The sequence below is a fragment of the Citrobacter braakii genome (assembly GCF_002075345.1).
Classification (GTDB): domain Bacteria; phylum Pseudomonadota; class Gammaproteobacteria; order Enterobacterales; family Enterobacteriaceae; genus Citrobacter; species Citrobacter braakii.
Genome location: NZ_NAEW01000012.1, coordinates 1 through 56,829, shown reverse-complemented (window position 1 = coordinate 56,829; position 56,829 = coordinate 1). Strand labels below are relative to the sequence as shown.

The window sequence follows — 56,829 nt, the reverse complement described above, 5'->3', positions numbered from 1 at the left end:
AGAGATAATTTTTCACGTTCTGCCTGTTTACTTTAAATTTGCCGGATAAGGCGAAACCGCTATCCGGCATTTCACATTCTTGAATTACAGCGTCTGACTAATAAACTGCAGCATATCGTCTGCCGCAGAGACCATTTTGGCGTTCATCTCATAGGCGCGCTGCACGTTAATCATCGCCACCATTTCGTTGACAATATCCACATTCGAGCCTTCCAGCGCGCTGTCCTGCAAGGTGCCCAGACCATCTTCCCCCGGAATACCTTCCGTCGGTTGACCGCTGGCTGCCGTTTCCAGATACAGGTTGTCGCCTTCGGCTGAAAGGCCCGCCGGGTTGGCGAAGTTCACCAGCGTTAGTTGCCCCAGTTCGGTCGGATCGCTGTCGCCGGGCAGGATCGCCGTCACGGTGCCATCTTCGCCAAATGCCACGTTGGTCGCGCCAGCGGGAACATCAATTTCCGGTTGCAGCGGCAAGCCCTGGGCGTTGGTTAGCACGCCGTCGGCGTTAATCTGCATATTGCCGTCACGGGTATACGCAATATCCCCGTTGGCCTTTTGCACCTGCCAGAACCCCTGCCCCATGATGGCCACGTTCATCGCATTATCGGTGGTTTCCACATTCCCTTCGGTGAAGGTTTTTTGGGTTCCAACGATGCGCACACCGCTACCGAACTGCATTCCGGTCGGCATGATGTTGTTTTGATCGAGCATGGCGCCCGGTGCTTCCTGAGTCTGATAAAACAGATCCTGGAACATCACGCGGTCACGCTTAAAGCCCGTGGTGTTGACGTTGGCGATGTTGTTGGCAATCGCACTCATCTCAGCATCCTGCGCCGACAGGCCGGTTTTACTGATCCATAACGCTGCGTTCATAAAACTTTATCCCTGATTAAAGGCTACGACTCAGGAGCCGCGTAGCAGCCTGTTGCCGGAGTCGCTGAGATCTTCAGCGGTTTTCATCATCTTGATTTGCGCTTCAAACTGGCGGTTCATCGCAATGGACGACATCATTTCGCTCACCGCAGACACGTTACTGCCTTCCAGAAAGCCGCCGCTTACTTTGATGTTTTCATCGCGCTGGGCCGGTACGCCATCCGCCGTCACCAGCATCCCCTCGCTGTTTTTCGCCAGATTAGCGACCGGGATATCCACCAGCTTCAGCCGATCGATATCCATCGTGGCGGTAACATCACCGTCGTCAGGCGTAACCGAGAGCGTGCCGTCGCTGCCGAAAGAGGCAATCGCGTTCGGCGGCAAAATAATCGGGCCGTTATCTCCGAGCACCACGTTACCGTCGATGGTCAGCTGACCCTGATCGTCTTGCTGAATATTGCCGTTGCGGGTATAGACCTCGTTTCCGGCTTTATCCTGCACGGCGATATAGCCCGTCCCCTGAATGGCGACGTCCAGCGGGCGCTCGGTTTTTTCCGCCACGCCGGTGCTGTCATTGACGCCGCTGGGACTTTCCTTCGCCATAAAACGCGTATCAAAACCACCGCCCTTCACTTTGTCATTACTCGCCATCGCCATATCCGCGCGAAAACCATTGGTGTTGACGTTGGCGAGGTTGTTGGCGCTAATTTGCTGCTCTTGCAACGTCTGGGTGGCACCGCTCAGCGCGGTATAAATCAACCGATCCATTTCTTAGCCTTACATCGCCTGGAAGAGAGCCTGATCCAGCTGCGTACTGGTGGAAATCACCTTGGTGTTCGCCTGGTAGTTACGCTGGGCGGTCATGAGATTGACCAGTTCGTTGGTGATATCCACATTAGAGCTTTCGAGCATGCCGGAGGAGAGCGTGCCGCAGGAACCGGAGCCAGGCGTACCTATCAGCGGCGTACCGGATTCGCCCGTCTGTACCCAGGCAGTACCGCTCACTGCTTCCAGTCCGTTCTCATCCGGGAAGGTGGCGAGTACAACCTGGCCCTGCAGCATGCGCTCACCGTTGCTGTAGGTGGCGTACACTTTACCGTCGTCATCGACCTGCACGCCGTTTTGCGTTGCCGATGCGTATCCGGTCGCGGAATTGGTGGTAACCGAGAAGTCAGAGCCGTACTGAGTACAATCGGAGTAGTCAATCGTCATTGAAATCGGTGCGGCTTCATCGGTGGTGAAGGTGATGGTTTGCGGCGTGGTTGGAGCCGTCAGCTTGCCGGTATTTGGGTCGAAGGTCAGCGTAGTCGGCGGTACACCGCTCTGCGCTTCACCATCAAAGGTGTATTGCACTTCCCAGGTGTTATCCGCCGTTTTAGTAAAGTACTGGCTAACCGAGTGCTCATTACCCAGCGAGTCATACACGGTGGTGGTGTAGCTGTCGGTGTAGGTATCGCTGTTGTTGGCATCAAACGGCACGGTTGCGCGATCGATTGTTTCATCACTGGCGTCAAAGTTTGCCGTGAAGGTCATGCTGTCCGTGGCCTGCGCCGGGATGTTGCCGGTTTTAATCTGGATATCGGTAACGGTACCGGTTTGCAGCGTGCCGCTGTCATCAACCGGATAGCCCTGCAGGTAATCGCCGGACGCATTGACGATATAGCCGTTTTTGTCCGTCACGAAGGAACCCGCGCGGGTATAGGAGATGTTCCCGGCGCTGTCGCACATCACAAAAAAACCATCGTCGTTGATCGCCAGATCCAGCGCATTACCGGTTGAAACCATAGAGCCGCCGGTGGAGATGCTTTGTGCCGAACCCGCCACGCTCACGCCCATCGCCTGCGTTCCGGCATACATGGCGGAAAACTGGGTGGTCATCGATTTATACCCAACCGTACCGGAGTTTGCGATGTTGTTACTGATGCCATCAAGCTGTTCGTTGACGGCGTTCAGTCCCGTCGCTGCAATTTCATAACTCATTGTTTCTTCCTGTAATGTAAACGAGATCAGATCACGGTGTTGCTGTCGGCGTTATCGCCGCCGTCGTCAGTATCCGGCGGCGTGATGTCATCAGTGCTGTCCGGAACGCCAAACTGGGTGATCATGGTGAAAGGCACTTCGCCAACGCCGTCAACGTTGAGCACTGGCGTGCTGCCATCGAGCGGAATACGCACATCTTCCACCGTTCCGGTCACCTCAATCGGCACTTCCTCTTCTCCGGTATTGGTCACCACGGATACGCTGTAATCGCCCGGCGGGATGCCGTAATCCGCAGGATTGATGTCGAAATCCACCTGGCCGGGCCCGACGGAGGTTTCACCTTGTGGGATCAGCGACACGGTGTAGTCATCACCGGCTTCATCGGTAAAGTGCAGATCCACATCGGTACAACTGTCATCCAGAGTCACGCGTCCCTGGATTTCTTTGCTGTTGTCTTCGATATCCAGCGAGGTGGTTTGCACCATGATGTCGTCGCCGACCATATTCCCCAGCGCCATCACCTGAATGTTGCTCATCAGTACGGCGTTAGTGTTTGCCTCCACGCTCATCTCTTCCATCATGGCAACCTGCGCCATGGAGGCGAGCTGATCGATATAGGCCGTAGGATCGGTTGGATCGGTCGGGTCCTGGTTTTCAATTTCAGCCACGAACAGCGTCAAAAACGTATCAACCGCGGACGTTTCGGTGGACGTTGTCGTGGTTGGAGTACCGCTTGTCCCGCTGGTATTCGTTGTTGACGACGTTGAGGAAGAACTGCTGTCTCCCAGATTGCTGCTTTGCGCCGTAGCGCCGACGTTATTTTCAGCCACCGCCGTATTCTCCGAAGAAGGAGCCTGCGCCTGAGATTGGGCATACAGAGTCAGGGTATTCATTACACTTCTCCCAGTTTGAGTAAGCTTTGCTGCATACTTTTGACGTTATTCAGCACATCAACGTCGGTTTCAAAATCACGTGAGGCGGACATCATGTCGGCCATTTGCTCGACCACATTGACATCCGGATACCAGACGAAACCGTTCTGGTCCGCCATAGGATGGTGTGGCTCATAACGCTTCACCGCCCCGCCGCTTTGCATGACGTCCTGTACCTGTACGCTGGCACCATCAATGGCATGGCGGTTATGCCCACCCATCAGGCTATTGTGGTAAACCGCGGCAAAAACCGGGCTGCGCGCCTTATAGGCCTGCGCCTCGCTGCTGGCGGGAGATTCCGCATTCGCCATGTTGCTGGCGACGGTATTCAGACGGATGGTTTGCGCCGTCATCGCCGAGCCGGAAATCTGGTAAATATCAGTAAACGACATGGTTATTTCCCTTCGATGGCCTCTTTGATACCGCTAAGTTGCAGGTTCAAAAAGGTCAGACTGCTTTGATAATCCATACTATTTTGTGAAAACCGGGCCTGCTCGGTATTCAGCTCTACGGTATTGCCATCCTCTGAGGGCTGCATCGGCACACGGTATTTCACGTCAGCCTCGGGCAGCACATTTGTGCGACTTGCCCGTTGCATCTCAGCGGCAAAATCAATATCTTTAGCTTTGAAATTTGGTGTATCGACGTTTGCCAGATTCGCAGTCAGTAGCTCGGTCCTCTCAAGACGTAACTTCACTGCCTGCGGATGTACACCCAATGCCTGCTGAAAACTGATTCCCATTTCTTGCATCACTCCTGCGTAGATATCGCTGTTATTAGCAATATGTATGCCAACTTTTAAGTGATTGATGAGAAATGACTTTATGAAATTCCCCTTCGACATAAGGAAGCCTTCTTTCCCCTTTGCCGCGGAAATAATGCTGGCGTTATGCTGTGTCTTACCCGCACATGCCGCCGTCCATCCCATTCAGCACAGCGCCCGGGAACAGATCAACGCGCGGGTCATAACTGCCGCCGGTCATGAAATTGACGCGCTGGCGAAAAAACAACAGTGGCAGGACTATCGCTACACGTTCAACGTCTATATTCCCTCAACGGTGAGCACCAGCGCGCTATGCGCAACAGCGCCCCAGATCACCTCCAGCACATCCCCAGGAATGGCCCTGACGCGAATGAACTTTGTGGTGAGTTGTCCGGGCAGCGCGGGCTGGCAATTTAACGTTGCGGTACGCCCCGACGTGTCGGTGCCGGTAGTGATGCCAAAGTCGTTGATTGCCCGAGATACGGTAATTACGGTCAACGACCTGCAGCTTAAAAAATTCAATATCAGCAACCAGCGGGAAGGATTAATGACAAATATGGATGAGGCGATTGGTCTCACCAGTAAGCGCGCCCTGCAACCGGGCAAACCGATTACCCGGAGCGAACTGGTTCAACCGGTGCTGGTCAAACGCGAGCAACCGGTGATGATCGTCTCCCATACGGCCGGAATTACCGCCTCGATGCCGGGCGTGGCGTTGAAGAACGGGCGCAAAGGGGATGTGATAAAAATTCGCAACAGCAGCAGCCAGCGGATCATTAGCGGGATGGTGGACGATATCGGCGTGGTCACCACACTGACGGCCGAGCAGTGAAGGGATTTTTTGTGATGGGATTAAAGTTTTCCTCTCTTACCGTCGCTTTTAGCCAATAACAGATAACCAACCCAACGAAATATGTACGAGGTTGCTATGAAAATTACCCCGACTCTGCCAGGCGATCGCCCTGCATCTACAACCGGGCAGACGCGTTCAGACAAGAGCAGCACGCAGACCACTACCTCCAGCGCCGCGACGCTTTCCGCCGACGATATTACTCAGGCGGGATTGCAAACGGCGCAGCAAACGCTGAACAGCGATCCGCAAAGCGACGTTGATTACGACAAAGTGGCGCAAATGCAGGCCATGCTGGCCGCAGGCGACATGCAGGTTGATACCCAGCAACTGGCTGGTGACATGCTCAGCTTTTTCCAGAAATAAGAGGCCAAAATTGTGAGTACCAGGCTACAGCAGGTGAAAACGCTGCTTCAGGGTATCCGGGAGGACGGGACGCGATATGACGCGCTCAGACATCAGTTAGAACAACAACGTCTGTGCATGATCCGTCGCGCCAGTGAAGAGCTGTTGGCGGTCAATGAGACGATTCAACAGCACTATGAGCAGTTGAATAACAGTAGCCAGCAGCGCCGCTCAATCCTGCAATTGCTGGGCGTAAGCGTCGATCGTGCAGGGATGGAACAGGTATTTAGCTGGTTGCCGGGCTTACAAAAAAGTGCCGCAGAGGGTTGGTGGCAGAGCCTTGAGCAAAAAGCGAAACGCTGCAAGGCGTACAACGAAAAAAACGGCGAGTTGCTGATCCGCCAGTATGAATTTATTCAGACTTTTTTAGGCACCGAGCCGGATTTTATTTACCAGCGCTAAACCTTCCTTCCCTGACGCGGAAAACGACTTTCCGCGCACACCCTAACTAATTGATATAAATACAATAAAAATTCAGGCATGGATATTGCAATGATGTAGCCAGATTTTGAATTTAGGGATTACTGAGAACACATTATGAGTATGATTGATTGTTATGAACCTGACTTTGTCCGGTTGTTTTTATCCCACCATCCGGATTCCGCTTTACTGGCCGAAATGCGCTGGAAAACGGAAGTACGTCAGAGTCTGGTATTAACCGATCCGGCCAGCTGTCAGGCTGCATTAGGCGATCCCAACGCCTTTGTGCTGCATACCTCGCAATGTGCAGCCGATGCGGACAGCCCGGCGTTATCTCCACGCGATCAGGTACTTAATCAATCTGCTCTGCATACCATCACGCTCCCCGGTTTGTCACCGGAACTGCGCTTGTATGCGCTGGGCATCATGCTCTCTTTTTCCGAGAAATGCCCTGGCGACAGCGATCCTATGCTTGAGAAACTGGCCTCGCTGCCGCAGGTTCTGGCCGCCCACGCGCAAAGCGGAAAACTGCAGGAGCAGTTCGTGCAACTGCCCAGCCTGCCCCAACTGCAGCGGGAGCTGATCACCCAAATGGGCAGTTGTGAGTTCAATTGGGATCGGTTGCCGGAAAGCACGCGCAAGCTGACCTTACCTCTGCAGGTAAGTCTGCTGATGCTCCAGGATGCAAACAGTGAGGCTATGCTTCAGCAGCAGTTGCAGGATCAGTGGTTAAATACCTATGAGCGCTACTTTGCCCATGACGCATGGATATTCAGTAACTATCTGATTTATCGCCTGTATCACGATACCTTCCCGCAGCACGAGAGTGAAAGCGCGCTGCAGCGCTTCTTCTGGCTGGTGGCTGACATCTTTATGCTTCGCACCCTATTTTGCCTGTGGACAATGGATGATTCCACGCTGAGCCATGACGAAATCTACGCCCTTTTCGCGCTGTTTGAAGCGTGGCGCAACAGCGAGAATGCCCGCTCGTTGCGTCAGCATATTCTGGATATGTTGCCGGGAGATCCTCTGCTCTCGGCGTTCTCCCTGATTACACGTTAGCGCCTGTTGGCCGGGTACATACCCGGTCCTTTTTCGAATCGCGAATACACATCACCATGTCTGAATCCTCCAAAGCACGTTCCGCCCTGACCGGCATCGTTAAAACGCTCGACACTGGCCGCGAAAAACCGTTTGTCAGCGTCATTACCCCCACGTGGAACCGCGGCGCTTTCTTACCCTATTTGCTGTATATGTTCCGCTATCAGGACTACCCTGCCGACCGCCGGGAGCTGGTGATCCTAGATGATTCCCCACAAAGCCATCAGTCAATCATTGACAGGCTGACGCAGAATCATCCGGAGAAATTCAATATTCGTTATATCTACCATGCGGAAAAACTGACGCTGGGAAAAAAGCGCAACATGCTCAATGCGCTGGCGTTAGGCGAATATATTCTCTGTATGGATGACGATGATTATTATCCGGCGGATAAGATCTCCTACACCATCGACATGATGCAGCGCCACCGGGCGTTGATTTCAGGTTCCGATCAGATCCCCATCTGGTATAGCCATATCAACCGCGTGTTCAAAAGCCGCAGCTTTGGCCCGCAGAACATTCTCAACGGCACCTTTTGCTACCACCGCAATTATTTAAAAAAGCACCGTTACGATGATGAATGTAACTTAGGCGAAGAGGAAGGATTCACTAATCAATTCACCGCAAACCCGCTGCAATTGCCGGGCGAGCGCACCATTATTTGTATCTCGCACAGTCAAAATACGTTCGATAAAGACTTTGTGCTGGGCAGCAGCGAGCCGCTGGAAACCTCGCTGGCACAGGCGATTACCGACCCGATGCTGAAAAACTGGTATCAAAGCCTGCATAACGCCACCCATCATCAGCCGATCCAGTGGGATTACATCGATCAGGTGGTGATCGTGAATCTGGACTCACGCCCGGATCGTTTAGCCCACATCCAGCAAGAGCTGGCGTTTCTCAATTTCCCGGCGCAAAAGATCACCCGCCTTGCGGCGTCCGTTGCCACTAACGGCCAGGCTGGTCGCCGCCAGTCCCATCTGCAGGCGCTGCAACTGGCACAGCGTAACGGCTGGAAAAACTACCTGCTACTTGAAGACGATAGCGTGATCCTGAAGCAGGAAAAGCATATCCGGGTACTCAACTCACTTCTGAATGCGCTGCCTGGTTTTCCGTGGGAAGTGGTTATCCTCGGCGGAGAAATTAAACAAGGCCGCGAACTCAAAAGCCTCAATGGCATGATCCATGCCCGTGACTGCAATAAGGTGTGCGCCTATCTGGTCAACAGCAGCTATTACCCGGTGCTGGCTCAGCAGATGGAGCATGACCTCTCAGATACGCTCGAAGGGCAATGGCAGCCGCTGCTGCGTGAAGGGAAATGGCTCTCCTGTTATCCGAGCATCTGCTATCAGCGCGCGGGATACAGCGATATTGAGAAAAAAGAAACCGATAACATCGGTTACTACTTCAACAAAATCAATAAGAAACCCGCCACCGTCAATACGCTGGTAAGCAACCCGCTTCCTACGGCATCCACGCAGATAGATGCCATTGGCTTCTATATGGAAACCTCGCTGCACTACGCGGTCTACCGCCCTATCATTACCGCGCTTCAGGCGATGGGCCATACCTGCTCGCTGCTGGTCAGTGACAAAATACCTAAATCGTTTCTGGATGAGATGACCGCGACGATTAAAGCCATCAACGACCCTGCGCTCGGCGGTACGCGTCTTTCAGCGGTCATTGAGAACCGTCAGCGCTTCCGGTGCCTGGTCAGCCCTTACTACACGCCACTGCTGAACGGGCTGGCGGATACCCATGTACGCACCCTGTATGGCCTGGCGAAAGAAGAGTGGAATCATGCCTGGTGGAACGCCTTTTATCACCGCATCCTGTGTTACAGCCACTATAGCCAGCACGCGCTTGATATCGGTGGCAGCGCCAAAGTGGTGGGCAATCCCCGTTTCGATGAGTGGCATAATCACACTTACGATACTGCGCTGCCAAAAAGCCTGAAGCTGAATGCGAAAAAGCAGACCATCCTGTATGCGCCAACCTATGGCGCGCTAAGCTCTCTCCCTCACTGGGCGGAACAGCTCAGCCGGTTAAGTCATGAATACAATGTCGTCACCAAACTACATCATGGCACCCTGCACAGACCGGAAGAAGCCGCCTCTCTGGCGCTGGCGCAGCGCTATTTAAAAAACCGAATTGACGATCCACAGCATCTGCTGGCGCTTATTGCGCAGGCGGATTACGTCCTGACAGACAGCAGCGGCTTTATTTTTGACGCCATTCATATGAATAAACGCGTCATTTTACTGAGCTGGCCAGAGATGCCCTTGCTGCTCGATGGTCAACAAAGTTTCTCTACTCCTGACAGCGCTGATCAGCGTATTCGCGATGTTCTCCCGGTGGCACAGGATATACAGACGTTGCGCCACGCCCTGTCATCCGCATTTGACTGGGCTGCGCTGGAAGCGCCATTGGAGGAGATTCGCCACCATTATTGCGATGCGTTTATGGATGGTCAGGCGGGGAAACGGGCGGCTCAGGAGATCGTAGAGCTCATCGATGCGTCGTCCCAACAGCAGAGCAATACGTTACTGCTTAGCCTGCAACAGAAGTTATTTAGTTGATAACACAATAATTTTCGCCAGAGATTACGCTATGCCAACGCCTTTAGTGAGTATTATCGTTACCAGTTATAACCACAGCGCTTTCCTCGAAGAGGCGCTGGATAGCGTCTTTAACCAGACATGGAAAAATACCGAAGTCATTATCGTTGATGATGCGTCTACCGATCGGTCCGTCGATATCATAAAAAAATACCAGCAGAAATATCATTGCAAAACGATTCTGCGGGAGACCAACTATTATTCGCAGAAGGATAAAACCGGCGACAAACCCATCATCGAAGCCATGAACATGGCTGCGGGAAAATATATTGCCGTGGTCGACTCGGATGATCTCATTGTTCCTACCAAAATCTCTCATCAGGTTAATGTTTTAGAGAAAAACCCACACTGTGTAATGTGCTATAGCGCCATTCAGGTCATCATGCCTGACGGTTCGCGTTTTCCCTACAGCGATCTATTTCTTGATGGCGACGTTTTTCATCATCTGCTGGTTTCCGGGAATCTTAGTCTCTATATCGGCTCGTTAATCCGCCGCGAGGCTTACCTGAAGATTGAGCGTTCCGATCCACATCTGGTGCAGGAAGACTGGGACATGTTTCTGAAACTTTCCCGGCAGGGGCATTTTATTTCAACTCGGCGTTTAGTGGCTTACTACCGTCGACATGACAATAACACCTGGTACAGAAGAGATAACAGCAAATTAATGTACCGAAACAGGATGATGATCCTGAATCAATGGAAACATGAAGACGCCTGGGTAGAAGCGATGAACAGCCGCTGGAAACAATATGCCCATCCCGATCATACGCTGGCCAAACAAGATATTGACGATCTGTTGATTGAAAGTCCAACCGACCCTTTGTTGCATTTCCAGGGGTTTATCGCGGCCATTCACAATAAAGAAGTCAACAAAGCGCAATATCATATTATGCAAGCCATCATCTATTGTGACGTTCGTCTGGAGATATTACCTCAATTGTATTTTGCGGCGTTAAAAAGCATTGCTGACAGCAAAATAAAAAGCACGCTTCTTACTAGTCTCAAGACCAGATTACCAGAACATTATCAACAGATTAGTGAACAATTCACTCAGGACCTTTAGCAATGAAACAAGCAGAACATAACCTTATCACTGTCACTAAACCCGTCCTGCCTCCGCTGGAAGAGTTTATGCCCTATCTGCAAGAGATCTGGTCAAGTAAGCAATTAACAAATAATGGCGTTATGCATCAATTATTAGAGGAAAAATTAGCGTCTTATTTGAACGTTCCATATATCTCGTTGTTTTGTAATGCCACTATCGCTTTAATTGCCGCGATGCAAACACTGCGAATTAAGGGCGAGGTTATTACTACCCCCTATTCTTTTGTCGCCACTACGCACAGTATTCTCTGGAACCAGTTAACACCGGTATTTGTTGATATTGATCCACACAGCTTTAACATCAACCCGCACCTGATTGAATCGGCGATTACCGCCAAAACGGGATTGATCATGCCGGTACATGTCTACGGACAAACCTGCAATACCGCTGAAATTGAGAACATATCCAATAATTACGGTATTCCGGTTATTTACGATGCAGCACATGCTTTTGCAGTAGAAGATTGTAGCGGAAGCATTCTACGCCATGGCGATCTTTCCGTACTGAGCTTCCATGCCACCAAAGTGTTCAACACCTTTGAAGGCGGTGCCATCGTTAGCTACGATAAAAAAACAAAACAACGCATCGATTATCTGAAGAACTTTGGTATTGCTGACGAATTAACCGTTGTCGCGCCTGGCATCAATGGAAAAATGAATGAGGTTCAGTCCGCTTTTGGTCTCTTGCAATTAAAGTATGTGGATGAGGCGATAGCGAAACGCCAAAAAATCGATAAGTGTTATCGTGAGCAGTTAGCCAATACGCAAGGAATTTTCATTCCTGCAGGCAACGCTAATCATAAGAGTAACTACAGCTATTTCCCGATCCTCGTGGGTCCTGACTATAAAATGTCACGAGATGCGTTATACGATCATCTGAAAAGCCATAACATCTTAACGCGTCGTTATTTTTACCCCCTGCTCTCTAATCTCAACATGTACAAAAACATGTCTGGCGCCAATAAAGAGACGCTGCCTGTAGCAAACCAAATCGCTGAACAGGTGCTGTGCCTGCCGATTTATCCAGATATGACATCCGCTGAACTCAGCACCATTATTGAGCTCATTACCGCATGATCAATGTACTTATCTTCCCGGCGGGAACCGAGATTGGTCGCGAGATTTACCTGTCTCTGCGCAACGAGAAAAACATTAACCTGGTTTTGGCCGGTGCCGACTACGATAGCCATGCTCGCCATTATGCTTGCGGATACCATATCTTGCCTGACGTTTCGCATCAGGATGGGCTACCCGCCTTGCAGACATTACTGGTACAAGAAAGTATTGATTATATTTTTCCGGCTCATGATGAGGTTCTTCTTTTTCTGTCTGAAAACCGGGATGCTCTTTCCGCCACGGTACTCTGCCCGTCGCAGGAAGCATGCCGCATCACGCGGTTTAAAAGTAAAACTTACCAGGCACTTAAGGGGACAGTCCCTCTTCCCGTTATATTCAATGATCTCAGTGAGATCAGCCACTGGCCTGTATTTGCCAAACCCGACCGTGGGCAAGGGGCACAGGGAGCTTCGCGCGTTGATTCCCCGGAGAGACTGGCATCAATCCTGGCGGAGAGGGATGACCTGATTATTTGTGAATATTTAAACGGAGAAGAGTTTACCGTGGACTGTTTTTCCGATCGCACGCAGGGGTTGCTGTTTTGCCAACCACGCGTACGCTCGCGGATACGTGCCGGTATTGCGATGACCTCAACGTTAGTTAGCCTGCCGGAAGTTGAAACTTACGCACACGCTATTTCACAGCGATTACAGTTATACGGCGCATGGTTTTTTCAGTTAAAGCGTTCTACCTCGGGGATTTTGACCTTACTGGAAGTTGCTCCACGTATCGCTGGAACTATGGCGCTCAATCGCGTCAATGGTATCAATTTCGCCATGCTGACATTGTACGAAAGTATGCGCGTTAACGTCACGTTGCGCCCGCTCGGTGAAAACCTGCAAATTACCCGTAGTTTAACCAATCACTATACGCATCGTTTTACGTACCGGCATGTCTACATCGACTACGACGATACCATAGTGATCAAAGATAAACTCTGCGTACCGGTTTTTACCTTTCTCTGCCAGTGTCTGAATCACGGGATAAAAATCCATCTAATCACGCGTCATACCGGTGATATTTATGCTGAACTGGCGAAACGGCGGATTAACAATTTCTTTGACACCATCACCCACTTGGGTAAAGACGATAAGAAAAGTGATTATATTCACGAGGCTGACGCCATATTTATCGATGACAGTTTTCGTGAAAGGCAAGAGGTTTACTCTGTTACTACTATTCCCGTATTCGACATCAGCATGCTCGAACTATTAATTTGTGAATAATATGAAGAAGAATATTATATTTTGGCACCTTGAAAGTCTGAACCACACGATTTTTAACCATCGCCAGTGGTTTCCTTTCGCTAATAAGATCTATAACCAATCACTGCGATTCAATAATTTTATCTCTAGTGCAACCTCCTCACTGATGGCATTAAGCGACCTTTTACATGGGGACGACAATACGTTAGAGCATAACACCCATCTTGAGGAGAACATCTCCATCCATCGCCACAACCCTGCACTTTTCGATGTTTTAAAGCAGCACGGATACACCACTGCGGGCATGGGATACCCAAAAAATTGGGCAAATGTCGATGCTATCTGGAGTGAAACGGATACCTTTAACTGGTACGACACGTCGAAAAAAATGCTGGCAGAAATGCAGCAGGTCGTTTCCCGGCCGGAACCCTTTGCGCTCTATCTGTGGAACCTCAGTAGCCACCTTTGTTATTACGATGACATTAAAAAAGGTGGCGCTAACAGCCTCGAACGCTGGCAGCGTGGCTACCAAAGCATGGATTTTATGGTCGGACAGACCATTAAAATGCTGCTGGAAGCCAAAAAACTTGATAATACAATGATCGTCGCCTTTGGCGATCATGGCGATGACTTTTGGGGGCACGGATTTAATGGTGGCTATACGCATGGTATTGAACCCTACACGCCATTAGTACATACGCCTGCGTTTATTTTTTGTCCAGGAATGAAAGCCGTTGATTTAAACCATATGGTTAGCATGGTTGATATCTATAATACGGTACTGACCCTCCTTGATATAGCTGTGGCGAAAAAGACTGAACCCCACACTTTCGCATTAACGCCACAACGCCGTTTTTGTTATAGCCGCAATTTATTTGCCCAGCAGAAAAGTCAGCACGACGGAAGCCCCCTCAGGAAAGGGTATGCCATCACTTCCGAGCACTTCCATGTAATGAAAATTGATGATCAACTGAAGATGTTTTTATGGAAGGCTGACCCGACAAATCATTTTGATATATTACCGTTAATCAAATATAAAAAATCAGGGGAAGCATACCTTGATCTTGAGAAAGCGCACAGCCAACGTACTGGCGGGATCCATCCACATATGCAACATTTTTTCTCAGCAGAAATGGTACCGCTTATCGCACAAAATCTACATGACATGAAAACGCAACTGGATACCTGGATAAAAAATAAAAGTCAGGTGCACCCGGCAAAATAACAAAATCCACTCACACTTCACTTGTATCCTTTCACCACCTCAATAATCGAGGTGGTGGATATCGATGGCGTTCTGGGAAAATAGACCACTTCGCACAGGTACGACAAACTATCAAAACGCCCTGCCCAGTCATCGCCCATCACCAGCGTATCGGCGTTAAACTGGCGAATATAGTCCGCTTTTTTCTCCAGCGACTCTTCGAGAAACACGCTGTCCACACATTTCAGCCCGGCAACAATCCCCATGCGATCGCTTTGGCTGTAAACCGGCATCCGGCCTTTTTTCTGCATATTTAGCGCATCTGAAGAGATACCGACGATCAGTCGCTCCCCCAACTGTCCGGCACGTTGCAGAATACGCAAATGCCCGATATGAAAAACATCAAAGGTGCCGAAAGTAATGATCGTTTTCATATCACTCCCAGCGTCTTCTGTCTTAGCCAGCATTGTGCGGCAATTTCATCTACGGCTTTTTGCTCTTTAACCAGTGCCTCATTGCTCAGTTCATCGCGCTTATCATAGAGCGTCATGGCGACAATTTTCTCTTCACATGCCGCTGACACCAGGTTTTTCTGAATACGCTGCTCTTTGATTTTAGCCAGCGTTTTCTCCTGCTCTTGCCAGGCAATAACCGTGCGCAGCGTGCCTTTGTATCCGGTCACATTTTTGAGTGATTCAACGCAAGGCACCTCCACGCCGGTGCCGGTTTTTTGAATCAGGTAGCCCAGCGCTTTGATGTTATTGTCAAAACCGATGCAAACTTGTTGCTGTTTAGCCAGCTGTACCGTCATATCTTTGACTGATTTATCCCGCAGGCGCTGCAGTTGCGCCAGGGTATCGATAATTTGCCGCATGATTATTTACCTTCCGTTTTCTTTGCCTGCGGGAAAAGGGCCTGTAAGCGGCTTTGCACCAGCTCCAGAGAGGCCGGTTCACTGACTTCCTGGCGCAGAAAACGCTCAATGGCGGGGAACACTTTGACGGCCTTATCCACGCCGGGATCGGCTCCTGCAACATATCCTCCCAACGGGATCAGCGGCTTAATTTCCATATAGGCGGCATAGTTCTGTTTGAGCAGGCGGGCCGACTGCTGATGCGCGTGGGGCGTTACCTGGGTCATGCATCGACTGATCGACTGCCCGATATCAATAGCCGGATAATGTCCGGCCTCCGCCAGCTTACGGGTCAGAACAATGTGCCCGTCCAGCACCGCACGCGCGCAGTCGACGATCGGATCCTGCTGATCGTCTCCTTCCGCCAACACCGTATAAATGGCGGTCATTGACCCATCGCTTTCACTGTTCCCAGCGCTTTCCACAAGCTTTGGGATCATGCCGAACGCCGACGGTGGATAGCCTTTCGTCGCCGGAGGTTCACCCAGTGACAACGCAATCTCGCGCTGCGCCATGGCATAACGGGTTAACGAATCCACCAGCAGCAAAACGTGATGTCCGCGATCGCGAAACCAGGCGGCAATAGAGTGGCAAAGCTCGGTGGCTTTCAAACGCATTAACGGCGACTCATCCGCAGGCGCCGCCACGATAATTGATTTTGCCAACCCTTCCGCGCCCAGAGCGTGATCGATAAACTCCTTCACCTCGCGGCCACGCTCGCCAATTAACCCCACCACCACGATGTCGGCCTTGGTCTGGCGGGTGATCATCCCCAGCAGTACGCTTTTCCCCACGCCGCTGCCGGCCATCAATCCCACGCGCTGGCCTTTGCCGATAGTTAGCAGACCGTTGATTGCTTTAACGCCAACATCCAGCGGTTGGTTCACCGACCGACGCGTGAGGGGGTTAATGGAAGGTGCCTGAGGCGGCAATACGTCATTGCCCGTCAGACGCCCTTTAGCATCCAGCGGTTCGCCCAGACCATTGACTACTCGCCCCAGCCAGCTTTCGCTGATCAGGATCTCCTGGGTTTTTTCTTCGGGGAAAACGCGCGCACCCGCTATCAGTCCGACGGGATGCTTGAAGGGCATCAGGTAGGTGATATCGCGGTTAAACCCCACAGCCTGCGCGTCGATCAACGTATGGTCGGCGCTTTCGACGCGGCACAGCTGGCCGGTCGCCAGCGGACAGCCCACGCTCTCCAGCAAAATGCCGTTTACGCGCACCAGTCGCCCGGCAACCCGGGCTAAAGGGATCGACTCAATGGAACGCAGCGCGTTGTCAACGCTGGACAGGTCACTCACCCGTCGGCTCCGGCAAAAGCGACTCTTTGAGCGCCGACATACACTGGTCGAGTCGATGTTCGCAACCAATATCCAGCTCGGATTTATCGGTAATCACCCGACACTCGCCCGCCTGCAGTTCGGGTGATGGGGTCAGCCCCCATTCAGCGACCTTCTCCGGGGCAGCATCTTTGATACGGTTAAATTCTTCATGACTTAGCAGGACCTGTAGCGACTCAGGCATCGCAGGAAAGGCCGAAATCGCCTCTTCAACCAGCGACAGTAACTGCGTCGGTTGCAGCGCCAGCTCGCAACGAATCACCTGGCGAGTGACCTTTTCAACCAGTTGCAGCAGATCTTCCCGCTGTTTACGCTGAATGTGCGCCAGGTAGTCGTTCACTTTGCCAGTGATGGTTTCCAGCGGTTGCGCTGCTTGCTCAAACTGCTTACGCCCTTCCTGCTGCCCGGCCAGGCTGCCTTCAGTGTATCCCTGACGACGGCCTTCTTCGTGCCCCTTCTGATGACCTTCCTGAAAGCCCTGCTCCTGACCTTCCGTCATCCCCTGTTCAAAACCTTTTTGCAGGCCTTCCTGGAAGCCGTCCATCAGTTGGCGCTGATAATCCGCAGGCGTGATCCCCGGCGTGAGCTGTTCAGCCTGCAAATGGCGCTGGCGAGGAGGAAAGCGGTGCAGTCGGTAACGACCACGAATGGTTTCAATCGCCATGTGTTACTCCGCCGTCTGTTCAGCAAACAGCTGTAGCTGAATTTCACCCGCTTCCTCAAGCTCGCGGGCAATCCCCATGATTTCACGGCGGATCTGTTCAATACGGCTCACCGGAACCGGACCCAGGCGCGACGTTATCGCCTCCAGCTGTTGTACCTGACGCTTAGGCATCACGGCATAAATCGAACGGCGCAACAGCGCTTCGGTACCTTTCAGCGCCACAGCCCAGTCTTCCATCGGTACTTCATCAAGGAGACGACGGCGCACCTCATCACTTTGGCGGCTCAGGATAAAGAAGTCGTACATTTCGTCCTGCAACTGCTCAAGAACATCTTCATCGCGTTCACGCAGCTGATCGAGGATCACCTGTTGGTTACCCTGGAAGCGGTTAACGATATCCGCGGCCTGCTTGATCCCCTTCACTTTCGAACCATGTTCGGACAGCACCGACAGCCCACGTTCGATCAACCGATCCAGCTCATCCACAACATCACGATTCACATCGTTGAGCTTAGCAACCCGATAGAGGATCTCGTTTTGCACCGACTCATTCATGTAAGACAGTACCGTGGCCGAGATCTCCGGCGTCAGGAAGGCAAGGAAGACGGCCTGCAATTGTAAATGTTCTTCTGAGATCAGTATCGCCAACTGGCGCGGTTCCACCCACTGTAAACGCGCCATCCGCGAGCGGATCTCATCACCATAAATGCCGTTGATCACGCTGCTGGCGATTTCTGTTCCCAACGCTTTATTGAGGATCCCTTGCAGCATGGAACGCGAGGCACCGTTGATGCCGCTCTGCTCGCGGAACTCATCAAAAAAGTTATTGATCACTTTTTTCGCCATGCTGGTTTTCACGCCAGACAGACGCGCCATGTTTTCACTCAGACGAACCACCTCTTCACGGCTGAGCTTTTGCATCACCGTGGCTGCCGCCTCCTCGCCCAGACACAGCAATAAAATTGCGGCCTGTTCCAGGTAGCTGTTGTTACTGCCGTTATTTATTGTCAATTCGCTCATTGCTGGTAATCCATTGTCTGAGAACTTCAGCTACGCGATCGGTGTCGCTCATCGCCAGTTTTTGCAGGAACTCCAGCTTCACTTCCAGACCGGAACTCTGCGAAGGCAGGCTGTCGTCACCAGGGAAAGAAGGCAGTTCGATATTTTTGCGTTCATCTTCAGCAGCCGCAAAATGGGGCTTGTCCGCAGGGATCGCGATCGGTGCGGCGTCCAGCGCCAGTTCAGGCGTAGAGTTCCGGCGGCGCTCGACAGTCAAACGTTTCATGACCGGGCGCACGACAAACAGCAGCAGCAGTAACGCCAGCAGGCCACAGCCAATTAAGCGAACCCAGGCCAGAATGCTGTCATCCTTCCATAAAGGCAGCGTCGGCTCGACGGGGATCGACTGCGGCACAAAGTTGAGCAGGGATAAGGACAGATTGTCGCCACGCTTTGCATCAATCCCGGCAGCGTTATTCAACAGCGCCGTCAGCTGCGTGGTTTGTTCCGGTTTCCAGTTCTTTAATGCCGGCGCGCTCTGGTTGAGGACTATGGCCACATTTAAACGTTTGATGTCGAATCCAGGGTGCTGGATATGTTCAACGCTACGGTCCCAGGAGTAGTCGCGTTTGTTCTCGCTATGTTTTGACAGCGCGGCTGGCTGGCGTGAATCCTCAGGCGTCGTCCCTGTGGCGCCATTTCCCACCGGGTTTGCCGCCAACGGAGGACGATTGCTCAGCGAGCCGGGGATCCCCATGGCGATTTGGTTGGTATCACTATCGAGTACCGTTTCTTCACGATTAACCTTCGGCGTGTCACCGTAATGCTCCTGGGTTTCATCGATATTGCTCAGATCGAGATCCGGCATCACGCTCACGCGGTAGTTGCCGGTTCCGACCAGCGAGTCGAGGACATTGGCGAGACTGGCGCGGGTCTTATCCTGAATATCTTTGAGGATCTGGTCGCGCTTACGCGTCGCCGCAGAAACGGCTTCTCCCGCGCCAATGCCGTCGGACAGTAAATTCCCCGCCTGGTCGACAACGCTAACCTTCGACGCATTCAAATTGGGCACACTGCCGGACACCAGATGCACAATGGCATTTACCTGGTCCATGTCCAGCTTGCTGCCATAATGCAGACGCACTACTACTGAAGCACTGTTTTGCGGCTCATCGCTGACGACAAATGAACTCTCTTCATTCAGCGCCAGATGCACGCGGGCACTCTCGACGGCGTCCAGCGTCATGATGCTCTGCGCCAGTTCACCTTCCAGACTCCGCTTATAGCGGACGTTCTGCACAAACTGACTGGCGCCCAGCACTTCGTCTTTATCCATCAGCTCGTAGCCGCTGGGCAGCATGGCTTGCACGCCTTTCGCCGCCAGCGTCATCCGCGTTTTCGACAGCGCCTCTTCCGGAACCAGAATTTGCCCGCTTTGCGGGTCGATACGATATTCCAGCTTTTCACCATCCAGCACGGTGACTATTTGTGAAACCGGGAGATGTTCCTGACTACCGTACAGCGAAACATAGCCGTGATTGCTGTTCCACAGCACGCTGACAATAATGGCAGTCGCCGCAATGGCCGCTGCCGCCAGTAACGCCAGACGTTTATTACCATCCAGGCGAAAAGAGAACGAGGGTAAAAACTGAGTGAGTTTTTTTATTAATTCATTCATAGCGTTAGACTGACATGCTCATCAGGTCATTGAATCCGGAAGCGACTTTATTTCTGACCTGAACCAGAGCAGAAAACGATAACGATGCCTGCTGACTGGCAATCATGGCCCCCGCCAGGTCGTCGCTTTTCCCCATCTCAATGGCCGTTTGTTTTTGCTCCGCGACCTGCTGAAATTGATCAACATGATTCAGCGCGCCTTGCATGACGTGGTCGAACGAGACCGGAGATGATGCCGACTGGGCGCCCACGGCGTTAATCTGCATCGGCGAAAGGACAGGCACCTGAGCGACCGCTTTCATCTGCTGCATGTCCTGCATCATTTGCGTCTGCATCGTACTGGCTGGGGCTATCGTATTTATGCTCATGACCTACTCTTAAAATTAAAAAAGCGTTCTCGCTACCACAGACTGATTCAGGAAAAGATCTCTATTCCCTGTTTTCGCATTGACGCCAGACGATAACGAAGCGCGCGTGGGGTAATGCCTAATAAATCAGCAATTTTGGTTTTATTACCCTGATATTTACGCATCAGGTCAGCGATATATTGATACTGCGCGCTACGGCCATGCTGCCCCAGATTATCGCTGGTCGTTATTGGCATACTGGGCTTTGGCTGCCATTGCGGTTCGCTCCAGGAATCAGATTCAATGGATGGCAGACCTAAGGTATCGGGATAAATGACACCATCACGATTCAGGATCATTCCCCGTTGGATAGCGTTCTCAAGTTGACGCACGTTCCCCGGCCATTCGTAGCTGAGTAACGCCCGGCGTGACGATTCAGAAAGCTTGATATTTTTAACCAGTACCGTGGAGTATTTTTTGATAAACGACTCCGCCAGCGGAATAATGTCTTCCATACGCTCGCGCAGCGGCGGCATCGTCAACGGAATAACTGACAACCGATAATAGAGATCTTCTCTGAAGCGTCCTGCAGCCACTTCTTCTTCAAGATTTTTATTGGTACAGGCAATTAAACGGAAGTTCAGTTTGATTAAACGATTACTGCCTAAGCGCTCAACCTGTTGCTCCTGCAATACACGCAATATTTTAGCCTGTAGCGCTAAAGGCATATCGCCAATCTCATCCAGTAATAATGTACCGTTATTGGCTAATTCCATTTTCCCCGGCACGGTCGCCACTGCTCCGGTGAATGCCCCTTTATCATAACCAAACAATGTGGCTTCGAGCATATTTTCAGGGATAGCGGCGCAGTTCACTCCAATATAGGGGGCCTGTGGCTCCTGCGCAAACGCAATTGAATGGATAAATTTGGCAATACATTCTTTACCAGTACCGGTTTCACCATGGATAAGCACTGGAACATTAAACGCAGCAATACGCCTTGCCATTGAAAAAATATTGATACTGGAGGCTGCTTCGGCAATAAGTTCAAACATGATTATTTTACACTTAGAAGTAAAGTTAACATCCGTTACGAGAAATATACAAATCATTCCAAAGCACAATCATCGAATAATAGATATCGCCCGTGCCATGTTTTAATCCCATCCTTGCTCATGTTTTACCGCCCCATCAAAGGGCAGCCCTATCGAAGACTATTTCAAAATAGGGTTTTTCCTAAAAAAATAGTAACACCGGTGCCTTTAACAATCTTAAATTAAAAGATAATAAAATTATTATTCTATAAAAAACAATAAGTTATGCATATGCCAGTATGAAACCAAGGCATGCAAGACATGCCTTACCAAGGTAAGAGGATTAGCGGGGAGCATCACGTATACGTAATTAATTATTTTTTAATTATAACCTGGCACCATTAATAACTTGCAGAGGAGAGAGGTAAAATATCTAATATCCAGCCCTACATCAGAGACGAGAGTAGGTACTGCATTTCATATCTAATGGACTTCAACAATATGAGAAAGCGTCAAGGATGAACCATAAATTAAATGGAGTAGTATTTTCTTTTATAACCGCGGGATTTGATATCAACTCATCCGCCCCAGAAATTACAGCTGAGAAAGCGTACTATGCTGAAATATAGTCAAACGCCCGGAATCTTTAAACTTGAAGGCAACCGGCTTGGGCGTCCTTATCATCGTCTGCCGACTATGTTTACGGGTAATTTTGATACAATTGAATCACATCTCGGAAACTATTTTCTGAAAAAACATCGCACAAATATAACACTCAGAAAAATACAATGTGAGATGGACGTTATCAATAAAAGCGCTGAGTTATTAGTCTCGCAGGTTGGACATTTGGCTTTTGATATCGATCGCGCGTTATTGTTAATGTTATTAGGTAACTTTTATGGCCTGACTTCATCGCTTGCAGACGAAAATTCAGAAGATGATTTACCAACCAAGACGGAAACCCGGCTGAGAAGCAGGCTGGCGCTGGATATTAGCAATATCATCTTTAATAAAAACATATCAGGCATTCCGCTGACGCTTAAACCTGACAGCAGTACCGTACAAACACATTGGGCTTATCAGCTCACTTTTGTTTTAGGTGATGAGGAGAATTGCAGTTTCCGCATCTTACTGGACGATTCCCATACCGATTACATTCTGAATTTAATCCGCCGTAGCGAGCACGGCGAGAAGAAAAAGCAGGTTGATAAAGCCAACGTTGAGATGCGTAAAAAAACGCTGATTAAAGAAATCATTCATACGCTGCCGCTGACCATGAACGTCAAGATTGCAGAAATTCCCCTCAATGTCGCCGACCTGACGACAATTAAACCCGGGGATATTTTACCTATCGCAATGCCTGAAACTTTCCCTGTTTATATTGGGAAATCCGAATTATTTAATGCCCTGATCGTAGAGGACAAAGACAAACTGTTTTTATCCGAATTAACGAGCAAGACGGAGAAATCCTATGAGTAAGCCAGAAGATATTTTAGAGCAAGGTTTCGAGTTAGCGCCCGAAACAACCACGCCAACGGCACCGTCGGCAACAGAAACGTTGGTGGCGCGTTTAGAAGACCGCTTTTCCGAGTCGATGTCATTACTCAAACGTATTCCGGTCACGCTAACGCTGGAAGTGTCATCCGTGGAAGTGATGCTGTCCGATCTGCTGAACATTGATGACGACACCGTCATTGAGATGGACAAGCTTGCCGGTGAACCGCTGGATATTAAGGTTAATAACATCCTGCTGGGCAAGGCTGAAGTGGTGGTGGTCAATGAAAAATATGGCCTGCGCGTCCTTGAATTCAACACGCATGAAATCAACGACCTGGCACCATGAAACGCGCACCAACCCTCACGCTCATACTGGGTATCTCATTACTCATCCTTTCTCCCTTTGCCTGCGCGCAAGGGGGAGATATCCCGTTGCTGAATGTGATTTCACACGGTAATAGCCAGGAATACAGCGTAAAAATCCAGGTCCTGATCCTGATGACCCTGGTGGGCATTCTGCCAACCCTGGTACTGATGATGACCTGCTTTACGCGTTTTATTATTGTTCTCTCCCTGCTGCGCCAGGCGTTGGGGCTACAGCAAACGCCACCCAACCGCATACTGATAGGCATTGCGCTGTCGTTAACCATGCTGGTGATGCGTCCGGTCTGGATCAACATTTACGACCACGCGGTTGTGCCTTTTGAAAACGATCAAATCACACTCCCTGACGCCCTGAGCACTGCCGCCTCACCCCTGAAGCGCTTTATGCTGGCGCAGACTAACAAAAAAGCGATTGCGCAGATCATGACGATCGCCAACGCGAAAGGTAATGCAGCCGATCAGGATCTCTCCATTATCGTCCCGGCGTATGTGCTGAGCGAACTTAAAACCGCCTTCCAGATAGGCTTCATGATTTACATCCCGTTCCTGGTGATCGACCTGATCGTCGCCAGCGTGCTGATGGCGATGGGGATGATGATGCTGTCCCCGCTGATCGTTTCCCTCCCCTTTAAGCTGATGCTGTTTGTGCTTATTGACGGCTGGGCGCTGACCGTCGGTACGCTGACCTCCAGTATTCGCGGTCTGGGACTGGGCTAACGGAGATCGGATATGTTAACCATTGATGTAGCCGCAGATATCGTCGCCAGCGGCATAAAAGTCGTGATCATTTTAGTCTGCGTGTTGGTCGTTCCCAGCCTGCTGGTGGGGATGCTGGTCAGCATTTTTCAGGCCGTTACGCAGATTAACGAACAAACGCTCAGCTTTTTGCCCAGGCTTATCGTCACCCTCGCAGTTTTGGGCATTAGCGGAAAATGGATGATCGTCCAGTTAAGCGATCTCTGCGTGCATCTGTTCACTCAGGCCGCCATTCTGGTGCACTGACATGCGCGAAACAGACGTTACACAATTAAGTAACCTGATACTGGGCATGTGGTTTCCATTCGTGCGCATTATGGCGTTTATTCACTACGCGCCGGTACTGGATAACGCGGCGCTCACGGTGCGAATACGCATAATTTTGTCCCTGGCGCTGGCCTTTATCATTACGCCGCTTATTCCCCATCCGGTTCCTGACAGCCTGCTGTCGATCAACAGCATTATTTTGACCGCAGAGCAGTTTCTGTGGGGCATGCTTTTCGGCCTGATGCTGCAGTTTTTATTTTTAGCGCTGCAGCTGGCGGGCCAGATCCTCTCTTTCAATATGGGGATGAGCATGGCGGTGATGAACGACCCCAGCAGCGGCGCATCAACGACGGTACTGGCGGAGATGATCAACATCTACGCGGTGATCCTGTTCTTTGCGATGGATGGGCATTTGCTGCTGGTGAGCATTTTATTCAAAGGCTTTACTTACTGGCCGATTGGTAATGCGCTGCATCCACAATCTTTGCGCACCATTTCCCTGGGGCTGGGCTGGGTATTTGCCGCGGCCACCCTGCTGGCGCTACCGACAACCTTTATCATGTTGATTGTCCAGGGCTGCTTTGGCCTGTTGAACCGCATTGCGCCTCCGCTCAACCTGTACTCGTTAGGTTTTCCGATCAACATGCTGGCGGGTCTTGTCTGCTTTGCGACTCTGCTTTACAACCTGCCCGACCACTATTTGCACCTGGCAAATTTCGTCTTGCAGCAACTTGACGCGCTCAAGGGGCACTATGGCGGATAGCAGCAGCGAAGAAAAAACAGAAAAACCCTCGGCGCAAAAACTTCGCAAAGCCAGGCAAGAGGGGCAAATTCCGCGCTCAAAAGATATGGGGCTTGCCGCCAGTCTGTTTGCCGCGTTTATGGTGATCTCCAGCAGCTTCCCCTGGTATGAAGATTTTGTCCGCGAAAGCTTTATCAGTGTGCATCAGTATGCGCAGAACATTAATGATCCGGACATTATCGGCCAGTTCCTTGAGCACCATCTGCTGATTTTAGCCAAGTTCATCCTGACGCTGTTACCCATGCCGGTTGCCGCGCTGTTTGCCTCGCTGATTCCCGGAGGCTGGCTGTTCCTGCCGAAGAAAATTTTGCCGGACTTTAGCAAATTAAGCCCGCTCAAAGGGATTGGCCGTCTGTTTTCCACCGACCATCTAGTGGACACCGGCAAGATGACGCTCAAAGCGATGGTACTGCTGGTGATGCTGTGGATTAGCGTGCGCAATAACGTTGCCGCCTTTCTGGGGCTACAGGAGCTGTATTTCAAACAGGCCGTCAGCGATGGCCTGGCGCTGTACAGCAGCATCATGCGCAACTTTGTCATCCTGTTTATTTTTTTCGCTCTGATTGATGTTCCTCTGGCGAAAAAAATGTTCACCAAAGGGTTGAAGATGACCAAACAGGAAGTGAAGGAAGAGTATAAAAATCAGGAAGGTAAGCCGGAGGTACGGGCCAGGATCCGTCGCCTGCAACGGCAAATGGTGATGGGGCAAATTCGCAAGGTGGTGCCAAAAGCCGATGTGGTGATCACCAACCCAACCCACTATGCCGTGGCGCTACAGTATGACCAGTCGCGCGCCGCCGCGCCCTTCGTTGTCGCCAAAGGCACCGATGAAATCGCGCTGTATATCCGTCAGGTGGCGGCGGAGAGCAATATTGAGATTGTTGAATTTCCTAAGCTGGCGCGCTCCGTTTATTACACCACCCAGGTCAATCAACAGATCCCATTTCAACTTTATCGGGCGATAGCACACGTCCTGACCTATGTACTGCAAATGAAGCACTGGCGTGACGGTTCACAAGCACGCCCTTCGCTGAACAGACATATTTCCATTCCAAAAGAGGTTCTTAAACTGGATGCCGAAAACAACTAAACAATTCCTCGCGCTGCTGCGTAACGGTAACATCGGCATTCCGCTGGTCATACTGTCTATCCTGGCGATGGTGATCCTGCCATTACCACCGGCCGTGCTGGATATTCTGTTCACCTTTAACATCGTGCTGGCGGTGATGGTGCTGTTGGTGGCCGTTTCCGCGAAACGCCCGCTCGAATTCAGCCTGTTCCCGACCATTTTGCTGATCACCACCTTAATGCGCTTGACGCTGAACGTAGCATCAACGCGCGTGGTGTTACTGCACGGCCATATGGGCGCAGGCGCTGCCGGTAAGGTGATTGAGTCCTTTGGTCAGGTGGTGATCGGCGGTAACTTTGTCGTCGGTTTTGTGGTGTTCATCATCCTGATGATCATCAACTTTATCGTGGTTACCAAGGGTGCCGAGCGTACCTCCGAGGTTTCGGCCCGCTTTACGCTGGACGCCATGCCCGGAAAGCAGATGGCGATCGACGCCGATCTGAACGCAGGCCTGATTAATCAGGCCCAGGCGCAGGCACGACGTAAAGATGTGGCGGGCGAAGCGGATTTCTATGGCGCAATGGACGGTGCGTCGAAGTTCGTGCGCGGTGATGCCATCGCCGGGATGATGATCCTGGCCATCAACCTGATAGGCGGCGTCTGTATCGGTATTTTTAAATACGATTTAAGCGCCGAAGCCGCCTTCCAGCAATACGTACTGATGACCATCGGCGACGGTCTGGTCGCCCAGATCCCGTCTCTGCTGCTGTCGACGGCGGCGGCGATTATCGTTACTCGCGTGAGCGACAGCGGTGATATCGCCACAGACGTGCGTAGCCAACTGCTGGCCAGCCCCTCCGTACTCTTTACCGCCACCAGCATTATGTTTGTACTGGCGGTGGTACCGGGAATGCCGCATTTCCCGTTCCTGGTGTTCAGCGCCCTGATGGGTTTCACCGCCTGGCGTATGAGCAAGCGCCCGAAGGTGGCTGAAACTGAAGAGAAAAATCTTGAGACGCTGACCAAAACTATCGTTGAAACCACCGAGCAACAGGTCAGTTGGGAAACTATCCCTTTGATCGAGCCAATCAGCCTGAGCCTGGGGTACAAGCTGGTATCGCTGGTAGACAAATCCAAAGGGAATCCGCTCACTCAACGTATTCGCGGTGTACGGCAGGTTATCTCAGACACTAACGGCGTGCTGCTCCCGGAAATTCGCATCCGCGAAAACTTCCGTCTAAAACCGACCCAGTACGCCATTTTTATCAATGGGATCAAGGCTGATGAGGCTGATATTCCCTCAGATAAGTTGATGGCGCTGCCCTCCAGTGAAACGTATGGCGAGATCGATGGTGTTTTAGGCCACGATCCGGCCTATGGTATGCCGGTGACGTGGATTGTCCCGGCGCAAAAAGCCAAAGCGCTAAATATGGGGTATCAGGTCATTGATAGTGCCAGCGTCATTGCGACACATGTGAATAAGGTCATTCGCAACTTTATTCCCGACCTGTTTAACTACGATGATATTACCCAACTGCATAACCGCCTCTCTTCGATGGCCCCCCGTCTGGCGGAAGATCTGAGCGCGGCGCTGAATTACAGCCAGCTCTTGAAGGTTTATCGGGCGCTGCTGGTCGAAGGCGTGCCGCTGCGCGATATCGTTACCATTGCCACCGTACTGGTCGCCAGTAGCGCCGTCACTAAAGATCATATTCTGTTGACGGCAGATGTGCGTCTGGCGCTCCGTCGCAGCATTACCCATCCGTTTGTGCGCAAAGATGAGCTGGCGGTCTACACGCTGAATAATGAGCTGGAGAATCTGCTGGCTAATGTAGTGAATCAGGCTCAGCAAAGCGGCAAAGTGGTGCTCGATAGCGTACCGGTCGATCCTAATATGCTGAATCAGTTCCAGACCAATATGCCGCAGATTAAAGAACAGATGAAAGCCGCGGGTAAAGAGCCGGTACTGCTGGTCGCACCGCAGCTACGTCCTCTGCTTGCGCGCTATGCGCGCCTGTTTGCACCAGGCTTACAGGTGTTGTCATATAACGAAGTTCCGGATGAGCTGGAATTAAAGATCATGGGGGCGTTGAGTTAACCCCTGACGAGGCGGTGCCATTCGCACCGCCTTTTTGATTACAGAATGGTATTTTCCGTCAGAATACGACGAGCGCCGAGATAATGATCCTGCCAGAAGTCATCGGATAAATTGCTCACCCGAATCGTTTCTCCCGTACGCGGCGATTCAATAAATTGTCCCTGCCCCAAATAGACGCCCATATGATCGGCAATATCCCGACTGTGAATATGAAAGAACAATAAATCACCACGACGAAGGTCGCGATTAGCGACGATGGTCGCCCGCCGATAGTGATACATTTCATTCGCCGTACGTGGCAATTTTGCTGCCAGAATTTTGTTGTAGGCATAAAAGATCAGCCCGCTACAGTCAAAGCCTTGTTCCGGGCTGGTCCCGCCCCACAAATAGGGTTTACCTAACTGCTGCTCAAGACGGTGGATTGCCACTTCGGTTATGTTGTGCAGATGATCGCTACTGAGAAAATGGTCATTCTCAGCCAGCTCCTGCCAGCGTTGATCGCTCGCTTTTAGTGGCCCCGGGAACCACTCCGGGTGCTGTTTAATCAGCGTCCTGTTTTGCTGGCGCAGCGCGCTTTTACTTTGCGCATTACCTTCCACCACATAACTTGCCTGCTTTTTTACCTGCGCGTGGTACTGCTTCAGCAGCCGGGCGCGGTTACGCATGCGTAATTGCGCCGCATAGCTTAAATGGGCGTCAGATAAGAGGGGCTGAACTTTGGCGACAGACGGCGAGGACAACACAACACACAAAGACAGCAGACCCGGCAAAAAGCGTCGGGGCGCAGAGACAAAAGACATGAAAACAACACTACCTAATCAAACACGTTCGCCGCAGTCTACCGCTATTGCCGGGCATTCCATTTTAATATTCGATTATTAAATTATTAATTTTTTAAATTCAATATATTAGGAATTCTGCACTCAGAAGACTTAATGACGTGCGCTAACCCACAAAATACGTCAGTGTCTGACTGCCTTTAAGCACAATTTTCCGTATAAAGAAAATCTAAAGTGTAAACGCCGCACGAGAGACTTGCGAAAAACTCTCTGGGTGATAATGTGAGCGCTCCAGATCCAGATTTATCCGATTTGGGAACTCTTTTTGCCGTCCTGGCGTGTGTAATCGTTTTATCAAGGAATAAGCAGTATGCGTAAAATCGCATTTTTTCTTGCGATGCTTTTATTGCCGTGCGTTTCATTTGCCGGTTTGCTGAGCAGCAGCAGCCCGACTACGCCTGTCAGCAAAGAATATAAGCAGCAATTAATGGGCTCCCCCGTCTATATCCAGATCTTCAAAGAAGAGCGAACGCTGGATCTGTACGTCAAGATGGGCGAACAGTATCAATTGCTCGACAGCTATAAGATCTGCAATTATTCCGGCGGCTTAGGTCCGAAACAGCGTCAGGGCGATTTCAAAAGCCCGGAAGGGTTTTACAGCGTACAGCGCGGACAGCTGAAACCGGATAGCCGCTTTTATAAAGCGATTAACATTGGTTTCCCTAACGCCTACGACCGCGCACACGGTTATGAAGGTAAATACCTGATGATCCACGGCGCCTGCGTTTCCGTCGGCTGCTACGCAATGACCGACAACGGCATTGATGAGATTTTCCAGTTTGTCACCGGCGCACTGGTGTTTGGGCAGTCCAGCGTGCAGGTTAGCATTTATCCATTCCGCATGACCGACGCCAACATGCAGCGCCATAAGTTCTCGTATTACAAAGAATTCTGGGCGCAGCTAAAGCCTGGCTACGATTACTTTGAGCAAACGCGTAAGCCACCGACCGTTTCCGTCGTCGATGGCCGTTACGTTATCAGCAAGCCGTTGAGTCACGAAGTGGTTCAGCCGCAACTGGCATCAAACTATACGCTCCCCGAGACAAAATAACGCCCACTCGCCTGGCATAATCTTTTGCCAGGTTTCATTGCCGGTTAGCGGCTGAGTGGCAATCACGGTGACCACATCATTGGGTGTGGTCTCTGAGCTAAAATCGATTTCCACATCCTGATCCAGCAGTGTCGCCACGCCAAACGGCGCACGACGGGTGATCCAAAACAGGTTGGTCGAGCAGAAAGCCATCACATAACGCCCGTCAGACAACAGCATGTTGAAGACGCCCTTCTCACGCAATTCTCCTGCCAGCATCGCGATATATTTAAACACTGCCGTCATATTGCCAGGCGTACGCGGATAACGTTCAGTCAGCTTGTGGAGCAGCCAGCAGAAAGCTTTTTCGCTGTCGGTTTCCCCGACCGGGCGGAAATTACCGGTTTCCAGCGATTTATAGCCGCTGAGCTGTCCGTTATGAGCGTACGTCCAGTTACGTCCCCACAGTTCACGCGTAAATGGATGGGTGTTTTCCAATGCCACTTCGCCACGATTCGCCTGACGAATATGGGCAATCACGGAACAGGATTTGATGGGATAGTCTTGTACCAGTTTGGCGATAGGCGAATTAAAGCTGGGTTGCGGATCTTTAAACGTACGGCAGCCCTTACCTTCATAAAACGTAATACCCCAGCCGTCTTTGTGCGGCCCGGTACCTCCGCCGCGCTGAACCAGCCCGGTGAAGCTAAAGCAGATATCGGTTGGCACATTGGCGCTCATCCCGAGCAGTTCGCACATACATCACCTCCACAAACGCCTTTAAGCGGGAAGGCGTAATTGTTGCAGCCAGTTTAGATTCGGACAGCGCGCAGAAACCGGAGCGTACACGTAGTACGTGAGGATTTCGGGCACTGCCCGGATTCAAAATGGCAAATAAAATAGCCTTCTTACTTCACCATCTCTTTTTCGATCAACTGGATCAGGATATGGATCACTTTGATATGAATTTCCTGAATGCGGTCAGCATAGCCAAAGTGCGGCACGCGAATTTCGATATCCGCACTACCCGCCATTTTGCCGCCATCTTTACCAGTCAGGGTGATGACTTTCATCCCTTTCTCGCGCGCTGCGGCAATCGCTTTAATCACGTTAGCGGAATTCCCTGAAGTAGAGATGCCTAACAGGACATCGCCTTCGCGACCCACGGCTTCAACGTAGCGGGAGAAGACATAATCGTAACCGAAATCGTTGCTGACGCAGGAGATATGGCTGACATCAGAAATAGCGATCGCCGGGTAGCCAGGGCGGTTTTCGCGATAACGTCCGGTCAGCTCTTCGGCGAAGTGCATCGCGTCGCAATGGGAACCGCCGTTACCGCAAGAAAGTACCTTACCGCCAGCTTTAAAGCTGTCTGCCAACAGGACCGCCGCGCGCTGAATGGCGTGAATATTGGCGTCATCTTTAAGAAAATTAGCCAGCGTTTCCGCCGCTTCGCTCAGTTCGTTACGAATAAGATCCTGGTACATGAGGATATCCTTCAGCATGAATGTAAATGACAAGATGCAGTGTACCGGATAGCGCTACCAGCGAGAAGTACAAGCCACAGGAATGGCTGCGGCTTTTGATTTTTTGTGCCGGTTAAAACAGCAACAATGTGAGCTTTGTTGTAATTATTTTGTAAACACATTGCTAAAAGAATTTACATCCACTACAACCATATCATCACAAGTGGTCAGACCTCCTACAAGCAAGGGAGCTTTTCGTTATGATGATTTTGAGTATTATCGCTACGGTTGTTCTGCTCAGCGTTCTGTTTTATCACCGCGTGAGCTTATTCCTCAGCAGCTTAATTTTGCTCGCATGGACAGCTGCGCTTGGCGTGGTTGGCCTGTGGTCAATCTGGCTGCTGGTTCCTCTGGCCATTCTCCTCGTACCGTTTAACTTTACGCCAATGCGCAAATCCATGATCTCTGCGCCAGTGTTCCGCGGTTTCCGTAAAGTCATGCCGCCGATGTCGCGCACTGAGAAAGAGGCGATTGATGCCGGTACAACCTGGTGGGAAGGCGACCTGTTCCAGGGCAAGCCAGACTGGAAAAAACTGCATAACTATCCTCAGCCGCATCTGACAGCTGAAGAACAAGCGTTTATTGATGGCCCGGTGGAAGAAGCCTGCCGCATGGCGAACGACTTCCAGATCACCCATGAACTCGCGGATCTGCCGCCGGAACTGTGGGCGTATCTGAAAGAACACCGCTTCTTCGCGATGATCATTAAGAAAGAGTACGGCGGGCTGGAATTCTCCGCGTATGCTCAGGCTCGCGTTCTGCAGAAACTCTCCGGCGTTTCCGGGATCCTGGCGATCACCGTTGGCGTACCTAACTCCTTAGGCCCTGGCGAACTGCTGCAGCATTACGGCACCGAAGAGCAGAAGAATCATTACCTGCCGCGTCTGGCACGTGGTCAGGAGATCCCCTGCTTTGCTCTGACCAGCCCGGAAGCGGGTTCCGACGCAGGCGCGATCCCTGATACCGGCGTGGTTTGTATGGGCGACTGGCAGGGCCAGCAGGTGCTGGGTATGCGCCTGACCTGGAATAAGCGTTATATCACTCTGGCGCCTATCGCTACCGTACTGGGTCTGGCATTTAAACTCTCCGACCCGGAAAAACTGCTGGGTGGTGAAGAAGATCTTGGCATTACCTGTGCGCTGATCCCAACGTCAACCCCAGGCGTACAAATTGGGCGTCGACACTTCCCGCTGAACGTGCCGTTCCAGAACGGTCCGACGCTGGGTAAAGATGTCTTCGTGCCGATTGATTACATCATCGGTGGCCCAAAAATGGCCGGTCAGGGCTGGCGCATGCTGGTGGAATGTCTGTCCGTGGGACGCGGTATTACCCTGCCGTCTAACTCGACGGGCGGCGTGAAATCGGTGGCAATGGCAACCGGCGCGTATGCGCACATTCGTCGCCAGTTCAAAATCTCTATCGGTAAGATGGAAGGTATTGAAGAGCCGTTGGCACGTATTGCGGGTAACGCGTACGTGATGGATGCAGCGGCGTCGCTGATTACCTACGGTATTATGCTGGGTGAAAAACCGGCGGTGCTGTCGGCCATCGTGAAGTATCACTGTACCCACCGTGGACAGCAGTCAATTATCGATGCAATGGATATTACTGGCGGTAAAGGCATTATGCTTGGCGAAAGCAACTTCCTCGCCCGTGCTTATCAGGGCGCGCCTATCGCCATTACCGTTGAAGGTGCCAACATTCTGACCCGGAGCATGATGATCTTCGGTCAGGGGGCGATTCGCTGCCATCCGTACGTTCTGGAAGAGATGGCTGCGGCACAGAGTAACGATGTGAATGCGTTCGACAAGCTGCTGTTCAAACACATCGGCCACGTCGGTAGTAACAAAGTGCGCAGCTTCTGGCTGGGCCTGACGCGCGGCTTAACCAGCAGCACGCCAACCGGCGATGCGACCAAACGTTACTACCAGCATCTGAACCGTCTGAGTGCTAACCTGGCACTGCTTTCGGATGTCTCCATGGCCGTACTGGGCGGTAGCCTGAAGCGCCGTGAACGTATCTCCGCGCGTCTGGGCGATGTATTAAGTCAGCTGTATCTGGCCTCTGCGGTACTGAAGCGTTATGACGATGAAGGCCGTAATGAAGCAGACCTGCCGTTGGTTCACTGGGGTGTTCAGGATGCGTTGTACAAAGCGGAACAGGCGATGGACGACCTGCTGAAAAACTTCCCGAACCGACTGGTCGCGGGCCTGCTGAATGTGGTTATCTTCCCTACCGGTCGCCACTACCATGCACCGTCTGACAAGCTGGATCATAAAGTCGCGAAGATTCTGCAGGTTCCGAGCGCCACTCGTTCTCGCCTTGGCCGCGGTCAATACCTGACGCCGAGCGAGCATAACCCGGTAGGTTTGCTGGAAGAGGCTTTGCTGGATGTGATTGCAGCCGACCCTATCCACCAGCGGATCTGCAAAGAGCTGGGTAAAAACCTGCCGTTTACCCGCCTGGATGAACTGGCGCAAAATGCGCTGGCTAAAGGGCTGATTGATAAAGATGAAGCCGCAATTCTGGTGAAAGCCGAAGCGAGTCGTCTGCGTAGCATCAACGTGGATGACTTTGAACCCGAGGCGCTGGCGACTCAGCCGGTAAAGCTGCCAGAGAAAGTGCGTAAAGTCGAAGCCGCGTAACGACACACGCACAACGTTTAGCCCCGCTTAATGCGGGGCTTTTTATTGCCACATTTCCGTTAGAGCTCATGCTACAGTGTCAAAATGTTGTTCAATGAGGAGCCTCGATCGTGCCCGGTTTGAAAATTACTCTGCTGCAACAACCGCTGATCTGGATGGATGGCCCGGCTAACCTGCGCCATTTCGACCGCCAACTGGAAACCGTCACCGGACGTGATGTCATTGTGTTACCTGAAATGTTTACCAGCGGATTTGCCATGGAAGCGGCAAGCAAATCGCTGCCGCAGGAAGAGGTTGTCAGTTGGATGCGCACTAAGGCGCAACAGACGAACGCCCTTATTGCAGGCAGCGCCGCTCTCCTGTCTGAACGTGGCCCGGTAAACCGCTTTTTGCTGGTCGAACCCGAAGGTAATGTCCATTTCTATGACAAGCGCCACCTGTTCCGCATGGCGGATGAACATCAACATTATCAGGCGGGTGACGCGCGGGTTATTTTTGAATGGCGCGGCTGGCGCATTCTGCCGTTGGTCTGTTATGACCTGCGTTTTCCGGTATGGTCGCGCAACCGCAACGATTACGACCTGGCATTGTATGTCGCCAACTGGCCGGCGCCGCGTTCGCTACACTGGCAGCTTCTGCTCACCGCGCGGGCAATTGAGAACCAGGCTTATGTAGCAGGATGTAACCGCGTGGGTACTGACGGTAACGGCCATCATTATCGCGGTGACAGCCGGGTGATTAATCCGCAGGGGGAGATTATTGCCACCGCCGAGCCACATCAGGCTACGCGCATTGACGCTGAACTGTCACTCTCGGCGCTGCGCGAGTACCGCGAGAAATTCCCCGCCTGGCAGGACGCTGACCCGTTCACGCTGTAGATATCGCCTTCTTCCCGCTGCACAACGTTTTCCGTAGCGGGATTGTTTCACTCCGTAACCAACCGCAAAACAAATTCGCGTGGCGACGTGCTTCGGGCATCGTATTCTGCAAAGGATAATCACTCGTCTTCAGCGAGTGACAGACAATGTTAATAATTCCCTTATCAGGATCCCGAAATGAAGAACTTCGTACGCATGACTTTGCTGGCGGCAACCGTGGCTGGCGCTTCTTTTAGCACGCTTGCAGCAAACGTATCCAATGTACCCGCACCAGCTCAGGACCCGGTAGTTCAGCACCTTAAACTGAGCACTGACCAGGTTGCGCAGATTAAAAAACTGCACCAGCAGCTTGAAACCAACGTTAGCCAGATATCGGTGAAGGATGTTAAAGACGGCGCGTTGATTGACGTCATCAAGTCCGGGAAATGGGATGAAGCCGCCGTCAAAAAACAGCTTTCCGCGTTCAGCAATATTGAACAGCAGGCACGTTATTACCGCGTGAAATACTATTTCGACCTGAACAAAGTATTGACCCCAGAACAGCGCCAGCAGGTGCAAAAAGATATCGCACAGACGCTGAGCGAATAATGACCATGGCCTGAATCAGCAATGATTCAGGCCTTTCGGTAATACTTCCTGCTCGAACAAAAATCCCTGCACAGCATCTGCGCCGCTCATACGGCAAATGGCATAATCCTGCGGCGTTTCCACCCCCTCGATCACAACCCGTTCTCCCAGCCCGCGAAATTGATTGACCAGTACCCTCAACTGCCACTCCGACGTCCTGAACTGATGAAACATTCCGCTTTCAATTTTGATGGCGTCGAAACGGATGCCAGACAGTCGCCAGACAAAAAATAGCTCAGGCGAAACATCATCCAGCCACACGCGAAACCCGTGACGCACCAGGGTTTTGACGGCAAAGCATACAGCCTGCTGTTCTGCCTTTTCCAGTCGCATCATGGTGCCAGGATCCTGTATTTCGATAACAATCCGCCCCTGATGCGCCTGGCGGGCGAGCTGCGCAATCCACGACAGACAGGTCAGCATCCTGACGGATAAATTCAGCGAATAACTTCCTGAGAGTGCCAGTACCTGCCGCATTTGCCACAGAAATAGCTGCTGTTTTGCGGTGATGGAAAGGTGCTTGAAAAAAAGATCGAGCGGTAGCGGCGTGCGTACCTGACTTAACACCTCGCAGACATCCAGCGATGCATCATCAAAAAAATGGATGCGCTGCAAACGGATCCCGGTGATCCGCAGCAGCTCGGCGTTGCGGGGAAGCTCTGGCCCATGGCGGGTCTGTTCGCTGAATCTGTTCATATCATTCCATTTTTTGATTGAAAGGACGTCGTGCATCCTGCAGCCACGGGATACGACGATCGTTCGGGTATGTCAGGTAAAAGCGCGTCGCCAGACGATGCGCCTCAGGTAGGTCGCGCTGCTGTAACGACAGCAAGATTTGCGTGAAGGAGACATTCGGGTCTGGGTGAACACGCACATAGTCAGGCGCCCAGCGGCGAACCGCTTCCAGCCAGCGAGCGTCCCGGGTACGCTGATACCGTTGCAGATACCCCATCTGAACATCAAACCGGTAGCGAGGGGCAAGGAGCCAGCCTCCTACAGGGAGCGACTCGGCCAGACGCCACTGCGCTGACTGTCGCTCCGCCAGCGTCAACTGCTGTTGCGTGTGCAGTGAGAGAAGCAACAATGGCGTGAAGGTTAAAAACGAGATCAATGCCAGCGCACGAATCAGCGACGTCGACGTAAGCGTCAGACGAGCCCCTTTTAGCGGGCTATCTGCACAACGAAGCAGCAGGATCAGCAGTAACCAGTGTGGTGTTGACTGCCTGACGGGGTATTCCGTCAACATATGAATAACCACCGGCAGCGCCGCCACCAGACAGGCGCGACGCCAGCGATTTCCGTGCATCCACAGCCAGAAGCCTCCCGTAATAAAGCACAGCGCCCCCGCCAGCCCAACCAGGCCGCCCTCCACCAGCCACAGCACCAACTCATTGTGCGGATGCGAGATGCTGCTCAGCCCTAACGGCCCCGCGCGTTCGAGAAACACGGCGGCAAAACTGCCCACGCCCCACCCCGTCCACGGGCGTTCGGCAAATAATGCCAGTGACGTTTTAAGCACCGTCCAGCGCACCTGGGAAGTGGTCAGGTGATCGACTGTAGCAACGGACAAAAAATGGCGAGCGAGCGTGCCCGCCACCATGCCTAACGCCAGCGGCAGCAGAAGTAGCAACAACATACGGCGTTGCGCCGGGAAAACCACCAGCAGCAAGACTTCACCTACCACCACAGACACATAGCCGGTTTGCGACTGGGATTCATGCAGCACAAAGCCCATCATCACCAGAGCAACCCCGATGACAATTCGATATCTGTCGCGTAGCCGTAAAAAGAGCGGAGCTGACAGCAGCACACCAGATGCAGTGAAGCTGGCCATCAGATTGACCTGCTGAAAAATACCGTAGGGCCGCGTACCGCGTCGCCAGGCAAACTCCCAGTAATCAACACCCGGCAAATGCCAGTACTGATACAAAAACGCCAGACATTCGATGACGCTCGCGCCCCATAGCAGGGTCAGCAGTACCGTCAGGGTGTTTGCCGCAAGCGGAATCTGCAATGTCACCAGATAGACGAGCACACCTCCCAGCAGCGCCCCTGCGACCAGCTGCGCCTCGAACTGCCAGACGCCAGGCGTCAGCAGACAAAGCAGCGTCAGGATGAGCGCCCCCATCGAAAAAACCGTGGCGGGGACAGTGATACGCCAGCGTTGACGAGGCACCAGCACTGATGCGCTTGCAGCCAGCACAACGGCATAAATCCAGCTCGTAATATTAAGCGGCAACGACAGACCGCTGCCGCCGTTATTCGGCCAGTAGAGATGCATTACCCCACACCAGAAAAACAGACTAATAACGAGCAATAATTTCTGCGCAGGCAGCGGGGCAATACGATTCAGTGCGTTCATCATGCTACTGGTAGTTCAGTGTCCAGGTCCCGCTGGCGCTGAACGGACCGTATTCGAGAGACTGATTTTTTATCGCCGACGGCTCTGCTGCGACCCACGCCCAAAAATTTAGCGTCATCGAGCCTGCAGTTATCTCTTTGACTGACGTGCTCTCATCAAGGCGAATTGCCGTGCCGTCCTCTTCGCTCATCCCAATACCGATCCCAGTCGCGCCACCCTGTTCACTGCTATCCAGCGCCAGATGATCGTCCAGTTCAGCATCCTCACTACCACTGAAAGTGACCGAGATCCCGCGAAAAACCTCGGGGTTGCAGTCGCATAGCTGAATGCTGAATTTTTCCGGCTTACTGCGCCCCGAAAGATAGAGATCCTGCGTTGCGATTTGCCCGAAATCGACCTCGATTTTGTCGCCTCCTGGTGCCAGGCTGCAGGCCAGCGCTCTGATAGTGCCGTGAAAATACATATCACCGCCGACCAGTTTGGTGTCGGCCTGCGCCATGCCGCCAAGCAGTAACACGCCGATCGCGAATAACGCCGAAAATCTCATGGCATCCCCCTACTGAAACTGCGCAACAACGGTGGCAGAGGCTTCAAACTCACCTTCCTTAACGCTTCCCACGCCCGGCTTTGCCACCGGTGCAGCGGTGAGATTCCAGTCGCCCTGATTCTGGTAAAAACCTTTCACGTTATAGAATTGATTGGGCACGACGGTGCCACCGCTCTCGTCTTTAAGCATAATGCCGAGATCGTCGCGCTTTTGTCCGCCGCTCAGCGTGCCGAGGAGATGATCGTTGAACCCCGCCGTGCCTGACGCCGTGGTAGTTTGTACGCCAAGATTAATGTTCAGCGCGCCCTGATCGAAGCTGCCGCCTTCACAAACAACATGAATGGGGATCGACTTGCTGTAGTTAGTGCCATTGAGCCGGGCAGCGGATCCTGGCAGATCGCCAAACTCAATACTGATTTTGTCTCCCCGGTTGAAGGTGCATTTGTCCGGTACGGTAATCAGCCCGGATTTAATCACCACACGGGAAATCGCCGTAGTGGGCGTAGGTCCCGCGCTCCCCATGCGCCCGGCTACCTCCACCAGCGATTGGGAAGTGATATTGATGCCGTTGATAATGGGTTTAGTGACAATAAACGTCACTTTCCCTTTTGAACCACTTTCAACGTTAGTGGCGCGCGTGTAGCCCTTGCGCTTTTTGCAAGTGTTATTGCTGTTGCGGTTTGAAACGTTGGTAAAAGGCGCCTGAACATACTGTTTATAGCCCCCAGCAACCCACACCTGCACTTCCACATCCAGATACTCATTTAGCCGAAAACGGTTCGCCCCCTGATTTGAAGGCGGCATCGTAGTCGTGGTGGTGTAGTAAATCGGCGACCGGGAGATGTCAGCCTGCTCGCAATAGAAATTCACCACATACCAACTGCCCAGATTCCAGGTAAACGGATCCGTTCTGCCGCCCACGTGGTTTTTACTGACATCCAGCGAGCTCAATTCGATATCGTACTGATGCGGCGACCCGCCCTCCGGCTCACCTTCCCCCTGTGTAAATGCCTGCCCGGCCAGTGGACAGCCAGCCAGGGCAACCCACAACAGCGCTTTGCGTAATACGCTCATAGATACTCCAGCTTAAGTCTCACCAGGCCGTTAAATTCTCCGGCAGTCACCTCTGGCCCAAAAGATTCCAGCGTGGCCAGAAAGTGAATGGCGTTATCGCCTGGTTTGAGGATCCACATACGTTGCGGTTGGTTCAGATGGATCAGCTGATTACGCTCGGTCAGTAGCCGAATGCCCGCGCCGCGCACATCACCACGAATACGCCCCAGGTCACTGTTTTCCGGCGCGCCTTCGGCCATCAGCGTCATCGAAACGCCACGTTCCACCGTGCTGTGCGCCAGCTCAGGCATTTCGCTGGTCTGCCCGGGGAAATCCCTCAGGGTATGACCAGAGCCCTTTAAGCAGCCGTTCAGGTACAGCGTGACCAACACCGGTTCGCTGCGATCGCCGCCCTGGCGAAACCGACTGGCGGAAATATCACCAAGATTGATGGTCTGATCGCGTGAGGCCATATCCAGCACGCACGGCGACACGTAGACCCGGCCGTGAAAGCGGACGTTGCCATACTCACCGGACACGTTGCTCATATCCTGGCGGCCGCTGGTGGCCTGAACCTGCCAGGCCATGCCCGCCATCAGCAGGGCGCAAAGCATCTTTTTCATTTACGATTCCTGTTACCGTGGCTGTTGCTCCATCGGCAATGCTTTACATACATTGCCTGTGCAGCTGAATTTCAGTTCGGGATGACCGCCAAAATCGTTCACGTACATCATGCTGAACTGGCTGACGCTGCCGTCCGTGACGCTGAAATCGAGAGAGGATTTTGGTGAGACCATAACGCCGGGGAAGTCGGTCAATCTGCCGCCTCCCTGCGCTTCTGGCTTGCGGCTTAAGCCGATTAAGGTGACGAAGTAAGGCGTTGGGTTATCCACACTCCAGCGCTGGCCCTGCTTGTGAAAGACCAGTTGGTTTTGCCACACGGCGCCCGGCGTTTCCGGCACAATGGCGGCCGGACGGTAGAACAATTTGATGCGCGATTGCATCGCCAGTTGCAGCACGTTCGGCTTATCCGGTTTAGGCGGAATTTCACGTACGTTCAGGTAGAACAAGCTCTCGCGATCCTGCGGCAGGGCGTTGATCCCGCTGGTTTTCGTCACGCGGGCAATTCCCTTTTGCCCGCCGTTAATTCGTTGCAGCGGCGGTAAGACCATCAGCGGCGAGGTAATTTTTGTTCCGTTGGCATCTTCCACCCACGACTGAGCCAGAAACGGAATGCTCGGGCTGGTATTGGTTAAGTTCGCACTAACTGAGCGCGCATCACCAGTGATGATCATGCGGGTACGGTCGAGCGCAATGCCCGCCCATGAGGTGTTGATCTCTGCAATCAAAAGCAGGCCACAGGCCACGGGTTTAAGCCAACGCTGCACGGAGTAAAAAGCTTGATTATTCATGACAAAATTCATTCAGGTTATTGAAATTATTCACAAGGCAACAGCACGTTACCTTCCGGGTTGATTTGTTGTGGCACCTGTAAGTGGCACTGCGCACGGCCAGCCCAGGCAACGGAAAGACGCTCAGCCGGATTCACACCCGCAATCCAGGCCATACCGTTTTCCATTACCATGGCGACGCTAACGCCGTTAGCGTTAAACACTTCGGCGCCAAACGGCGGTACCGAACCATCCTTCAGGCGCAGCAGCGCCATCATTTTTTGCCCCTGCGCCACGGCAAAATGCTGGTAGCCAATCGCACCTTCCGTCAGGGTGTTGGTCACGATGGCTTTAGTCGCGGAAATGTCCTCGTCCATTGCGTCCACATCGATACGGGTATCAAAGCTGTGATAGCTAACGACGTCCGGTACGACGGCAATACCGAAGCGGTTTGAGTGCGCCTGTTCGCCGTTCAGCGGCACGTTCGCCACCCCGTCGGTATCAACCATCACTCTGGCGGTATTCATCGACGCCTGGCTGTTGTGCAGCGCCGCACCGTGACGCGTCGCGGTAAAACCGCCGCGCATCGTGCCGCCCACGGAGAAATAACGTGATTGCTGCCAGCTGACGTTAGATTCCAGTTCCGCCATCATGCTGCGGTGCTTGTAATAGCCATCAAACGCCGTACGCCCTTCACCGGAAACCCCTGTGCGCAAACGCCACGGATTGTTACGGTCGCGGTTATCGGAATACGAAACCATCTGGCTGGTCTGGTTGCCGCTGTTCTGCAATTCGTAATCCATAGAGCGGCCATCGCTCCATGGCACCGAGATTGAAAGCGAAAGACTGTCGTCTCGTTTGCCCTGATACTCAGAGCGGTAAGCCGCAACGTTGGCGCTGATCCCCTGGATGCCAGCAAATGAAAAGCTGTGCCCCATCGATAATCCGTAACGATCCTGGGAACCGCGATCCCAATAGTTCTGGTGGGTATAGGTCAGGTACAGCGTGGTCGCTAATAGTGGGTCGTCAGCAAAGAAGGTTTTGTTGCCGGTGATGGTGTACATCTCTTTTTCGTTGCCGGCACTGTTGTTATTTTCATACTGCTCGTCGAGAAACTGCGAGAAAGTGCGGAAGTTACGCTGTGAGAAGCGGTAACCGGCAAAGGTGATGGCGCTGTTGTACTCATCAAAAGTTTTGGCGTAGCTGAGCTTAAAAGACATGCCTTTTTGTTCAGCCTGATGCTTTACCCGACTCATGGATTGCGTCGCATCAGCCGACAGCGCCCCCAGCCAGCTCAAGTCCCGCCCAATCCCCATCGACCAGGCGTTATAGCGATCGCCTGTCAGCAGCGCGCCGCCGTACAGCGACCATGCATTGCTGACCCCCCATGAAAAATCACCGCTATAAAACGCAGGCCCCTGAACGTCGTGGTTATAACGCGATGGCTTCCCGACCGCGGCGTTGTAGCGCACATAGCCTGGTCGCGTCAGGTAAGGAATATCGGCTGTATTGACCTGAAAAGTGTGTACGCTGCCATCCTGCTCCTCGACGCGGACATCCAGCGTGCCGCGTACCGAACCGTGCAGATCCTGAATATTAAATGGCCCTGCAGGAACGGTGGTTTGATAGATAACACGGCCCTGCTGACTGACGGTAACCTTCGCATTGCTGCGGGCGATGCCGTGCACTTCAGGCGCGTAGCCCTGCAAATTCGGTGGCAACATGCGCTCGTCACTGGCGAGGTTAGCCCCGGTGAAACGCACCGAATCAAAAACCTGAGAATTCAGGTAGATTTCGCCGACCGTCAGTTTTGCAGCCTGCATCGGCAACGGTCGATAGGCATAGATCTGATCCCAGTCGATACGGCCGCGATTATCATCCGAAGCGTAATTGGCCTGATACTGGCCACGAAATCGCCACGCGCCGAGGTTAAAACCTGTCTGCCCATAGCCAGACAGAGAGCGATAACGATCGCCGCCCTGTTCATAATGTGTGGCCTGGCCCGAGACGCTGTAGTCAAAAATCAGCCCCGCGACGCCGTTATCCCAGCGCTCCGGTGGCGTCCAGTCTGGATCGGTATATTTCATCCACGCCTGAGGCACGATAATGTCCAGTACGCCTGCGCTATTATTCAACGCCACACCCGGCAGGCGGGAAATGTCATAGCAGGTCGCGCTAATCGGATGAATATAGGCCAGCGCTTCTTCTTTGAGCGCCAGTAATTCGAGTTGTTGCGGGGTCAGACATGCCATGGATTTATGCGGGTTGGCAGGATCGACGATATAACGGATCGACTGCTGTGGAATCTCCTGGCTGTTAATACGAACATCCAGCAGATATTCTCCGGGAGTCACAAAGTTGCCTTCGGAAAAACGCTGCAAATCGACATTGTGCCTGTCGCTGGCATCCAGTACGTCGGTATTAAATTCAATGGCCTCATCCGCTTCAGCCCATGAAGAGGCACAGACCAGAGCAATAAAAAGCGCCAGACGTTTTTTATCTGTTTTCAGCGTGATCATTTTCGTTCGCAAACCTTCAGATACCCGAATTGCAGTGCAGCTCAGAGATAATTCACAACAAAATGCGTGACCGCAGTAAATTCGCCAGATGTCATTCTTCCGTCGCGGGAGATCAAATAAGCCGTAAAATTGAGCGTGTTTTTCCCTGGATTAAGCACATAGTCCGGTGATGGCTCACCCAGATGAATTTGCTGTCCGTTGCTGTCATATATTTCTATCGCTAAATTTTCAGTTTCCGATTGCACGCTTAGATAATCAGGATTGTCACTATCCGGTGCGCCAGAAAAGGTAATATTGGCGCGTTGAAACAGATTCCCGGGGTGTTGGGAATCCCCTAATGAACATCCCAACAAATGAATGCTGAAATCATGCGCTGATACTTTCTCTGGTTTTCCGGAAATATCTCTGGCTGAGAGATCATCAAATTCAACCAGTAGCGACCGGTCGCGTGGATCGACATAACAGGCAGCCTCAATAATATTTCCGCGCATGCGCATTTTGCCGGGCGTACTGACAAGACGATTGGTGTCAGCCAAAACCCATGCAGGCGATATGAAGATAAAAAGCAGTAAAATTCGCCATCCAGGCATCACCGCATTTCCTTTCAGTTATTCGCAGGAAGGGTTAAGCAGGCGCGTTAATGCGCCTGCTGCAGATCGTTACTGGTAGTCGATCTGGAAATTAACGGTAGATTCGAAATCACCTGGAGTTACCGCGGCAGATGCGTTGTTTGCCTGCAGGTAAGCGACGAAATCAATGTCGGTTTCACCATCGGTAATGTTGACCTGAGAGGCGGCTTGACCCCATTCCACGTCCTGGTTGCCACTGTCAATCATACCGATGCCCGCACCCTTTGCAGTACCAGAGGTGAATGCAGCCAGCGCGTTGTTGTCTGTATCAATCGTTGCCGGGGTATAGGTCACAGTGGCCGTTTTCGCGACGGTCGTATCACAGCCCTGCAGAACGATTTTGGCATGCTTAACGCCAGCACGTTGGTTGTCTTTTAACTGAGAAGTTGGGATCTCACCAAAATTAACCTGTACCGGGCTGGATTCTGGTGCCAGACCACATGCGGAATTAACCAGAGAACCGGTGAAGTGAATTTTACCGTTAGTCGGTTCGACATTTTTTGCAGCAAAAGCAGAAGAGGCAGTAAAAGTCATTCCCGCCATCAGCGCACAGGCCACAGCCACGTTTTTCATTTTCATATTACTACTTAACCTTATATCTGTTTTTTAGTTATTCCGAAGATCTATTTCCGCAGATAATTTATGTCCGGGAATCCTGATCTGCAGGTGGCGGTAGCGCATATCCTTGCAAACAATCCATCTCAAGCCGCCCCGTATTTTGAACTTCATTGGTATTCCATCCGAAATACCGTCCACAGTTGTTTACGCTGTTTCGGGGCTTATATTAAGTCGACGAGAAAATGACACAATGCAAAAATCCGGTATTAATCAAACTCAGGGAATCATGTTGTAACACTGTCTGCACAGCGATCGTTTACCTAAAAAACCGCCAAAAATCACGACTTAGCCAGTGTTAGTATCTATCATTTATCATTTTTATAGAGTTTTTATCTATCAACTATTTTTTTATTTAGCCAGAACAACAGGCAAAATGTATTTATGAAATTTTTGTAAAAATGAAATTGGATATCAAAAGCGAGTAATGACAATAAGATAGTGAAAGAAAGGAAGGAGAAAAGAGGATTCTATAAGAGATATTAAAATATTGTTATGTAAATATTAATAAAGCGATCTATGGTACAACCATTTTTTATAAATGAATTATGTTATGCTATTGCTTCACCCACTCGAATGCGAGATATCCTGCTTTAAAGGAGACATCAGTGATTTCTCATATACCAATAAACAAAATTAAATCCGTAATTATTGGTGATGGCTTAGTTTTCAGACCACATAAAAATACCCTAAAAGACCTGGCATCTGGTGAAATGGCCACATTGAATAATGTGGCAACACAATTACTGCTCTATTTGTTGCAAAATGGTAAAGAGATATCCTCGCGTGATGAAATTCTGCTGAATGTTTTTCAGCATAATGGCGCCAGAGCGACGGATGCGAATCTCAATCAGCACATTTCATTTCTGCGCAAAGCAATAACGTCTACGGGTCATCCTGCAGAGCTCATCGTCACAATTCCGCGGATGGGATTTCGGATGGGCGACGCTAATATCAATATTCAGCAACTGGAAGAAGCGCAAGCTCCCGCCAGAATTGCCAATGTTGCATCGACGCTCAACAAAAAGAAACAAAGCCGTTGGCCTGTGGCGATAACCGCGTTAATTACTGGTATCGCCGTGCTGGCGACAGCGTGGTTAACATGGATACCCAATGAAATCGCCATGACGGACGCGACTATCCTGCGGACTATCGACTATGAACAATGCCGTGTACATATATTAGGAAACGCCCTCACCGACACCATAACCGAAAAGAAAGCGCTGGATATTTTCAAGTCCGTGGGCATTAACCCCGACTGTTCGTACCCAAAAGATCTGTATCTCAATACCTGGGCGAGCAACCATAATCTGGTTGAGTGGTCGTTTGCCGCTGAATGCGGGCTGAACCTCGGCTATTACCATTGCATCAGCCAGTATCGCCATCATGAGGAATGATATGAAGCAAGAAAGCGATCACTCTCCTTTACTATGGTCAGTCGTGATTGCCATTTTTGGGCTGGCGGCTATCGCTTTTTTTATTATCGCCGGGAATGCGAAAAAACAAGAAATCAGTTTTTCCTGCTCCTCGGAATTCACGTCGATACTCGACATCCAGGATACAAAAAAGGTACTCCATGGAATAATGCTGATTACCAGCTACAACTCCGGACACCTTTCATTGTCAGTACAAGGGAAACTCAAAAGTGATGATGGCGAGTTTGCTGTGAACCGAAAACTGTTCTTTCGCTATGCCCGACCACTCGGCCATACCGCCGGTGTTTTCATGCTCACTCCCAACGGACGTGAAAAATCCCCCGATGATGAAGCAACGGATGCTGTCGATTATCTCTTCTTCGACGCTTACGAACGTGCCGACAAGCTGTATATGCTAAAGCACTTGAATGAAGAAACTGTGCTTATCGGCGATAACTTTTCCCCCCGCTTCGCCTGCGTGATGAATCACTTCGCAGGTTGATCTGCCCCTGGATATGCGTCGGGTTAAGGATGACCTGATGTGTTGCCTGCCCGATAGCACGGACGTGGTCGATAAAGTGTGATGATGAGATTATTATTGTGGCGGGCTAAAACGACGAAAGCCTGAATCATTTCTGATTCAGGCTTTCTGAATAGTGGCGGAATGGACGGGACTCGAACCCGCGACCCCCTGCGTGACAGGCAGGTATTCTAACCAACTGAACTACCACTCCGCGTTGTGTTCCACTTGGGAACGAAGCGAATATTACGGATTGCCTCACGCCTCGTCAACGCTTTTTCTCACGTTTTTTAATCGTTTGCTGCAAAAATCACCCGAATGGTCATTTCCATACGGAAAACGTACAAACTATGCCCGCCAGAGGCAACTTCCGCCTTTCTTCTGCACCAGGTCAAGGCGCGACTCATGGGCCGCTAACTCTTCATCAGTGGCGAAAACAACGCGTAGTTTGCTGGACTGTCGCACAATACGCTGGATCCCCGTGTCATTCTGCTGCTGGCTGTCACCTTCCATTGAGAACGCCATCGTGGTCTGCCCACCGGTCATCATCAGATAAACGTCGGCCAGAATCTGGGCATCGAGCAATGCGCCGTGCAGGGTTCGCTTACTGTTGTCTATTTCATAGCGTGAGCATAACGCATCAAGGCTGTTGCGCTTGCCAGGAAACATTTTCCTCGCCAGCGCCAGGCTATCGGTAATTTTGCAGAATTCGTTTGTCTTTGGAATATCCCGCCTGAGCTTAGCAAATTCGTAATCCATAAAGCCGATATCAAACGATGCGTTATGGATGACCAGCTCTGCACCGCGGATGTAGTCGAGAAACTCATCGGCCACATCGGCAAACGTAGGTTTATCAAGCAGGAATTCGTCTGCGATTCCGTGTACACCAAACGCTTCCGGGTCCACCAGCCGATCCGGTTTCAGGTAAACGTGGAAGTTATTCCCGGTCAGGCGGCGGTTCACCACTTCAACCGCACCGATCTCAATGATCTTGTGGCCTTCGTAGTGGGCGCCAATCTGGTTCATACCGGTGGTTTCGGTATCGAGGACGATCTGTCGTGTAATTCCAGTGCTCATAACGGTCATTTATGTCAGACTTATCGTTTGATTTCGATTTGCTAAAACAGGAAGTCTACCAGAGATGCTTAAACAGGTAGAGATTTTCACCGATGGTTCTTGCCTGGGAAATCCAGGGCCAGGTGGTTATGGGGCGATTTTACGCTATCGCGGGCGCGAAAAAACCTTTAGCGAAGGCTACAACCTCACCACCAATAATCGCATGGAGCTGATGGCGGCAATCGTTGCGTTGGAAGCCCTGAAAGAACAGTGTGAAGTGATACTCAGCACGGACAGCCAGTATGTGCGCCAGGGCATTACGCAGTGGATCCACAACTGGAAGAAGCGCGGCTGGAAAACAGCAGATAAAAAACCAGTGAAGAACGTCGATCTGTGGAAACGTCTGGATACCGCGCTGGGGCCGCATCAAATCAAATGGGAATGGGTTAAAGGCCATGCGGGCCATCCGGAAAACGAACGCTGTGATGAGCTTGCCCGCGCTGCTGCAATGCGTCCCACTCAGGATGATATTGGGTATCAGGCTGAGGCTTAAACGTCTGGTTTACGGTATTGCCGGGTTGCGCCAACGGCCTGGCGGATAGGCGTTTTGCTTTTATTTTGTTTCATCGGGTTGAGCGTAAGCGGAATGGTTCGCTTACGCGCAACCACCAGTTGCAAACAGCCCAGCGCAGGGATATGGGCGCTTAACATTTTCCCGCCCTTCTTGTTCCAGGGCAGGACATGAAAACGGCTACAGTGCAGCACTTCAAAATTCAGCAATGAGAGCCAGTCCAACTGCCGCATGAGGGTAAACATCCGGCTGTTGTAGGGCGATGTTTTACGCAATACGGGCACCAGTTTACGCAATCCCATCAAACTTACCGGGTTAAAGCCGCTCAGAATCAACCAACCGTCATCAATAAGCACGCGATCGGCTTCATGCAGTAAGCGATGTGGATCGGAACACCACGGCAGCGTATGAGCCAACAAACAAACATCCACGGACTTATCGGCAAAGGGCAGATGTAAAGGATCGGCAGTCACCTGCATGGGAGCGCCTTGCAAAGAAACATTTACCTGATGAGAAACCGCGCACGCTTCAGAATTGATTTCTGCGCTTAAATTACCAATCTTAAGCAGATGAAATCCGTACATTTTTGCGAACCACGGGTTAAGCTGATGCTCCAGCGCCTGACGATAGTGTTCGCCCCAGGGAAAATCATCCCAACTAACGGGCGCTACGACAGTTTGAGGGATCCTTGCCGGTTTCATCACAACCTTCCGTTACGCATTGAGAGGTAATCTATGAATCTTAACAGTATTCCTGCATTTCAGGACAATTACATCTGGGTCCTGTCGAATAATGACAAACATTGTCTGATTGTGGACCCGGGTGAAGCAGCACCTGTTCTGAAAGCTATTGCAGAACATAACTGGGTTCCCGAGGCCATTCTGCTGACACATCATCATCAGGATCACGTGGGCGGCGTGAAAGAACTTCTGCAACATTTCCCACTAATAGCGGTATACGGACCGGCTGAAACGCAAGATAAGGGAACGACGCATATAGTCGAAGATGGCGATATTGCACTCGTTTTGGGGCATGAATTTACGGTAATTGCTACGCCGGGTCACACTTTAGGACATATCTGTTACTTTAGCCACCCTTACCTGTTTTGCGGCGACACGCTCTTCTCCGGTGGCTGCGGTCGGCTTTTTGAAGGCACAGCATCTCAAATGTATCAATCACTTAAAAAACTAAACGCACTTCCTGACGATACATTGATTTGTTGCGCACATGAGTACACATTAGCAAACATGAAGTTTGCCTTAAGCATTCTACCGCACGATCCGTTCATAAATGAATATTATCGTAAAGTTAATGAGTTACGCGTAAAAAAACAAATGACACTGCCCGTAATTCTGAAAAATGAGCGACGAAATAATCTTTTTTTAAGAACGGAAGATATTGATTTAATTAATGAAATAAATAAAAAAACAATATTGCAACAACCTGAAGAGCGTTTTGCCTGGTTAAGGTCAAAGAAAGATACGTTCTGACAATTGCGGGTTGCCTTTTGAAAACTTCGCCGTTATGATCGGTCGTCTTTTAAGCAACTATTGACACACACATGAAGGCAAAAGCGATATTACTCGCCTCTGTCCTGCTTGTTGGGTGCCAGAATACTGGTAACGTCCAACAACACGCACAGAGCCTTTCTGCAGCTGGTCAAGGGGAAGCAGGAAAGTTTACAAGTCAGGCGCGATGGATGGACGACGGAACATCTATCGCTGCTGATCAAGATTTGTGGGCTTTCATTGGTGACGAGCTAAAGATGGGAATTCCGGAAAACAACCGGATTCGCGAACAGAAACAGAAGTATTTACGCAATAAGAGCTATCTCCACGATGTAACTTTACGGGCAGAGCCGTATATGTACTGGATAGCCGGGCAGGTTAAGAAACGTAACATGCCAATGGAACTGGTACTACTACCCATAGTGGAGAGCGCTTTTGATCCTCACGCAACGTCTGGCGCCAATGCCGCAGGTATTTGGCAGATCATTCCGAGCACGGGGCGCAATTATGGTTTAAAACAGACCCGCAATTATGATGCACGTCGCGACGTTGTGGCTTCCACCACCGCCGCACTGGACATGATGCAGCGTCTGAACAAAATGTTTGATGGCGACTGGCTGCTGACCGTTGCTGCTTATAATAGCGGTGAAGGTCGTGTCATGAAGGCAATTAAAACGAACAAAGCCCGTGGTAAACCCACTGACTTCTGGTCGTTGCCATTGCCTCAGGAAACGAAGCTATATGTGCCAAAAATGCTGGCATTGAGCGATATACTCAAAAACAGCAAACGCTATGGCGTGCGTCTGCCAACAACAGACGAAAGCCGCGCGTTGGCACGTGTTCGCCTGAGTAGCCCGGTTGAAATGGCTCAGGTTGCCGATATGGCAGGTATTTCCGTCAGCAAGCTGAAAACCTTCAATGCAGGCGTGAAAGGCTCCACGTTGGGTGCCAGTGGTCCGCAATATGTGATGGTGCCAAAGAAGCATGCAGAGAAGCTGCGTGAGTCTCTGGCCTCAGGCGAAATTGCAGCCGTGCAGTCAACGTTGGTTGCGGATAACACGCCGCTGAACAGCCGTAGCTACAAAGTTCGCTCTGGCGATACGCTTTCTGGCGTCGCTTCACGTCTTGGCGTGAGCACCAATGACCTTAAGCAGTGGAATAATCTGCGCGGGTCATCGCTGAAAGTAGGCCAAAATCTGACGGTGGGCGCTGGTACCAGCGCACAGCGACTGGCGAACAACAGCGATAGCATCACCTATCGTGTGCGTAAAGGCGACTCGCTCTCGAGCATTGCCAAACGCCACGGGGTTAACATCAAGGATGTGATGCGCTGGAACAGCGATACGAACAATCTGCAGCCAGGCGATCAGCTAACGTTGTTTGTGAAAAACAGCGGTATGCCGGACTCCTGATAGCATTGTAGAAATGAAGGCACTGGTTTCCCCCCAGTGCCTTTTTTATTTATCCCGCTTTATGTGCTTCAACCATTATCGTGTCGCTGGTAAACGAGCCATCTTCCTGTAACGCAAAATAGGCTTTCACTTCCGCAGAAGCACTTTGTTGGTATACACGGATCGCGTCGCTCAATGCTGCAGGCGTGCGCATCCGCGCCACCCACGAACTGAACTCCAGCGGCAGACGATCGGTTAACAAGGTATCGGCAATCAGATTGGCGTCATTGATTAACGACAGCCATTCTCCGCTGGAATAGTTGCGTACGTGCGAGGTATCGCGTAACGCCTCCACAGTTTGCAACCAGATGTCACGTACAGGATGGCCAGGCGACATCACATCCATCACAATCAGCACGCCGCCGGGCCTCAGAATGCGGTTCACTTCTCGCAACGCACGCCCGACATCATGCCAGTGATGCGCGGAATAGCGGCTAATCACCACGTCAAATACGTTATCTTCAAACGGCAGGCTTTCAGCATAACCCTGCCGTGTGGCGATATTCTCCAGACCTCTGTCCTTTGCCGCTTCAGTGACCACGTCAAGCATCTGCGACGATAAATCATATGCCACTACCTGCTTTGCGTATTGCGCGGCCACAAAGCTGGCGTGCCCCGCTCCGCATCCCATATCCAACACGCGGGCCTGCGGAAATGCCAACAACCTTTCCCCCAGACGTTGCAAGTCACGACCAGAGGCGTGCACCGCACTGGTTAAGTAGGCATTAGCCTGAGAGCCAAACTGTTTTTCGACGTTGTCATGATGAGAGCGTGTTGTCATTGTGTTGTCCTTCGGTTGTTGTGAAATATGAAGGGCAACCATCACAGGCCTGCCCTACGGCAGACCTGACACACCGTTATTGTTCAGGTTTGCCGGGACTGAATTCAACGAGTAGCGGATTGTGGTCGGAGGCGCGTGTGACCAGCACAGAGGCCTCACTCACGTTCAGACCGCGATAGAACACAAAATCGAGAGGACGACCAAACGCGCGGCGGCGCTGATCGTCGGTAAAGCGCACCTGGCGCAGCGACATTTCACGCGCAAAGCGGTACAGCGCATTCATCCGTCGACGGCTCCAGGCATTAAAATCGCCGGCCATAATCACCGGACCGCTGTGATGAGCAATCTGATCGCCAATGGGAAGTAACTGCTTACTATAGACATCAACGCCAAGGCTAAAGTTAACCGCGTGGATATTCACCACCATTAACAACCGAGTGTCAGGCAACGGGTACACCGTCACCAACGCCGATTTCGCCAGCCGTAAAATAGGCTCACGCTCGCGCAATGGGCAGCAGTAAACAGGATGGGCGGAGGAGAGTGTCATAACGCCAGAGGGGTGCTGAGGCAGCACAAAGGCGGGAACCTGGTCGGCAGCGAGATAGTTAGTGGTCGCAAACTGCACCAGTTCTGGTGTGGTTTGCGCTTCCTGCAATAACACGAGATGCGCGTCTTTACCAAAATTCTTCAGCACCGACTGCCATTCTGCTCGCTGCTGTTTAAAAATATTCCATACCAGCACGCGAATGCGATCTTCACTGCTCAACGGTACGCCTGCGGGTAATGCCTGGCCAATATGCGCAAACGAGCCCGGCGGTAAAATCCGCTCGGCGGGTTGTCCGGCAACATAACGCATGGCATAGGTGTTTTTTCGCACTTTAGACTTTCAAACCTCTGTAACGTCAACCAGTCCGCAGCCGGACTGGTTCTTCTGTTATAGGGATTTTAGCACTCACTTTCAACGAACAATTGCAGTTTGTTTTGTAAGTGGGCGCTTACATCAATGATTTACCCCAGAGCAACGTGCGTGGGCTTATCAAGACGGCCGCTCAGCCCCATCAGCACGAAAGCCACCAGAACAATAAGTGCGCCAATCCATGGTGTCTGCGCCAACCCATAATGCTCGACCGTTTGTCCGCCAATCACGGAACCCAGTGCAATACCAATATTAAACGCTGCAATGTTCAGCCCTGACGCCACATCAACAGCATTGGGCGTAAATTGTTCCGCTTTCTGTACCACGTAGACCTGCAACCCTGGTACGTTACCGAAGGCAAAGATCCCCATCACCAGAATGGTAGCCAGCGCGGCGTACTGCGTGGAAGCCGTCAGTTGGAAGACCATCAGCAGAACAAACAGCGCGGCGAAAATGAATTTCAATGCAGGAACCGCACCATGCTTATCCGCCAGTTTACCGCCCCAGATATTGCCGATAGCGACTGATACCCCGTAACCCAGTAAGATCCAGCTCACCGCTGCCGGGGAGAAGCCCGCCAGATCCTGCATCATCGGTGCCAGGAAGGTGAAAGCCGTGAACACACCACCGTAGCCCAATGCCGTAACGGCGTAAATCAGCAACAGACGAGGATGAGTCAGCACTTTCACCTGGTCGCGAATGCTGGCGGCCGCTCGACCAGGAATGTTAGCCGGGATCAGTAGTTGGCTACTAATCAGCGCAATCACGCCTAACATTGATACTGCCAGGAAAGTCTCACGCCAGCCAAAGTGCTGGCCGATAAACGTACCCAGCGGCACGCCCGTGACCAGTGCCACCGTTAAGCCACCGAACATAATAGCGATGGCGGAAGCTGCTTTTTCTTTTGGCACCAGACTTGTCGCGATAGTGGAACCAATCGAGAAGAATACGCCGTGAGCCAGCCCCGTCAGCAGACGGGCGACAATAAGTGTCATATACCCGGGTGCCTGCCATGCCAGTAAATTCCCCGCCGTAAACAGGACCATCAGCGCGACAAGCAACTTTTTACGTGGCAGGCTTCCGGTCAGAGCGGTCAGCACTGGTGCGCCAATCGCCACACCCAGCGCATAGATTGAAACCAGCATCCCGGCTGAAGGTAACGAGATTGCCAGTTGTTGAGCAATGGTCGGCACCAGGCCAACAATCACAAACTCAGTCGTGCCAATAGCGAAGGCACTTATTGTTAGTGCAAATAATGCGAGAGGCATAAATAACTCCGTAACATCAGTAATCAGATGACACGCAGTATGCCGGGATGTTTTAATAACAAAAACATTCAAAATCTCAATATAATTTTGCGTCAGGTGCAAAAATGAAAGCAACCTCTGAAGAACTTGCGATTTTTGTGGCCGTTGTGGAAAGCGGCAGCTTCAGCCGGGCGGCAGAACAACTCGGTCAGGCTAATTCCGCAGTCAGTCGGGCAGTAAAAAAGCTGGAGATGAAATTGGGTGTGAGTCTGCTTAATCGAACTACCCGACAGCTAAGCCTGACAGAAGAAGGAGAACGCTACTTCAGGCGTGTGCAGCAGATACTGCAAGAGATGGCAGCAGCAGAAACGGAAATCATGGAGTCACGCAATACCCCGCGCGGCCTGCTGCGTATCGACGCGGCAACGCCGGTGATGCTGCATTTCCTGATGCCGCTAATCAGACCGTTCCGTGAGCGATATCCTGAGATGACATTGTCTCTTGTCTCCTCAGAAACGTTCATCAATCTTATTGAACGAAAAGTGGATGTCGCGATACGAGCAGGTACGCTGACTGACTCAAGCCTGCGTGCGCGTCCGTTGTTTACCAGCTATCGTAAGATTATTGCCTCACCGGACTATATTGCCCGTTTTGGCAAGCCCGAGACCGTCGAACAGTTAAAGCAGCATCTGTGTCTGGGGTTTTCCGAACCCGTTTCACTCAATACCTGGCCGATTGCCCGTAGCGACGGACAGCTCCATGAGGTCGAATGTGGGATTTCTTCCAACAGCGGGGAAACGTTAAAACAGCTTTGCCTGAGCGGCAATGGTATCGCATGTCTTTCAGATTATATGATTGATAAAGAGATCGCGCGGGGAGAACTGGTGGAGCTGCTGGCCGATAAACGTCTGCCGGTAGAAATGCCTTTCAGCGCCGTTTACTACAGCGATCGTGCGGTCAGTACACGCATTCGGGCATTTATAGACTTTTTAAGTGAGTATATAAGAACAGCTCCCGAAGGAGCTGTGAAAGAGGGTTAAAGGTACAGAGGGTCGGGCAATTAATCCCAATCAGGGGCCAGGCCTTCCGGGCTGACCAGACGATCGTTGCAGTCCAGTGCCGCGATCGCTTTTTTATCTTCAGTATCCAGATGCAGGTCCAGCGCCAGCAAGTTGCTTGCAAGGTTTTCACGCTTGGTAGATGAAGGGATCACGGAGTAACCTTCATCCATTGCCCATGCCAGAATAACCTGCGCTGGGGTCGCGTTATGTTTAGCGCCAATGCGCGCAATCACTTCATCTTTTAGTGCCTTACCGTAAGCCAGCGTCATGTAAGAGGTGATGTGGATACCGTGCGCTTTAGCCCAGTCAACCACCTTACGACTCTGCAGATACGGAGACAGCTCAATCTGGTTGGTCGCGATATTGTCTGCACCTACTGTAGCAATGGCTTTTTCCATCAGCGGAATAGTGAAGTTTGAGATACCAATTTCGCGAGTCAGCCCCTGCTCTTTCGCTTCAAGCAGCGCCTGCATAAACTCTTCAACGGATACCGCATCGCCCGGAGATGGCCAGTGGATCAGCGTCAAATCAACATAATCCGTACGCAGTTTCTTCAGACTTTCTTTCAGACTTGGGATCAGTTTGTCTTTGCTGAGATTTTCAATCCAGATCTTGGTGGTGATGTACAACTCGTTACGCGGTACGCCACTTTCGGCAATTGCCTGACCAACAGCCGCTTCATTTTCATAGATTTGCGCAGTGTCGACAGCACGGTAGCCCAGCTCAAGCGCCGTTTTGACAGAAGCGATAACCACGTCGTCTTTCAGGCGAAACGTACCTAAACCAAATGCAGGGATAGTCATAGAATTCCTCTTTTTAATCACTATGTTCGTTAACTGAGAGGATTATGACCATCAGTTCTTTGCCGAAAAAGAGTGAAAAATGCAGAGGATTTTTGCGGATTCAGCAATAATTAAATCGCTGGAAAAGAAAAAGCCCTGAGCGTTAGCTCAGGGCTCTTAATAAGTGGCGGAACGGACGGGACTCGAACCCGCGACCCCCTGCGTGACAGGCAGGTATTCTAACCAACTGAACTACCGCTCCACCGAATTTCTTTGTCACTACCCGGATTATTCATCCCGGTTTACTGCAATTTGATGCCTGGCAGTTCCCTACTCTCGCATGGGGAGACCCCACACTACCATCGGCGCTACGGCGTTTCACTTCTGAGTTCGGCATGGGGTCAGGTGGGACCACCGCGCTACAGCCGCCAGGCAAATTCTG

The 56,829-nt window shown here is 51.6% G+C and carries 59 protein-coding genes, 2 tRNA genes and 1 rRNA gene (1 of these 62 only partly in view); 26 read left to right on the top strand and 36 right to left on the bottom strand.

The window, feature by feature from the left end; all coding sequences use genetic code 11:
- From flgH to flgB, 7 genes are all read right to left on the bottom strand, one after another.
- Positions 1-16 carry the 5' end (the start) of a flagellar basal body L-ring protein FlgH gene (gene flgH, locus BZK42_RS20475; protein WP_049040809.1) on the bottom strand. The gene continues 650 nt to the left of window position 1, outside the view, so only the first 16 of its 666 coding nucleotides appear in the window; it begins with the start codon at positions 14-16; its stop codon lies off the left edge, out of view.
- A gap of 68 nt (positions 17-84) precedes the next feature.
- On the bottom strand, positions 85-870 hold the full coding sequence (gene flgG / locus BZK42_RS20470; protein WP_019076088.1) for a flagellar basal-body rod protein FlgG: 786 nt from the start codon (positions 868-870) through the stop codon (positions 85-87).
- A 30-nt stretch (positions 871-900) separates the two neighbouring features.
- Entirely contained in the window at positions 901-1,638 is a 738-nt protein-coding gene (locus BZK42_RS20465; protein WP_016151844.1) for a flagellar basal body rod protein FlgF, read from the bottom strand.
- A gap of 9 nt (positions 1,639-1,647) precedes the next feature.
- Complete coding sequence (flgE, locus tag BZK42_RS20460; RefSeq protein ID WP_019076087.1) at positions 1,648-2,850, bottom strand: flagellar hook protein FlgE; 1,203 nt, start codon at positions 2,848-2,850, stop codon at positions 1,648-1,650.
- Positions 2,851-2,876: 26 nt separating this feature from the next.
- Positions 2,877-3,743, bottom strand: coding sequence for a flagellar hook capping FlgD N-terminal domain-containing protein (locus BZK42_RS20455; protein ID WP_046275407.1), 867 nt, complete (start codon positions 3,741-3,743; stop codon positions 2,877-2,879).
- On the bottom strand, positions 3,743-4,174 hold the full coding sequence (flgC, locus tag BZK42_RS20450) for a flagellar basal body rod protein FlgC (RefSeq protein ID WP_016151841.1): 432 nt from the start codon (positions 4,172-4,174) through the stop codon (positions 3,743-3,745). Before flgC ends, BZK42_RS20455 begins: the two co-directional genes overlap by 1 nt.
- A gap of 2 nt (positions 4,175-4,176) precedes the next feature.
- Positions 4,177-4,524: a flagellar basal body rod protein FlgB gene (gene flgB, locus BZK42_RS20445; RefSeq protein WP_016151840.1), complete on the bottom strand. Its 348-nt coding sequence runs from the start codon at positions 4,522-4,524 to the stop codon at positions 4,177-4,179.
- Positions 4,525-4,606: 82 nt separating this feature from the next.
- Between flgB and flgA the strand changes: the two genes are divergently transcribed.
- The 9 genes from flgA (at position 4,607) to BZK42_RS20400 (ending at position 14,589) form a co-directional block, all read left to right on the top strand.
- On the top strand, positions 4,607-5,377 hold the full coding sequence (gene flgA / locus BZK42_RS20440) for a flagellar basal body P-ring formation chaperone FlgA (protein ID WP_080859969.1): 771 nt from the start codon (positions 4,607-4,609) through the stop codon (positions 5,375-5,377).
- 96 nt (positions 5,378-5,473) lie between these two features.
- Positions 5,474-5,761, top strand: a complete 288-nt coding sequence (flgM, locus tag BZK42_RS20435) for a flagellar biosynthesis anti-sigma factor FlgM (protein ID WP_016151838.1) — start codon at positions 5,474-5,476, stop codon at positions 5,759-5,761.
- 12 nt (positions 5,762-5,773) lie between these two features.
- Complete coding sequence (gene flgN / locus BZK42_RS20430) at positions 5,774-6,202, top strand: flagellar protein FlgN (protein WP_046275405.1); 429 nt, start codon at positions 5,774-5,776, stop codon at positions 6,200-6,202.
- Positions 6,203-6,337: 135 nt separating this feature from the next.
- Entirely contained in the window at positions 6,338-7,282 is a 945-nt protein-coding gene (locus BZK42_RS20425; RefSeq protein WP_080859967.1) for a lysine-N-methylase, read from the top strand.
- A gap of 56 nt (positions 7,283-7,338) precedes the next feature.
- Positions 7,339-9,900 carry a glycosyltransferase gene (locus BZK42_RS20420; protein WP_080859966.1) on the top strand — a complete coding sequence of 854 codons (2,562 nt, stop codon included), beginning with the start codon at positions 7,339-7,341 and terminating at the stop codon, positions 9,898-9,900.
- On the top strand, positions 9,836-11,002 hold the full coding sequence (locus tag BZK42_RS20415; RefSeq protein ID WP_080859964.1) for a glycosyltransferase family 2 protein: 1,167 nt from the start codon (positions 9,836-9,838) through the stop codon (positions 11,000-11,002). Before BZK42_RS20420 ends, BZK42_RS20415 begins: the two co-directional genes overlap by 65 nt.
- Before the next feature lie 2 nt (positions 11,003-11,004).
- Positions 11,005-12,120 carry a DegT/DnrJ/EryC1/StrS family aminotransferase gene (locus tag BZK42_RS20410; protein WP_047498469.1) on the top strand — a complete coding sequence of 372 codons (1,116 nt, stop codon included), beginning with the start codon at positions 11,005-11,007 and terminating at the stop codon, positions 12,118-12,120.
- On the top strand, positions 12,117-13,385 hold the full coding sequence (locus BZK42_RS20405) for an ATP-grasp domain-containing protein (RefSeq protein WP_080859963.1): 1,269 nt from the start codon (positions 12,117-12,119) through the stop codon (positions 13,383-13,385). Before BZK42_RS20410 ends, BZK42_RS20405 begins: the two co-directional genes overlap by 4 nt.
- A 1-nt stretch (position 13,386) precedes the next feature.
- The gene (locus tag BZK42_RS20400; RefSeq protein ID WP_080859961.1) at positions 13,387-14,589 is read left to right on the top strand and encodes a sulfatase-like hydrolase/transferase; all 1,203 of its coding nucleotides are present in this window, start codon (positions 13,387-13,389) and stop codon (positions 14,587-14,589) included.
- A 17-nt stretch (positions 14,590-14,606) separates the two neighbouring features.
- On the opposite strand, the gene BZK42_RS20395 is transcribed toward BZK42_RS20400, so the two are convergent.
- The 8 genes from BZK42_RS20395 to BZK42_RS20360 are packed head-to-tail and all read right to left on the bottom strand — an operon-like array spanning position 14,607 to position 21,566.
- Positions 14,607-15,002 carry an FAD synthase family protein gene (locus tag BZK42_RS20395; RefSeq protein ID WP_047498478.1) on the bottom strand — a complete coding sequence of 132 codons (396 nt, stop codon included), beginning with the start codon at positions 15,000-15,002 and terminating at the stop codon, positions 14,607-14,609.
- A complete protein-coding gene (locus BZK42_RS20390) occupies positions 14,999-15,442 on the bottom strand; it encodes a flagellar FliJ family protein (RefSeq protein WP_080859959.1) in 444 nt (147 codons plus the stop codon). Before BZK42_RS20390 ends, BZK42_RS20395 begins: the two co-directional genes overlap by 4 nt.
- Before the next feature lie 2 nt (positions 15,443-15,444).
- Entirely contained in the window at positions 15,445-16,785 is a 1,341-nt protein-coding gene (gene fliI / locus BZK42_RS20385; RefSeq protein WP_080859956.1) for a flagellar protein export ATPase FliI, read from the bottom strand.
- Positions 16,778-17,488 carry a flagellar assembly protein FliH gene (gene fliH, locus BZK42_RS20380; protein WP_080859953.1) on the bottom strand — a complete coding sequence of 237 codons (711 nt, stop codon included), beginning with the start codon at positions 17,486-17,488 and terminating at the stop codon, positions 16,778-16,780. Before fliH ends, fliI begins: the two co-directional genes overlap by 8 nt.
- Positions 17,489-17,491: 3 nt before the next feature.
- Positions 17,492-18,508 carry a flagellar motor switch protein FliG gene (locus tag BZK42_RS20375; protein WP_003838846.1) on the bottom strand — a complete coding sequence of 339 codons (1,017 nt, stop codon included), beginning with the start codon at positions 18,506-18,508 and terminating at the stop codon, positions 17,492-17,494.
- Entirely contained in the window at positions 18,486-20,165 is a 1,680-nt protein-coding gene (gene fliF, locus BZK42_RS20370; RefSeq protein ID WP_080859950.1) for a flagellar basal-body MS-ring/collar protein FliF, read from the bottom strand. Before fliF ends, BZK42_RS20375 begins: the two co-directional genes overlap by 23 nt.
- A 4-nt stretch (positions 20,166-20,169) precedes the next feature.
- Positions 20,170-20,532, bottom strand: a complete 363-nt coding sequence (gene fliE, locus BZK42_RS20365; RefSeq protein WP_016151827.1) for a flagellar hook-basal body complex protein FliE — start codon at positions 20,530-20,532, stop codon at positions 20,170-20,172.
- Between the two features lie 47 nt (positions 20,533-20,579).
- Positions 20,580-21,566 (bottom strand): sigma-54 interaction domain-containing protein, encoded by a 987-nt coding sequence (locus tag BZK42_RS20360; RefSeq protein WP_080859946.1) that lies wholly within the window; start codon positions 21,564-21,566, stop codon positions 20,580-20,582.
- Positions 21,567-22,160: 594 nt separating this feature from the next.
- On the opposite strand from BZK42_RS20360, the gene BZK42_RS20355 reads away from it, so the two are divergent.
- From BZK42_RS20355 to BZK42_RS20325, 7 genes are read left to right on the top strand one after another with little or no spacing between them, the layout of a single operon-like run.
- Positions 22,161-23,024, top strand: coding sequence for a FliM/FliN family flagellar motor switch protein (locus BZK42_RS20355; protein WP_019076071.1), 864 nt, complete (start codon positions 22,161-22,163; stop codon positions 23,022-23,024).
- Positions 23,017-23,388: a FliM/FliN family flagellar motor switch protein gene (locus BZK42_RS20350; RefSeq protein WP_016151824.1), complete on the top strand. Its 372-nt coding sequence runs from the start codon at positions 23,017-23,019 to the stop codon at positions 23,386-23,388. The genes BZK42_RS20355 and BZK42_RS20350 overlap by 8 nt, the downstream gene beginning before the upstream one ends.
- The gene (fliP, locus tag BZK42_RS20345; RefSeq protein WP_016151823.1) at positions 23,385-24,143 is read left to right on the top strand and encodes a flagellar type III secretion system pore protein FliP; all 759 of its coding nucleotides are present in this window, start codon (positions 23,385-23,387) and stop codon (positions 24,141-24,143) included. Before BZK42_RS20350 ends, fliP begins: the two co-directional genes overlap by 4 nt.
- Before the next feature lie 12 nt (positions 24,144-24,155).
- A complete protein-coding gene (locus BZK42_RS20340; RefSeq protein WP_016151822.1) occupies positions 24,156-24,428 on the top strand; it encodes a flagellar biosynthetic protein FliQ in 273 nt (90 codons plus the stop codon).
- A 1-nt stretch (position 24,429) separates the two neighbouring features.
- A complete protein-coding gene (fliR, locus tag BZK42_RS20335) occupies positions 24,430-25,212 on the top strand; it encodes a flagellar biosynthetic protein FliR (protein WP_046275396.1) in 783 nt (260 codons plus the stop codon).
- Complete coding sequence (gene flhB / locus BZK42_RS20330) at positions 25,202-26,341, top strand: flagellar biosynthesis protein FlhB (RefSeq protein ID WP_080859944.1); 1,140 nt, start codon at positions 25,202-25,204, stop codon at positions 26,339-26,341. Before fliR ends, flhB begins: the two co-directional genes overlap by 11 nt.
- The gene (locus tag BZK42_RS20325; protein ID WP_080859942.1) at positions 26,325-28,418 is read left to right on the top strand and encodes a flagellar biosynthesis protein FlhA; all 2,094 of its coding nucleotides are present in this window, start codon (positions 26,325-26,327) and stop codon (positions 28,416-28,418) included. Before flhB ends, BZK42_RS20325 begins: the two co-directional genes overlap by 17 nt.
- 38 nt (positions 28,419-28,456) lie before the next feature.
- Here BZK42_RS20325 and BZK42_RS20320 read toward each other — a convergent pair whose 3' ends face one another.
- Positions 28,457-29,218, bottom strand: a complete 762-nt coding sequence (locus tag BZK42_RS20320; protein WP_016155761.1) for a C40 family peptidase — start codon at positions 29,216-29,218, stop codon at positions 28,457-28,459.
- A 349-nt stretch (positions 29,219-29,567) separates the two neighbouring features.
- On the opposite strand from BZK42_RS20320, the gene dpaA reads away from it, so the two are divergent.
- Entirely contained in the window at positions 29,568-30,308 is a 741-nt protein-coding gene (gene dpaA, locus BZK42_RS20315; RefSeq protein WP_016151817.1) for a peptidoglycan meso-diaminopimelic acid protein amidase, read from the top strand.
- On the opposite strand, the gene BZK42_RS20310 is transcribed toward dpaA, so the two are convergent.
- Together BZK42_RS20310 and lpcA are read right to left on the bottom strand one after the other, a co-directional pair.
- On the bottom strand, positions 30,279-31,046 hold the full coding sequence (locus tag BZK42_RS20310) for a class II glutamine amidotransferase (RefSeq protein WP_016151816.1): 768 nt from the start codon (positions 31,044-31,046) through the stop codon (positions 30,279-30,281). The two genes, dpaA and BZK42_RS20310, sit on opposite strands and share 30 nt — an antisense overlap.
- Positions 31,047-31,195: 149 nt before the next feature.
- Positions 31,196-31,774 carry a D-sedoheptulose 7-phosphate isomerase gene (gene lpcA / locus BZK42_RS20300; protein ID WP_016155760.1) on the bottom strand — a complete coding sequence of 193 codons (579 nt, stop codon included), beginning with the start codon at positions 31,772-31,774 and terminating at the stop codon, positions 31,196-31,198.
- A 239-nt stretch (positions 31,775-32,013) separates the two neighbouring features.
- Between lpcA and fadE the strand changes: the two genes are divergently transcribed.
- From fadE to BZK42_RS20285, 3 genes are all read left to right on the top strand, one after another.
- Positions 32,014-34,458, top strand: coding sequence for an acyl-CoA dehydrogenase FadE (gene fadE / locus BZK42_RS20295; protein ID WP_080859941.1), 2,445 nt, complete (start codon positions 32,014-32,016; stop codon positions 34,456-34,458).
- Positions 34,459-34,568: 110 nt separating this feature from the next.
- Positions 34,569-35,336, top strand: coding sequence for an amidohydrolase (locus tag BZK42_RS20290; RefSeq protein WP_080859939.1), 768 nt, complete (start codon positions 34,569-34,571; stop codon positions 35,334-35,336).
- A 177-nt stretch (positions 35,337-35,513) separates the two neighbouring features.
- Positions 35,514-35,924, top strand: coding sequence for a Spy/CpxP family protein refolding chaperone (locus BZK42_RS20285; RefSeq protein ID WP_016155758.1), 411 nt, complete (start codon positions 35,514-35,516; stop codon positions 35,922-35,924).
- A gap of 15 nt (positions 35,925-35,939) precedes the next feature.
- Here the strand turns inward: BZK42_RS20285 and BZK42_RS20280 are convergent, their stop codons facing one another.
- The 9 genes from BZK42_RS20280 to BZK42_RS20240 all read right to left on the bottom strand — a co-directional run bounded on the left by BZK42_RS20280 (position 35,940) and on the right by BZK42_RS20240 (position 45,043).
- The gene (locus tag BZK42_RS20280) at positions 35,940-36,659 is read right to left on the bottom strand and encodes an EAL domain-containing protein (RefSeq protein ID WP_080859937.1); all 720 of its coding nucleotides are present in this window, start codon (positions 36,657-36,659) and stop codon (positions 35,940-35,942) included.
- 1 nt (position 36,660) lies between these two features.
- A complete protein-coding gene (locus tag BZK42_RS20275; protein WP_080859934.1) occupies positions 36,661-38,328 on the bottom strand; it encodes an O-antigen ligase family protein in 1,668 nt (555 codons plus the stop codon).
- A gap of 1 nt (position 38,329) precedes the next feature.
- Positions 38,330-38,872, bottom strand: a complete 543-nt coding sequence (locus tag BZK42_RS20270; RefSeq protein WP_080859932.1) for a fimbrial protein — start codon at positions 38,870-38,872, stop codon at positions 38,330-38,332.
- Positions 38,873-38,881: 9 nt separating this feature from the next.
- A complete protein-coding gene (locus tag BZK42_RS20265) occupies positions 38,882-39,946 on the bottom strand; it encodes a fimbrial protein (RefSeq protein WP_016155754.1) in 1,065 nt (354 codons plus the stop codon).
- Positions 39,943-40,548: a fimbrial protein gene (locus tag BZK42_RS20260; RefSeq protein ID WP_019076065.1), complete on the bottom strand. Its 606-nt coding sequence runs from the start codon at positions 40,546-40,548 to the stop codon at positions 39,943-39,945. Before BZK42_RS20260 ends, BZK42_RS20265 begins: the two co-directional genes overlap by 4 nt.
- 12 nt (positions 40,549-40,560) lie before the next feature.
- Positions 40,561-41,337, bottom strand: coding sequence for a fimbrial biogenesis chaperone (locus tag BZK42_RS20255; RefSeq protein WP_046275745.1), 777 nt, complete (start codon positions 41,335-41,337; stop codon positions 40,561-40,563).
- Between the two features lie 26 nt (positions 41,338-41,363).
- Entirely contained in the window at positions 41,364-43,835 is a 2,472-nt protein-coding gene (locus BZK42_RS20250; RefSeq protein ID WP_080859930.1) for a fimbria/pilus outer membrane usher protein, read from the bottom strand.
- 41 nt (positions 43,836-43,876) lie between these two features.
- A complete protein-coding gene (locus BZK42_RS20245) occupies positions 43,877-44,425 on the bottom strand; it encodes a fimbrial protein (protein ID WP_019076063.1) in 549 nt (182 codons plus the stop codon).
- 69 nt (positions 44,426-44,494) lie between these two features.
- Positions 44,495-45,043: a fimbrial protein gene (locus tag BZK42_RS20240; protein ID WP_016155749.1), complete on the bottom strand. Its 549-nt coding sequence runs from the start codon at positions 45,041-45,043 to the stop codon at positions 44,495-44,497.
- Positions 45,044-45,792: 749 nt separating this feature from the next.
- Between BZK42_RS20240 and BZK42_RS20235 the strand changes: the two genes are divergently transcribed.
- Positions 45,793-46,476, top strand: coding sequence for a winged helix-turn-helix domain-containing protein (locus tag BZK42_RS20235; RefSeq protein WP_223307926.1), 684 nt, complete (start codon positions 45,793-45,795; stop codon positions 46,474-46,476).
- 1 nt (position 46,477) lies between these two features.
- Positions 46,478-46,996, top strand: a complete 519-nt coding sequence (locus BZK42_RS20230; protein ID WP_016155747.1) for a FidL-like protein — start codon at positions 46,478-46,480, stop codon at positions 46,994-46,996.
- A gap of 155 nt (positions 46,997-47,151) precedes the next feature.
- On the opposite strand, the gene BZK42_RS20225 is transcribed toward BZK42_RS20230, so the two are convergent.
- A tRNA-Asp gene (locus BZK42_RS20225) sits at positions 47,152-47,228 on the bottom strand.
- Positions 47,229-47,362: 134 nt separating this feature from the next.
- Positions 47,363-48,091 carry a DNA polymerase III subunit epsilon gene (gene dnaQ / locus BZK42_RS20220; RefSeq protein WP_029139417.1) on the bottom strand — a complete coding sequence of 243 codons (729 nt, stop codon included), beginning with the start codon at positions 48,089-48,091 and terminating at the stop codon, positions 47,363-47,365.
- Between the two features lie 64 nt (positions 48,092-48,155).
- Between dnaQ and rnhA the strand changes: the two genes are divergently transcribed.
- Positions 48,156-48,623: a ribonuclease HI gene (rnhA, locus tag BZK42_RS20215; protein WP_016151805.1), complete on the top strand. Its 468-nt coding sequence runs from the start codon at positions 48,156-48,158 to the stop codon at positions 48,621-48,623.
- Here the strand turns inward: rnhA and BZK42_RS20210 are convergent.
- Positions 48,620-49,342 carry a class I SAM-dependent methyltransferase gene (locus BZK42_RS20210; protein WP_047417097.1) on the bottom strand — a complete coding sequence of 241 codons (723 nt, stop codon included), beginning with the start codon at positions 49,340-49,342 and terminating at the stop codon, positions 48,620-48,622. The two genes, rnhA and BZK42_RS20210, sit on opposite strands and share 4 nt — an antisense overlap.
- A 33-nt stretch (positions 49,343-49,375) precedes the next feature.
- Here BZK42_RS20210 and gloB point away from each other — a divergent pair, with 33 nt between their 5' ends.
- Complete coding sequence (gene gloB, locus BZK42_RS20205; RefSeq protein WP_080859927.1) at positions 49,376-50,131, top strand: hydroxyacylglutathione hydrolase; 756 nt, start codon at positions 49,376-49,378, stop codon at positions 50,129-50,131.
- A 71-nt stretch (positions 50,132-50,202) separates the two neighbouring features.
- Positions 50,203-51,561 (top strand): murein transglycosylase D, encoded by a 1,359-nt coding sequence (mltD, locus tag BZK42_RS20200; RefSeq protein WP_029139416.1) that lies wholly within the window; start codon positions 50,203-50,205, stop codon positions 51,559-51,561.
- A gap of 49 nt (positions 51,562-51,610) precedes the next feature.
- Here the strand turns inward: mltD and BZK42_RS20195 are convergent, their stop codons facing one another.
- From BZK42_RS20195 to BZK42_RS20185, 3 genes are all read right to left on the bottom strand, one after another.
- Positions 51,611-52,381 (bottom strand): class I SAM-dependent methyltransferase, encoded by a 771-nt coding sequence (locus BZK42_RS20195; RefSeq protein WP_047357609.1) that lies wholly within the window; start codon positions 52,379-52,381, stop codon positions 51,611-51,613.
- 76 nt (positions 52,382-52,457) lie between these two features.
- A complete protein-coding gene (locus tag BZK42_RS20190) occupies positions 52,458-53,258 on the bottom strand; it encodes an endonuclease/exonuclease/phosphatase family protein (RefSeq protein WP_029139415.1) in 801 nt (266 codons plus the stop codon).
- A gap of 131 nt (positions 53,259-53,389) precedes the next feature.
- Complete coding sequence (locus tag BZK42_RS20185) at positions 53,390-54,565, bottom strand: MFS transporter (RefSeq protein WP_080860003.1); 1,176 nt, start codon at positions 54,563-54,565, stop codon at positions 53,390-53,392.
- A 104-nt stretch (positions 54,566-54,669) separates the two neighbouring features.
- On the opposite strand from BZK42_RS20185, the gene yafC reads away from it, so the two are divergent.
- Positions 54,670-55,584, top strand: a complete 915-nt coding sequence (yafC, locus tag BZK42_RS20180; RefSeq protein WP_047357608.1) for a DNA-binding transcriptional regulator YafC — start codon at positions 54,670-54,672, stop codon at positions 55,582-55,584.
- 20 nt (positions 55,585-55,604) lie between these two features.
- On the opposite strand, the gene dkgB is transcribed toward yafC, so the two are convergent.
- From dkgB to rrf, 3 genes are all read right to left on the bottom strand, one after another.
- A complete protein-coding gene (gene dkgB, locus BZK42_RS20175) occupies positions 55,605-56,408 on the bottom strand; it encodes a 2,5-didehydrogluconate reductase DkgB (protein WP_080859925.1) in 804 nt (267 codons plus the stop codon).
- A 164-nt stretch (positions 56,409-56,572) separates the two neighbouring features.
- Positions 56,573-56,649: transfer RNA gene (locus tag BZK42_RS20170), tRNA-Asp, on the bottom strand.
- 55 nt (positions 56,650-56,704) lie between these two features.
- A 5S ribosomal RNA gene (gene rrf / locus BZK42_RS20165) occupies positions 56,705-56,820 on the bottom strand.
- Positions 56,821-56,829: the final 9 nt, after the last annotated feature.

Coding starts and splice junctions, on each gene's coding strand:
- BZK42_RS20400 (WP_080859961.1), top strand. CDS start 13,387: ATGAAGAAGAATATTATATTTTGGCACCTTGAAAGTCTGAACCACACG.
- fadE (WP_080859941.1), top strand. CDS start 32,014: ATGATGATTTTGAGTATTATCGCTACGGTTGTTCTGCTCAGCGTTCTG.
- yafC (WP_047357608.1), top strand. CDS start 54,670: ATGAAAGCAACCTCTGAAGAACTTGCGATTTTTGTGGCCGTTGTGGAA.
- lpcA (WP_016155760.1), bottom strand. CDS start 31,774: ATGTACCAGGATCTTATTCGTAACGAACTGAGCGAAGCGGCGGAAACG.
- BZK42_RS20260 (WP_019076065.1), bottom strand. CDS start 40,548: ATGAAAAAGATGCTTTGCGCCCTGCTGATGGCGGGCATGGCCTGGCAG.
- BZK42_RS20395 (WP_047498478.1), bottom strand. CDS start 15,002: ATGAAAACGATCATTACTTTCGGCACCTTTGATGTTTTTCATATCGGG.
- BZK42_RS20340 (WP_016151822.1), top strand. CDS start 24,156: ATGTTAACCATTGATGTAGCCGCAGATATCGTCGCCAGCGGCATAAAA.
- BZK42_RS20390 (WP_080859959.1), bottom strand. CDS start 15,442: ATGCGGCAAATTATCGATACCCTGGCGCAACTGCAGCGCCTGCGGGAT.
- flgA (WP_080859969.1), top strand. CDS start 4,607: ATGAAATTCCCCTTCGACATAAGGAAGCCTTCTTTCCCCTTTGCCGCG.
- BZK42_RS20245 (WP_019076063.1), bottom strand. CDS start 44,425: ATGCCTGGATGGCGAATTTTACTGCTTTTTATCTTCATATCGCCTGCA.
- fliE (WP_016151827.1), bottom strand. CDS start 20,532: ATGAGCATAAATACGATAGCCCCAGCCAGTACGATGCAGACGCAAATG.
- flgE (WP_019076087.1), bottom strand. CDS start 2,850: ATGAGTTATGAAATTGCAGCGACGGGACTGAACGCCGTCAACGAACAG.
- fliF (WP_080859950.1), bottom strand. CDS start 20,165: ATGAATGAATTAATAAAAAAACTCACTCAGTTTTTACCCTCGTTCTCT.
- BZK42_RS20210 (WP_047417097.1), bottom strand. CDS start 49,342: ATGAAACCGGCAAGGATCCCTCAAACTGTCGTAGCGCCCGTTAGTTGG.
- BZK42_RS20270 (WP_080859932.1), bottom strand. CDS start 38,872: ATGAGATTTTCGGCGTTATTCGCGATCGGCGTGTTACTGCTTGGCGGC.
- flgG (WP_019076088.1), bottom strand. CDS start 870: ATGAACGCAGCGTTATGGATCAGTAAAACCGGCCTGTCGGCGCAGGAT.
- BZK42_RS20280 (WP_080859937.1), bottom strand. CDS start 36,659: ATGAACAGATTCAGCGAACAGACCCGCCATGGGCCAGAGCTTCCCCGC.
- flgM (WP_016151838.1), top strand. CDS start 5,474: ATGAAAATTACCCCGACTCTGCCAGGCGATCGCCCTGCATCTACAACC.
- BZK42_RS20255 (WP_046275745.1), bottom strand. CDS start 41,337: ATGAATAATCAAGCTTTTTACTCCGTGCAGCGTTGGCTTAAACCCGTG.
- BZK42_RS20195 (WP_047357609.1), bottom strand. CDS start 52,381: ATGACAACACGCTCTCATCATGACAACGTCGAAAAACAGTTTGGCTCT.
- BZK42_RS20275 (WP_080859934.1), bottom strand. CDS start 38,328: ATGATGAACGCACTGAATCGTATTGCCCCGCTGCCTGCGCAGAAATTA.
- flgB (WP_016151840.1), bottom strand. CDS start 4,524: ATGGGAATCAGTTTTCAGCAGGCATTGGGTGTACATCCGCAGGCAGTG.
- BZK42_RS20415 (WP_080859964.1), top strand. CDS start 9,836: ATGCGTCGTCCCAACAGCAGAGCAATACGTTACTGCTTAGCCTGCAAC.
- dpaA (WP_016151817.1), top strand. CDS start 29,568: ATGCGTAAAATCGCATTTTTTCTTGCGATGCTTTTATTGCCGTGCGTT.
- mltD (WP_029139416.1), top strand. CDS start 50,203: ATGAAGGCAAAAGCGATATTACTCGCCTCTGTCCTGCTTGTTGGGTGC.
- BZK42_RS20185 (WP_080860003.1), bottom strand. CDS start 54,565: ATGCCTCTCGCATTATTTGCACTAACAATAAGTGCCTTCGCTATTGGC.
- BZK42_RS20250 (WP_080859930.1), bottom strand. CDS start 43,835: ATGATCACGCTGAAAACAGATAAAAAACGTCTGGCGCTTTTTATTGCT.
- flhB (WP_080859944.1), top strand. CDS start 25,202: ATGGCGGATAGCAGCAGCGAAGAAAAAACAGAAAAACCCTCGGCGCAA.
- BZK42_RS20350 (WP_016151824.1), top strand. CDS start 23,017: ATGAGTAAGCCAGAAGATATTTTAGAGCAAGGTTTCGAGTTAGCGCCC.
- BZK42_RS20285 (WP_016155758.1), top strand. CDS start 35,514: ATGAAGAACTTCGTACGCATGACTTTGCTGGCGGCAACCGTGGCTGGC.
- BZK42_RS20425 (WP_080859967.1), top strand. CDS start 6,338: ATGAGTATGATTGATTGTTATGAACCTGACTTTGTCCGGTTGTTTTTA.
- fliP (WP_016151823.1), top strand. CDS start 23,385: ATGAAACGCGCACCAACCCTCACGCTCATACTGGGTATCTCATTACTC.
- fliR (WP_046275396.1), top strand. CDS start 24,430: ATGCGCGAAACAGACGTTACACAATTAAGTAACCTGATACTGGGCATG.
- flgC (WP_016151841.1), bottom strand. CDS start 4,174: ATGTCGTTTACTGATATTTACCAGATTTCCGGCTCGGCGATGACGGCG.
- BZK42_RS20465 (WP_016151844.1), bottom strand. CDS start 1,638: ATGGATCGGTTGATTTATACCGCGCTGAGCGGTGCCACCCAGACGTTG.
- BZK42_RS20360 (WP_080859946.1), bottom strand. CDS start 21,566: ATGTTTGAACTTATTGCCGAAGCAGCCTCCAGTATCAATATTTTTTCA.
- BZK42_RS20310 (WP_016151816.1), bottom strand. CDS start 31,046: ATGTGCGAACTGCTCGGGATGAGCGCCAATGTGCCAACCGATATCTGC.
- BZK42_RS20320 (WP_016155761.1), bottom strand. CDS start 29,218: ATGTCTTTTGTCTCTGCGCCCCGACGCTTTTTGCCGGGTCTGCTGTCT.
- BZK42_RS20420 (WP_080859966.1), top strand. CDS start 7,339: ATGTCTGAATCCTCCAAAGCACGTTCCGCCCTGACCGGCATCGTTAAA.
- fliH (WP_080859953.1), bottom strand. CDS start 17,488: ATGGCGATTGAAACCATTCGTGGTCGTTACCGACTGCACCGCTTTCCT.
- BZK42_RS20235 (WP_223307926.1), top strand. CDS start 45,793: ATGGCCACATTGAATAATGTGGCAACACAATTACTGCTCTATTTGTTG.
- BZK42_RS20455 (WP_046275407.1), bottom strand. CDS start 3,743: ATGAATACCCTGACTCTGTATGCCCAATCTCAGGCGCAGGCTCCTTCT.
- BZK42_RS20410 (WP_047498469.1), top strand. CDS start 11,005: ATGAAACAAGCAGAACATAACCTTATCACTGTCACTAAACCCGTCCTG.
- BZK42_RS20325 (WP_080859942.1), top strand. CDS start 26,325: ATGCCGAAAACAACTAAACAATTCCTCGCGCTGCTGCGTAACGGTAAC.
- BZK42_RS20355 (WP_019076071.1), top strand. CDS start 22,161: ATGCTGAAATATAGTCAAACGCCCGGAATCTTTAAACTTGAAGGCAAC.
- rnhA (WP_016151805.1), top strand. CDS start 48,156: ATGCTTAAACAGGTAGAGATTTTCACCGATGGTTCTTGCCTGGGAAAT.
- BZK42_RS20375 (WP_003838846.1), bottom strand. CDS start 18,508: ATGAGCGAATTGACAATAAATAACGGCAGTAACAACAGCTACCTGGAA.
- gloB (WP_080859927.1), top strand. CDS start 49,376: ATGAATCTTAACAGTATTCCTGCATTTCAGGACAATTACATCTGGGTC.
- BZK42_RS20405 (WP_080859963.1), top strand. CDS start 12,117: ATGATCAATGTACTTATCTTCCCGGCGGGAACCGAGATTGGTCGCGAG.
- BZK42_RS20265 (WP_016155754.1), bottom strand. CDS start 39,946: ATGAGCGTATTACGCAAAGCGCTGTTGTGGGTTGCCCTGGCTGGCTGT.
- dkgB (WP_080859925.1), bottom strand. CDS start 56,408: ATGACTATCCCTGCATTTGGTTTAGGTACGTTTCGCCTGAAAGACGAC.
- BZK42_RS20240 (WP_016155749.1), bottom strand. CDS start 45,043: ATGAAAATGAAAAACGTGGCTGTGGCCTGTGCGCTGATGGCGGGAATG.
- BZK42_RS20230 (WP_016155747.1), top strand. CDS start 46,478: ATGAAGCAAGAAAGCGATCACTCTCCTTTACTATGGTCAGTCGTGATT.
- dnaQ (WP_029139417.1), bottom strand. CDS start 48,091: ATGAGCACTGGAATTACACGACAGATCGTCCTCGATACCGAAACCACC.